The organism is Pseudomonas sp. NFACC43 (assembly GCF_900119645.1).
Lineage (GTDB): Bacteria > Pseudomonadota > Gammaproteobacteria > Pseudomonadales > Pseudomonadaceae > Aquipseudomonas.
Window position 1 is genome coordinate 1 of the sequence record NZ_FPKK01000004.1, and the last position, 57,671, is coordinate 57,671.

The 57,671-nt window shown below is 61.6% G+C and carries 51 protein-coding genes (1 of these 51 running past the window's edge); 16 read left to right on the forward strand and 35 right to left on the reverse strand.

What is annotated here, in order from left to right:
- Window positions 1-573 precede the first annotated feature (573 nt).
- Both mutS and fdxA read left to right on the forward strand, forming a co-directional pair.
- Entirely contained in the window at window positions 574-3,141 is a 2,568-nt protein-coding gene (mutS, locus tag BT179_RS08635; protein WP_172834647.1) for a DNA mismatch repair protein MutS, read from the forward strand.
- Window positions 3,142-3,283: 142 nt separating this feature from the next.
- Complete coding sequence (gene fdxA / locus BT179_RS08640; RefSeq protein WP_072387901.1) at window positions 3,284-3,607, forward strand: ferredoxin FdxA; 324 nt, start codon at window positions 3,284-3,286, stop codon at window positions 3,605-3,607.
- A 532-nt stretch (window positions 3,608-4,139) separates the two neighbouring features.
- Here the strand turns inward: fdxA and rpoS are convergent.
- The 8 genes from rpoS to BT179_RS08680 form a co-directional block, all read right to left on the reverse strand.
- Entirely contained in the window at window positions 4,140-5,150 is a 1,011-nt protein-coding gene (rpoS, locus tag BT179_RS08645; RefSeq protein ID WP_072387904.1) for an RNA polymerase sigma factor RpoS, read from the reverse strand.
- Window positions 5,151-5,255: 105 nt separating this feature from the next.
- Complete coding sequence (locus BT179_RS08650) at window positions 5,256-6,104, reverse strand: peptidoglycan DD-metalloendopeptidase family protein (RefSeq protein WP_072387907.1); 849 nt, start codon at window positions 6,102-6,104, stop codon at window positions 5,256-5,258.
- A 211-nt stretch (window positions 6,105-6,315) separates the two neighbouring features.
- On the reverse strand, window positions 6,316-6,951 hold the full coding sequence (locus tag BT179_RS08655; RefSeq protein WP_172679635.1) for a protein-L-isoaspartate(D-aspartate) O-methyltransferase: 636 nt from the start codon (window positions 6,949-6,951) through the stop codon (window positions 6,316-6,318).
- Window positions 6,952-6,992: 41 nt separating this feature from the next.
- Window positions 6,993-7,742, reverse strand: coding sequence for a 5'/3'-nucleotidase SurE (gene surE, locus BT179_RS08660; protein WP_072387909.1), 750 nt, complete (start codon window positions 7,740-7,742; stop codon window positions 6,993-6,995).
- Window positions 7,730-8,788 (reverse strand): tRNA pseudouridine(13) synthase TruD, encoded by a 1,059-nt coding sequence (gene truD / locus BT179_RS08665; protein ID WP_072387911.1) that lies wholly within the window; start codon window positions 8,786-8,788, stop codon window positions 7,730-7,732. The genes surE and truD overlap by 13 nt, the downstream gene beginning before the upstream one ends.
- Complete coding sequence (gene ispF / locus BT179_RS08670; protein WP_072387913.1) at window positions 8,785-9,258, reverse strand: 2-C-methyl-D-erythritol 2,4-cyclodiphosphate synthase; 474 nt, start codon at window positions 9,256-9,258, stop codon at window positions 8,785-8,787. Before ispF ends, truD begins: the two co-directional genes overlap by 4 nt.
- Before the next feature lie 92 nt (window positions 9,259-9,350).
- Window positions 9,351-10,211 carry an S-formylglutathione hydrolase gene (gene fghA, locus BT179_RS08675; protein ID WP_165887773.1) on the reverse strand — a complete coding sequence of 287 codons (861 nt, stop codon included), beginning with the start codon at window positions 10,209-10,211 and terminating at the stop codon, window positions 9,351-9,353.
- An 83-nt stretch (window positions 10,212-10,294) separates the two neighbouring features.
- Window positions 10,295-11,407, reverse strand: a complete 1,113-nt coding sequence (locus BT179_RS08680; protein ID WP_072430849.1) for an S-(hydroxymethyl)glutathione dehydrogenase/class III alcohol dehydrogenase — start codon at window positions 11,405-11,407, stop codon at window positions 10,295-10,297.
- 107 nt (window positions 11,408-11,514) lie between these two features.
- Here BT179_RS08680 and BT179_RS08685 point away from each other — a divergent pair, with 107 nt between their 5' ends.
- Window positions 11,515-12,411, forward strand: coding sequence for a LysR substrate-binding domain-containing protein (locus BT179_RS08685; protein ID WP_072387919.1), 897 nt, complete (start codon window positions 11,515-11,517; stop codon window positions 12,409-12,411).
- Window positions 12,412-12,576: 165 nt separating this feature from the next.
- Here BT179_RS08685 and ispD read toward each other — a convergent pair whose 3' ends face one another.
- The 23 genes from ispD to rpsB form a co-directional block, all read right to left on the reverse strand.
- On the reverse strand, window positions 12,577-13,284 hold the full coding sequence (ispD, locus tag BT179_RS08690; RefSeq protein ID WP_072387921.1) for a 2-C-methyl-D-erythritol 4-phosphate cytidylyltransferase: 708 nt from the start codon (window positions 13,282-13,284) through the stop codon (window positions 12,577-12,579).
- Window positions 13,281-13,559, reverse strand: a complete 279-nt coding sequence (ftsB, locus tag BT179_RS08695) for a cell division protein FtsB (protein ID WP_072387923.1) — start codon at window positions 13,557-13,559, stop codon at window positions 13,281-13,283. Before ftsB ends, ispD begins: the two co-directional genes overlap by 4 nt.
- A gap of 171 nt (window positions 13,560-13,730) precedes the next feature.
- Window positions 13,731-15,020: a phosphopyruvate hydratase gene (eno, locus tag BT179_RS08700; protein WP_072387925.1), complete on the reverse strand. Its 1,290-nt coding sequence runs from the start codon at window positions 15,018-15,020 to the stop codon at window positions 13,731-13,733.
- Between the two features lie 154 nt (window positions 15,021-15,174).
- Complete coding sequence (gene kdsA / locus BT179_RS08705; RefSeq protein WP_072387927.1) at window positions 15,175-16,020, reverse strand: 3-deoxy-8-phosphooctulonate synthase; 846 nt, start codon at window positions 16,018-16,020, stop codon at window positions 15,175-15,177.
- A 4-nt stretch (window positions 16,021-16,024) separates the two neighbouring features.
- Complete coding sequence (locus BT179_RS08710) at window positions 16,025-17,656, reverse strand: CTP synthase (RefSeq protein WP_072387929.1); 1,632 nt, start codon at window positions 17,654-17,656, stop codon at window positions 16,025-16,027.
- 274 nt (window positions 17,657-17,930) lie between these two features.
- Window positions 17,931-19,259 carry a tRNA lysidine(34) synthetase TilS gene (gene tilS / locus BT179_RS08715; RefSeq protein WP_072430848.1) on the reverse strand — a complete coding sequence of 443 codons (1,329 nt, stop codon included), beginning with the start codon at window positions 19,257-19,259 and terminating at the stop codon, window positions 17,931-17,933.
- A gap of 134 nt (window positions 19,260-19,393) precedes the next feature.
- On the reverse strand, window positions 19,394-20,341 hold the full coding sequence (locus BT179_RS08720) for an acetyl-CoA carboxylase carboxyltransferase subunit alpha (protein WP_072387933.1): 948 nt from the start codon (window positions 20,339-20,341) through the stop codon (window positions 19,394-19,396).
- Window positions 20,342-20,491: 150 nt separating this feature from the next.
- Window positions 20,492-24,013, reverse strand: coding sequence for a DNA polymerase III subunit alpha (dnaE, locus tag BT179_RS08725; protein ID WP_072387936.1), 3,522 nt, complete (start codon window positions 24,011-24,013; stop codon window positions 20,492-20,494).
- Window positions 24,014-24,244: 231 nt separating this feature from the next.
- Window positions 24,245-24,889 (reverse strand): ribonuclease HII, encoded by a 645-nt coding sequence (gene rnhB / locus BT179_RS08730; protein WP_165887910.1) that lies wholly within the window; start codon window positions 24,887-24,889, stop codon window positions 24,245-24,247.
- Between the two features lie 11 nt (window positions 24,890-24,900).
- Complete coding sequence (gene lpxB, locus BT179_RS08735) at window positions 24,901-26,031, reverse strand: lipid-A-disaccharide synthase (protein WP_072430847.1); 1,131 nt, start codon at window positions 26,029-26,031, stop codon at window positions 24,901-24,903.
- 2 nt (window positions 26,032-26,033) lie between these two features.
- The gene (lpxA, locus tag BT179_RS08740) at window positions 26,034-26,810 is read right to left on the reverse strand and encodes an acyl-ACP--UDP-N-acetylglucosamine O-acyltransferase (RefSeq protein ID WP_072387942.1); all 777 of its coding nucleotides are present in this window, start codon (window positions 26,808-26,810) and stop codon (window positions 26,034-26,036) included.
- On the reverse strand, window positions 26,807-27,247 hold the full coding sequence (fabZ, locus tag BT179_RS08745; protein WP_072387944.1) for a 3-hydroxyacyl-ACP dehydratase FabZ: 441 nt from the start codon (window positions 27,245-27,247) through the stop codon (window positions 26,807-26,809). The genes lpxA and fabZ overlap by 4 nt, the downstream gene beginning before the upstream one ends.
- A 107-nt stretch (window positions 27,248-27,354) precedes the next feature.
- Window positions 27,355-28,410 (reverse strand): UDP-3-O-(3-hydroxymyristoyl)glucosamine N-acyltransferase, encoded by a 1,056-nt coding sequence (lpxD, locus tag BT179_RS08750; RefSeq protein ID WP_072387946.1) that lies wholly within the window; start codon window positions 28,408-28,410, stop codon window positions 27,355-27,357.
- A gap of 3 nt (window positions 28,411-28,413) precedes the next feature.
- A complete protein-coding gene (locus BT179_RS08755) occupies window positions 28,414-28,917 on the reverse strand; it encodes an OmpH/Skp family outer membrane protein (protein ID WP_024779019.1) in 504 nt (167 codons plus the stop codon).
- 45 nt (window positions 28,918-28,962) lie between these two features.
- A complete protein-coding gene (gene bamA / locus BT179_RS08760) occupies window positions 28,963-31,338 on the reverse strand; it encodes an outer membrane protein assembly factor BamA (RefSeq protein ID WP_072387948.1) in 2,376 nt (791 codons plus the stop codon).
- Between the two features lie 74 nt (window positions 31,339-31,412).
- Window positions 31,413-32,765 carry a sigma E protease regulator RseP gene (gene rseP, locus BT179_RS08765; RefSeq protein WP_072430846.1) on the reverse strand — a complete coding sequence of 451 codons (1,353 nt, stop codon included), beginning with the start codon at window positions 32,763-32,765 and terminating at the stop codon, window positions 31,413-31,415.
- Between the two features lie 52 nt (window positions 32,766-32,817).
- Window positions 32,818-34,008: a 1-deoxy-D-xylulose-5-phosphate reductoisomerase gene (gene ispC / locus BT179_RS08770; protein WP_072430845.1), complete on the reverse strand. Its 1,191-nt coding sequence runs from the start codon at window positions 34,006-34,008 to the stop codon at window positions 32,818-32,820.
- Window positions 34,005-34,811, reverse strand: coding sequence for a phosphatidate cytidylyltransferase (locus tag BT179_RS08775; RefSeq protein WP_072387955.1), 807 nt, complete (start codon window positions 34,809-34,811; stop codon window positions 34,005-34,007). The genes ispC and BT179_RS08775 overlap by 4 nt, the downstream gene beginning before the upstream one ends.
- Complete coding sequence (gene uppS / locus BT179_RS08780) at window positions 34,811-35,566, reverse strand: polyprenyl diphosphate synthase (protein WP_072387957.1); 756 nt, start codon at window positions 35,564-35,566, stop codon at window positions 34,811-34,813. Before uppS ends, BT179_RS08775 begins: the two co-directional genes overlap by 1 nt.
- A gap of 13 nt (window positions 35,567-35,579) precedes the next feature.
- Complete coding sequence (gene frr / locus BT179_RS08785) at window positions 35,580-36,137, reverse strand: ribosome recycling factor (RefSeq protein WP_072387959.1); 558 nt, start codon at window positions 36,135-36,137, stop codon at window positions 35,580-35,582.
- On the reverse strand, window positions 36,134-36,877 hold the full coding sequence (pyrH, locus tag BT179_RS08790) for a UMP kinase (RefSeq protein ID WP_003198235.1): 744 nt from the start codon (window positions 36,875-36,877) through the stop codon (window positions 36,134-36,136). Before pyrH ends, frr begins: the two co-directional genes overlap by 4 nt.
- A gap of 208 nt (window positions 36,878-37,085) precedes the next feature.
- Complete coding sequence (tsf, locus tag BT179_RS08795) at window positions 37,086-37,952, reverse strand: translation elongation factor Ts (protein WP_072387961.1); 867 nt, start codon at window positions 37,950-37,952, stop codon at window positions 37,086-37,088.
- 194 nt (window positions 37,953-38,146) lie between these two features.
- Window positions 38,147-38,884, reverse strand: a complete 738-nt coding sequence (rpsB, locus tag BT179_RS08800) for a 30S ribosomal protein S2 (RefSeq protein WP_003198231.1) — start codon at window positions 38,882-38,884, stop codon at window positions 38,147-38,149.
- A gap of 346 nt (window positions 38,885-39,230) precedes the next feature.
- Here rpsB and map point away from each other — a divergent pair, with 346 nt between their 5' ends.
- The 3 genes from map to dapC all read left to right on the forward strand — a co-directional run bounded on the left by map (window position 39,231) and on the right by dapC (window position 44,023).
- The gene (map, locus tag BT179_RS08805) at window positions 39,231-40,013 is read left to right on the forward strand and encodes a type I methionyl aminopeptidase (protein ID WP_053152730.1); all 783 of its coding nucleotides are present in this window, start codon (window positions 39,231-39,233) and stop codon (window positions 40,011-40,013) included.
- Between the two features lie 37 nt (window positions 40,014-40,050).
- Window positions 40,051-42,753, forward strand: a complete 2,703-nt coding sequence (locus BT179_RS08810) for a [protein-PII] uridylyltransferase (protein WP_072387963.1) — start codon at window positions 40,051-40,053, stop codon at window positions 42,751-42,753.
- 70 nt (window positions 42,754-42,823) lie between these two features.
- Window positions 42,824-44,023, forward strand: coding sequence for a succinyldiaminopimelate transaminase (gene dapC, locus BT179_RS08815; RefSeq protein WP_072430844.1), 1,200 nt, complete (start codon window positions 42,824-42,826; stop codon window positions 44,021-44,023).
- A gap of 63 nt (window positions 44,024-44,086) precedes the next feature.
- Here the strand turns inward: dapC and BT179_RS08820 are convergent, their stop codons facing one another.
- Entirely contained in the window at window positions 44,087-45,733 is a 1,647-nt protein-coding gene (locus tag BT179_RS08820; RefSeq protein ID WP_072387968.1) for a Na+/H+ antiporter, read from the reverse strand.
- Between the two features lie 296 nt (window positions 45,734-46,029).
- On the opposite strand from BT179_RS08820, the gene BT179_RS08825 reads away from it, so the two are divergent.
- The 4 genes from BT179_RS08825 (at window position 46,030) to BT179_RS08840 (ending at window position 49,141) form a co-directional block, all read left to right on the forward strand.
- Window positions 46,030-46,392: an ArsC family reductase gene (locus BT179_RS08825; protein ID WP_072430843.1), complete on the forward strand. Its 363-nt coding sequence runs from the start codon at window positions 46,030-46,032 to the stop codon at window positions 46,390-46,392.
- Window positions 46,393-46,425: 33 nt separating this feature from the next.
- Window positions 46,426-47,460 (forward strand): 2,3,4,5-tetrahydropyridine-2,6-dicarboxylate N-succinyltransferase, encoded by a 1,035-nt coding sequence (dapD, locus tag BT179_RS08830; protein ID WP_072387973.1) that lies wholly within the window; start codon window positions 46,426-46,428, stop codon window positions 47,458-47,460.
- A gap of 74 nt (window positions 47,461-47,534) precedes the next feature.
- Window positions 47,535-48,740 (forward strand): cysteine desulfurase, encoded by a 1,206-nt coding sequence (locus BT179_RS08835; RefSeq protein WP_072430842.1) that lies wholly within the window; start codon window positions 47,535-47,537, stop codon window positions 48,738-48,740.
- Complete coding sequence (locus BT179_RS08840) at window positions 48,737-49,141, forward strand: SufE family protein (protein WP_072430841.1); 405 nt, start codon at window positions 48,737-48,739, stop codon at window positions 49,139-49,141. Before BT179_RS08835 ends, BT179_RS08840 begins: the two co-directional genes overlap by 4 nt.
- A 111-nt stretch (window positions 49,142-49,252) precedes the next feature.
- Here BT179_RS08840 and tcdA read toward each other — a convergent pair whose 3' ends face one another.
- Window positions 49,253-50,071, reverse strand: a complete 819-nt coding sequence (gene tcdA / locus BT179_RS08845) for a tRNA cyclic N6-threonylcarbamoyladenosine(37) synthase TcdA (protein ID WP_072430840.1) — start codon at window positions 50,069-50,071, stop codon at window positions 49,253-49,255.
- A gap of 311 nt (window positions 50,072-50,382) precedes the next feature.
- On the opposite strand from tcdA, the gene dapE reads away from it, so the two are divergent.
- From dapE to BT179_RS08860, 3 genes are all read left to right on the forward strand, one after another.
- The gene (dapE, locus tag BT179_RS08850; RefSeq protein WP_072387982.1) at window positions 50,383-51,534 is read left to right on the forward strand and encodes a succinyl-diaminopimelate desuccinylase; all 1,152 of its coding nucleotides are present in this window, start codon (window positions 50,383-50,385) and stop codon (window positions 51,532-51,534) included.
- Complete coding sequence (locus BT179_RS08855; RefSeq protein WP_072430839.1) at window positions 51,534-52,343, forward strand: putative RNA methyltransferase; 810 nt, start codon at window positions 51,534-51,536, stop codon at window positions 52,341-52,343. The genes dapE and BT179_RS08855 overlap by 1 nt, the downstream gene beginning before the upstream one ends.
- 80 nt (window positions 52,344-52,423) lie before the next feature.
- Complete coding sequence (locus tag BT179_RS08860; protein ID WP_072430838.1) at window positions 52,424-52,801, forward strand: hypothetical protein; 378 nt, start codon at window positions 52,424-52,426, stop codon at window positions 52,799-52,801.
- A 147-nt stretch (window positions 52,802-52,948) separates the two neighbouring features.
- Here the strand turns inward: BT179_RS08860 and BT179_RS08865 are convergent, their stop codons facing one another.
- Window positions 52,949-53,158, reverse strand: a complete 210-nt coding sequence (locus tag BT179_RS08865) for a cold shock domain-containing protein (RefSeq protein ID WP_072387990.1) — start codon at window positions 53,156-53,158, stop codon at window positions 52,949-52,951.
- A gap of 239 nt (window positions 53,159-53,397) precedes the next feature.
- On the opposite strand from BT179_RS08865, the gene plsB reads away from it, so the two are divergent.
- From plsB to BT179_RS08880, 3 genes are read left to right on the forward strand one after another with little or no spacing between them, the layout of a single operon-like run.
- Window positions 53,398-55,899 (forward strand): glycerol-3-phosphate 1-O-acyltransferase PlsB, encoded by a 2,502-nt coding sequence (gene plsB, locus BT179_RS08870; RefSeq protein ID WP_072430837.1) that lies wholly within the window; start codon window positions 53,398-53,400, stop codon window positions 55,897-55,899.
- 53 nt (window positions 55,900-55,952) lie between these two features.
- Window positions 55,953-56,351 carry a YbaY family lipoprotein gene (locus BT179_RS08875; protein WP_072387994.1) on the forward strand — a complete coding sequence of 133 codons (399 nt, stop codon included), beginning with the start codon at window positions 55,953-55,955 and terminating at the stop codon, window positions 56,349-56,351.
- A gap of 31 nt (window positions 56,352-56,382) precedes the next feature.
- Complete coding sequence (locus BT179_RS08880) at window positions 56,383-57,072, forward strand: DUF4197 domain-containing protein (protein WP_072387996.1); 690 nt, start codon at window positions 56,383-56,385, stop codon at window positions 57,070-57,072.
- A 133-nt stretch (window positions 57,073-57,205) separates the two neighbouring features.
- Here the strand turns inward: BT179_RS08880 and BT179_RS08885 are convergent, their stop codons facing one another.
- On the reverse strand, window positions 57,206-57,671 hold the final stretch of the coding sequence (locus tag BT179_RS08885) for an efflux RND transporter permease subunit (protein WP_072387998.1). The gene runs 2,600 nt beyond the window's last position; 466 of the gene's 3,066 nt are visible here — the last part of the coding sequence; the start codon falls outside the window, past its right edge; its stop codon occupies window positions 57,206-57,208.

The following is a 57,671-nucleotide window of genomic DNA, read 5'->3' on the forward strand; positions in this document are numbered from 1 at the left end:
AATGTCGTCGCGTGTGCGCTAGCAAACAAACTGGCGCGAATCGTGTGGGCGGTACTGGCCAAAGGCGGCCAGTACGACCCACATCCGAACGCTTGAATGCACAGCGTTACCACCGGCTTTTGCGACGTCACTGACTGATGACAGTAAACGGCAAACGGCCCGACTGAGAACCTGGCAATAAAATCAGCTTTAGAAGCTGAGGGTTTTTTCAGGACAGTCGGGAGCGGCTACTCATCGAGGGCCGAGCGTTGTTGCAGCAACGCTCACAACGAGCCCGGATACATTAGCGCAAGCCAGCTTTACCGAAAACAGCCCATGAGGTTGCAGGAGAAGGGCTGACCATACATTTTATTATCTCCAGCCCATGCTCCGTAAGGCGACTGCAGGCACTCCGGCGGCAAGAAATACCCAAGGGTCAGAAATCCTGCTTTACCAAAGCGATGGAAGACGCTCATCCCTGGGTCCCACCAGACCACCCATGTTAACCTTGCGCCCATCGCGGAAAAGCCGGGCCAATGCCCCTCCTTTTGCCCCACACCTTTCAACGAGCTTGCCTGACACATGAACACCGCCGTGAACGACCTGTCCTCCCACACGCCGATGATGCAGCAATACTGGCGCCTGAAGAACCAGCATCCCGATCAGTTGATGTTCTACCGCATGGGCGACTTCTACGAAATCTTCTACGAGGATGCGAAGAAGGCCGCCAAGTTGTTGGACATCACCCTGACGGCGCGTGGGCAATCGGCGGGCATGGCGATTCCGATGTGTGGGATTCCTTACCATGCGGCGGAAGGTTACCTGGCGAAGCTGGTCAAGCTCGGCGAATCCGTGGTGATCTGCGAGCAAGTCGGCGACCCGGCCACCAGCAAGGGCCCCGTGGAACGCCAAGTCGTGCGGATCATCACCCCGGGTACGGTCAGTGACGAGGCCTTGCTGGATGAACGCCGGGACAACCTGATCGCCGCAGTGCTGGGGGACGAGCGTCTGTTCGGCCTGGCGGTGCTGGACATCACCAGCGGCAATTTCTCGGTGCTGGAAATCAAGGGTTGGGAAAACCTGCTGGCGGAGCTGGAGCGGGTCAATCCTGTGGAACTGCTGATTCCCGACGACTGGCCCAAGGATCTGCCGGCAGAAAAACGCCGTGGCGTACGTCGCCGCGCGCCGTGGGATTTCGAGCGTGATTCGGCGCTGAAAAGCCTCTGCCAACAGTTCGCCACCCAGGACCTCAAGGGCTTCGGCTGTGAAAACCTGACCCTGGCCATCGGCGCGGCCGGCTGCCTGCTGGCCTACGCCAAGGAAACCCAACGCACCGCCCTGCCCCATTTGCGCAGCCTGCGCCATGAGCGTCTGGACGACACGGTGGTGCTGGACGGTGCCAGCCGCCGCAACCTGGAATTGGACACCAACCTGGCCGGCGGGCGCGACAACACTTTGCAATCGGTGGTCGACCGCTGCCAGACCGCCATGGGCAGCCGCTTGCTCACCCGCTGGCTGAACCGCCCCCTGCGAGACCTGACGGTGTTGCTGGCCCGACAGACGTCGATTACCTGCTTGCTGGACCGGTACCGCTTCGAACAATTGCAGCCACAGCTCAAGGAAATCGGCGACATCGAGCGGATCCTGGCGCGTATCGGCCTGCGCAACGCCCGTCCCCGTGACCTGGCGCGCCTGCGCGACGCCCTGGGCGTCTTGCCCGAACTCCAGGCAGCGATGACCGATCTCGAGGCCCCGCACCTGCAGCATCTGGCGCGCAACACCAGCACCTACCCGGAGCTGGCCGCGCTGCTTGAAAAAGCGATCATCGACAACCCGCCGGCAGTGATCCGTGACGGCGGCGTCCTGAAGACCGGCTACGATGCCGAGCTCGACGAACTGCAAGCCCTGAGCGAAAACGCCGGCCAGTTCCTCATCGACCTGGAAGCCCGGGAAAAAGCTCGCACCGGCCTGACCAACCTCAAGGTCGGCTATAACCGCATCCATGGTTATTTCATCGAGTTGCCGAGCAAGCAGGCCGAACAGGCCCCGGCCGACTACATTCGTCGCCAGACCCTCAAGGGTGCCGAGCGCTTCATCACCCCGGAACTCAAGGCGTTCGAAGACAAGGCCCTGTCGGCCAAGAGCCGCGCCCTGGCACGGGAGAAGATGCTCTATGACGCCCTTCTCGAGGATCTGATCAGCCAACTGCCGCCGCTACAGGACACCGCTGCCGCGCTGGCGGAGCTGGACGTATTGAGCAACCTGGCCGAACGAGCGTTGAACCTGGACCTGAACTGCCCGCGCTTCGTCAGCGAACCGTGCATGCGCATCAGCCAAGGTCGTCACCCAGTGGTCGAGCAGGTACTGACCACCCCCTTCGTGGCCAACGACCTGAGCCTGGACGACAATACCCGCATGCTGGTAATCACCGGTCCGAACATGGGCGGTAAATCCACCTACATGCGCCAGACCGCCCTGATCGTGCTGCTGGCTCACATCGGCAGTTTCGTACCGGCGGCCAGCTGCGAGTTATCCCTGGTGGACCGCATCTTCACCCGGATCGGCTCCAGCGATGACCTGGCCGGCGGGCGCTCGACCTTCATGGTGGAAATGAGCGAGACCGCCAATATCCTGCACAACGCCACCGAGCGTAGCCTGGTGCTGATGGACGAAGTGGGACGCGGCACCAGCACCTTCGACGGCCTGTCGCTGGCCTGGGCGGCGGCGGAACGACTGGCACAGCTACGCGCCTATACGTTGTTTGCAACTCACTATTTCGAGTTGACGGTGCTGCCGGAAAGCCAGCCGCTGGTGGCCAACGTCCACCTCAATGCCACCGAGCACAATGATCGAATCGTGTTCCTGCACCATGTACTGCCCGGCCCGGCCAGCCAGAGCTACGGCCTGGCGGTGGCACAGCTGGCCGGCGTGCCTGGCGACGTGATCAGCCGCGCCCGGGAGCACTTGAGCCGCCTGGAAACCACCAGCCTGCCCCACGAAGCACCGCGCCCGGCCAAGGGCAAACCCGCCGCCCCGCAGCAAAGCGACCTGTTCGCCAGCCTGCCGCATCCGGTACTCGATGAACTGGCCAAGCTCGACCTGGACGACTTCACCCCACGCCGGGCATTGGATTTACTCTATACATTGAAGACACGGATCTAACGCACAGGCTTTCAAGCTGTTAGAATCTCGCGCGGTTTGGGATGCTGCAGGCAACTAGCCTGGTCTGCAGACTATCGCTCCCAAACCTGGCGAGCCCACCGTGAAGGGTCTTCGCTGCCGCCGCCTGAGGAGAAAACTAGAAATGACCTTCGTCGTCACCGACAACTGCATCAAGTGCAAGTACACCGACTGCGTAGAAGTCTGTCCGGTGGACTGCTTCTACGAAGGGCCTAACTTCCTGGTCATTCACCCGGACGAGTGCATTGACTGCGCCCTGTGTGAACCGGAATGCCCGGCACAAGCCATCTTCTCGGAGGACGAAGTGCCGGCCGGCATGGAGAACTTCATCGAGCTGAACGCCGAGCTGGCGGATATCTGGCCGAACATCACCGAGAAGAAAGACGCCCTGCCAGACGCTGAAGAGTGGGATGGCAAGCCAGGCAAGATCGCGGACCTCGAACGCTGATCCTTCCTGCGCTCATCGAAAAGGCCCCTTGCGGGCCTTTTTGCTTTTGCGAATTCAAGGAATTACAGGCAAAAAAAGGGGCGGTTTGACCCGCCCACATTTTTTCCCTAATCCCTTTGATCCTTTTCATCATCCTGATGAATCGCATCCTGCGATGTCCTTCCTTCCCCATCGTCCGTGACGGGTGTGTCTGTCCGTCGACACAGGACTGATATTAGTGTTTTCCCAGGTGAGTGCAACGTGGCTGATACAGGTGGCTTGCTCTGTCACGCCACATTCACAAAATAAAAAACCTTACAAATCATATAAATACAAAAAAAATCACAGTGCTTATAGCTGTCTGTCCCGCCAATGAGAAACCGATCACTTACGCAACACTAGGCAAAGGCTTACACGCTGAATCTATAAATACAGAAGGCGTAGAAATCCCTCGCCACAAGCGTGCATCGCAGAGCGTAGTGCTCGATACATCTGCTCAAAAACGGAAAAACCCCGAACCAGTCGGGGTTTTTCTCGCTGCTCTGCACTCGGGTTACTGAAACAGCGACTCACTCGACAGGCCATTCTTCTCCAGGATCTCCCGCAAGCGCTTGAGGCCTTCCACCTGGATCTGCCTGACCCTTTCCCGGGTCAAGCCAATTTCCAGGCCGACGTCTTCGAGGGTGCTGCTTTCATGGCCGCGCAGGCCAAAACGCCGGATCACCACCTCCCGTTGCTTGTCCGTCAGTTCCGAGAGCCACTGATCGATGCTCTGGGACAAGTCGTCATCCTGGAGCAGTTCGCAAGGGTCGGTGGGGCGTTCGTCAGTGAGGGTGTCCAGCAGGGTCTTGTCCGAATCCGGCCCCAGCGAGACGTCCACGGAGGAAACCCGCTCGTTGAGTCCGAGCATGCGCTTGACCTCGCCCACCGGTTTTTCCAGCAGGTTGGCGATTTCTTCCGGTGAAGGCTCATGGTCGAGCTTCTGGGTCAGCTCGCGGGCGGCCCGCAGGTAGACATTCAGCTCCTTGACCACGTGGATCGGTAGCCGGATCGTACGGGTCTGATTCATGATCGCCCGTTCGATGGTCTGGCGAATCCACCAGGTGGCATAGGTCGAGAAACGGAACCCCCGTTCAGGGTCGAATTTCTCGACGGCGCGGATCAATCCCAGGTTGCCCTCTTCGATCAGGTCCAGCAACGAGAGCCCACGATTGACGTAACGTCGGGCGATTTTCACCACCAGGCGCAGGTTGCTTTCAATCATGCGTTTCCGACCGGCCGGGTCGCCACTTTGCGACAGCCGCGCAAAATGAACTTCTTCCTCTGGGGAGAGCAGTGGCGAGAAACCGATTTCGTTGAGGTACAGCTGAGTGGCGTCCAGCGCCCGGGTGTAATCGATGTACTTATGTTGTTTAAGTGAAGCGGAGTGTCTGGATTTGGCACGAACGGAAGGTGGAGATGACGCCCCTTCATCATTCGACATCGAATCCATAGCGATGCCGGTCTCCATAAGGAGAACCTCATCGTCGATGTCAAACTCCGGCACTTCTTTACTGAGAGCCATTGTTATAGTCCTTTGGTGAGTTCGACCTCAAGCTCGAGCGACGCCTTTATCCTTGGCAACGCTGGAGCCTGTTCCCTCTACGTGACGGAACAGGCTGACAACCTATCAACGACGTGGCAGGAATTGCAGCGGATCTACCGGTTTACCTTGTCGGCGAATCTCAAAATGCAGTTTCACCCGGTCTGTACCCGTCGACCCCATTTCGGCAATTGTCTGTCCGACCTTGACCTGCTGCCCCTCCCGAACCAACAGCCTGCGGTTGTGACCGTAGGCACTGACGTAGGTATCGCTGTGTTTGATGATCACGAGTTCGCCGTAGCCCCTCAAACCACTCCCGGCGTACACAACCGTGCCATCAGACGCGGCTAAAACAGGCTGTCCCAAATCTCCGGCGATATCAATTCCTTTATTCAAACTACCGTTTGAAGAGAATTTTCCAATAAGAACGCCATTAGAAGGCCATCCCCAGCCTGTCGGGGCGGGGCCTGCCGGAGGCAGTGGAGCGGGGGCCGGTTTGTTCGCGACGGACGGTACTGTCGCCGTCGCAGCCCCCACTGGCCGGCGTATCACCGTGGTTTTACTCGAAGACGAAGGCGTCGATCCGGACTGGGTGACCACCGCGGTTGGCGTTGAACCGCTGCGACCATCGAAGCGAATCGTCTGACCCGGATGAATGGTATAGGGCGCAGGAATGTTGTTACGCGCCGCGAGAGCCTTGTAGTCCCAGCCATAGCGAAAAGCGATGGAAAACAGCGTATCGCCGCGACGGACTACATACTGACCGGTCGTTACTGTAGGACGTTGCGGCGCAGCATTGTTGCGATCGACGACCCGGACATTACCCGATGGTGTACTGGAACAACCGACCAGCAAGAAGCTGCTCAAGACAAGGCCAGTCAACAGGCGCTGAAAGCTCGTGATACTCATACGCTGCGCAATGACTGTGAGACTCACCCGCCGCTCCCTTTGTGGTGGCTGAAAAAATGGAAACTGCCTGTCCAGGCAGAGGTGGCGCGAGTATAACGGGCCGCGCCCACCCTTCTATCAATGACGCGCGGGACGCTACCGCACACGTTTGCTCGCCGCCGTTGCAGCGTATTCGACAAATCGATGCCGCTGTAAGACACAGCCAGCGTCACGGAATTCAGCCTCTGTTTATAAATGCTCAGGCCAACGGCCCATTGAGTAACGGCACGAACCGCACCGCCCCCAGGACGTGTCGCGAAAAGCCATGTTCTTCCCGCACGATCAGCATCAATTGCTGTACTTCGCCGGCGCCCACCGGGATGACCATGCGTCCACCCGGTGCGAGTTGATCCAACAGGGCCTGGGGCACATCGGTCGCCACGGCCGTGACGATGATTCCGTTATAAGGCGCCAGGGCTGGCCAGCCTTCCCAGCCGTCACCCCAGCGAAATACCACGTTGCGCAGGTTCAGCTCCACCAGGCGCTCCTTGGCGCGATCCTGCAGCACCTTGATCCGTTCCACGGAGAACACCCGCTCCACCAGTTGCGACAAGACCGCCGTCTGGTAACCCGAACCGGTGCCGATCTCCAGCACCTTGTCCAGCGGGCCCGCCTCCAGCAGCAACTCGCTCATGCGAGCCACCATATAAGGCTGGGAAATGGTCTGGTTATGGCCGATCGGCAACGCCGTGTCTTCATAGGCCCGATGGGCCAGGGCTTCATCGACGAACAGATGCCGCGGCGTACGGCGAATCACTTCCAGCACCTGGGCGTTGGACAGACCTTCTTCGTAGAGCCGCTGGATCAGTCGTTCACGGGTCCGCTGGGAAGTCATGCCGATCCCGCGGCGTAGCATATCGTCTTGCTCACGAGCCATCAGTGCAGCCCCTCCAGCCAGCCATCGAGATGTCGGAAGGCATCATTGAAGGTGCGGTCGAGCTGCAACGGCGTGATCGAGACATAACCTTGCATCACCGCATGGAAATCCGTGCCCGGCCCGCCATCCTCGGCATCACCGGCGGCGGCGATCCAGTAGCCGGCCTTGCCCCGCGGGTCGACCACATGCATGGGCCGGGCGGCGCGGGCGCGGTGGCCCAGGCGGGTCAGCTGGATGCCGCGGATATGGTCCAGAGGCAGGTTCGGGATATTCACGTTCAGCACCGTGCGTGGCGGCAGGTCCAGTTCACCGTGGGCCTGCACCAACTTACGGGCGAAATAGGCGGCAGTGGGCAAATTGTCGACCTGCCGCGAAACGAACGAGAAAGCAAACGACGGATGATCGAGGAAGCGACCTTCCAGGGCAGCGGCGACCGTACCGGAATAAAGCACGTCATCGCCCAGGTTGGCCCCCAGGTTGATACCCGAAACCACCATGTCCGGTTCGCGTTCCAGCAAACCGTTGAGGCCCAGGTGCACGCAGTCGGTGGGGGTGCCGTTGAGACTGATGAAACCGTTATCCAGGTAGCAGGGGTGCAGCGGACGGTCGAGCGTCAGCGAGCTGCTGGCGCCGCTTTTGTCCTGGTCCGGGGCGATGACCACGCACTCGGCAAAATCCGCCAGCGCAGCATAAAGCGCGGCAAGACCGGGTGCTGTCACCCCGTCGTCGTTAGAAATCAGAATACGCATGGGCTGTCCGTCTGCCCTACCGGCACCAGATCGACGAGTTCGCGCACCAAGGCAGTGGCGAAACATCCGGCCGGCAGGACGAATTCCAGTTGCAGAATGTCAGGCTGGGGATAATGCCACGACAGCCCGCCAATGGGCAGTCGCAGGATGCGACGTTCGTGATTCATTCCCGCGTTTATCAACCAGTCCCGCAGATCGGCCTCCCCCTCGGCAACAGCCTGTTCCAGCTCGAAGGTGGCGCCAGCGGCGGGCGAAGGCCCCTCGCCCCACTGCGGTCCGGTCGGGTGCAGGTCGAGGATTGCCAGGCGCGGATCGCTGCATTCGGCTTCGCCGGCAGGGAAAAAACTGCGGCTGTCGGTGAAGGCCAGCAAGTCGCCAACCTGTGCCTTTTGCCAGGTTCCATCGGCTACCCGTGCCGCCAGTACCCGATTGAACAGATAACTGCGCGCGGCGGATAACAGCCTCGAGCGTACATTGCGCTGCTCCGGCAGGGCGCTGCGGGCAGCCCAGGCGCGCGCATCCACGACATTGCCGCCATCGTGCCCGAACCGCTGGGCGCCGAAATAGTTGGGGATGCCCTGGCGAGCGATCGTCTGCAGGCGAGCATCGACCGCCGCGCTGTCGCCCTTGAACCCAGTGAGCCGCAAGGTAAAGCCATTGGCCGAATGCGCGCCACGTTGCAGCTTGCGCCTGTGGCGGGCGGTCTTGAGAATCTTCAGTGTGTCGTTCTGCGCCGCCGAAAGGTCCGGGTCGGCCTTGCCGGGCAACTGGATGCTGAACCATTGCCGGGTCAGGGCCTGGCGGTCCTTGAGTCCCGCGTAGCTGACGGTGCGCAACGGCACGCCGGCAGCCTTGGCAATGCGCCGGGCGGCCTCCTCGGTGTTCAGGTCACGCTTTTCAACCCAGAGCCACAGGTGCTCGCCATCGCCGGTCAGTGGAATATCCAGCACTTCATCGACCTGGAAATCCTCGGCGGTGGCTTTCAGTACCGCACTGCCCAGCGACTCACCATAGGCACGCGGCCCCAACAGTTCCAGTTCGGTCATGGGCGCAGCAACAAGGCAACGGAATGGACGGCGATGCCTTCTTCGCGGCCGACGAAGCCCAGCTTCTCGGTGGTGGTGGCCTTCACGTTCACCTGGTCGATGCCGACCTGGAGATCCTCGGCGATCAACTGGCGCATCGTTTCGATGTGCGGTGCCATCTTCGGAGCCTGGGCCACGATGGTGTTGTCGACATTGCCGACCGTCCAGCCCTTGGCGTGGATCAGCGACACCACGTGGCGCAGCAGCGCACGGCTGTCGGCGCCCTTGAATTGCGGATCGGTATCAGGGAAATGCTTGCCGATATCGCCCAACGCGGCGGCGCCGAGCAAGGCATCGCTCAAGGCGTGCAGCAAGACGTCACCATCAGAATGCGCGAGCAGCCCGAAACCATGTGCGATCCGCACACCGCCCAGAGTAATGAAATCGCCTTCAGTGAACCGGTGAACATCATAGCCGTGGCCAATACGCATAAAAAAACGCCCTGATTTCTGTCAGGGCGTGATTCTACCTGCATTAGAGGTAGGGGTGTTCTCAATTAGTCTTCCCGGCGTGGTGGAAAAAACTAACCGATTGCCCTCCCGAGCGCGCGGGCATGATGTTGCAGGTGATCGTCGATGAAACTGGCGATGAAGTAGTAGCTGTGGTCATAGCCCGGTTGCAGGCGCAACTCCAGGGGATGGCCGGCCGCCTTTGCCGCCTGCTGCAAGGCTTCGGGCTTGAGCTGGTTGGCCAGGAAGTCGTCACGGTCGCCCTGGTCCACCAGCAAGGGCAGCTTCTCCTCCGCTTCGGCGATCAGCGCACAGGCATCCCATTCCCGCCATTTGGAACGGTCCTCTCCCAGGTAACGGGAAAAAGCCTTTTGCCCCCAGGGGCAATCCATCGGATTGGTGATCGGCGAAAATGCCGACACCGACTGGTAACGACCCGGATTGCGCAAGGCGCAGACCAGCGCCCCATGCCCACCCATGGAGTGCCCGCTGATACTGCGCTTGTCCGAGGCGGGGAAATGGGTCTCGACGAGCGCAGGCAACTCCTGCACCACGTAGTCATACATCCGATAGTGCCGCGCCCAGGGTTCCTGCGTGGCATTCAGATAAAATCCCGCGCCCAGGCCGAAGTCCCAGGCACCGTCCGGATCCCCCGGTACATCGGCCCCACGGGGGCTGGTGTCCGGCGCGACAATGATCAACCCCAGCTCGGCGGCCATGCGCTGGGCGCCGGCCTTCTGCATGAAGTTCTCGTCGGTGCAGGTCAGCCCCGACAGCCAGTACAGCACAGGCAGCTTGCCGCCCTGCTCGGCCTGGGGTGGCAGGTAGACGGCGAATACCATGTCACAGCCAAGCACTTCGGAACGATGCCGGTAACGCTTGTGCCAGCCGCCGAAGCTTTTCTGGCAAGAGATGTTTTCGAGGTTCATGGACATTCCAGTGGCAAGCGCCAAGCTTCAAGCTGCAAGAGAGTGCCAAGCCTACTTGCAGCTTGTAGCTCGCCGCTTGCCGCTGCTCCTTAGAAATGAATGACGGTGCGGATGCTCTTGCCTTCATGCATCAGGTCGAAAGCCTTGTTGATGTCTTCCAGGCCCATGGTATGAGTGATGAAAGTATCCAGTGGAATCTCGCCCTTCTCGGCCATTTCCACGTAGCTCGGCAGTTCGCTGCGACCACGCACGCCACCAAACGCCGAACCGCGCCAGACGCGCCCCGTCACCAACTGGAATGGACGGGTGGAGATTTCCTGGCCGGCACCGGCCACGCCGATGATTACCGACTCGCCCCAGCCCTTGTGGCAGCACTCCAATGCGGCACGCATCAGCTGGACGTTGCCGATGCATTCGAAGGAAAAGTCCACGCCGCCATCGGTCATGTCCACGATGACCTCCTGGATCGGACGGTCGAAGTCCTTCGGATTGACGAAATCGGTGGCGCCCAGTTGCCGGGCGATTTCGAACTTGGACGGGTTGATGTCGATGGCGATGATGCGCGAGGCCTTGGCTTTCACGGCGCCGATCACAGCCGACAGGCCGATGCCGCCCAGGCCGAAGATCGCCACGGTATCACCCGGCTTGACCTTGGCCGTATTGAGCACCGCGCCGATACCGGTGGTGACGCCACATCCCAACAGGCAGACTTTTTCCAGCGGTGCATCCTTGGCGATCTTGGCGACGGAGATTTCCGGCAACACGGTGTACTCGGAGAAAGTCGAGGTTCCCATGTAGTGGAAGATCGTCTCGCCCTTGTAGGAAAAACGCGAAGTGCCATCCGGCATCAGGCCCTTGCCCTGGGTAGCACGGATGGCCTGGCAGAGGTTGGTCTTGCCCGACTTACAGAATTTGCACTGGCCGCACTCGGGTGTGTACAGCGGAATCACATGGTCGCCCACCGCCACGGAGGTCACGCCTTCGCCAATGGCCTCGACGATGGCGCCGCCTTCATGACCGAGGATCGACGGAAAAATCCCTTCCGGGTCGGCACCCGACAGCGTGTAGGCGTCAGTGTGGCAGACACCGGAAGCCACCACGCGCAGCAACACTTCGCCAGCCTTGGGCATGGCGACGTCGACTTCAACGATTTCCAGGGGTTTCTTGGCCTCGAAGGCAACGGCGGCGCGCGACTTGATCATCCTGTAGCTCCAGCAAATAAAAACGAGACAGGGAGTGTAATCCGCCTGCAGCCAGGGAATAATCCAGCCAAAAGCAAAACATTATTGCCATACAGGGATAATCCTCCATGTCCGATAATCGCTGGGAAGGGATCGACGAGTTCGTCGCCGTGGCCGAATGCAGTCAGTTCACCGCCGCAGCGGAGCGTCTTGGTGTGTCGTCTTCCCACATCAGCCGCCAAATCGTACGGCTTGAGGAGCGTCTTCAGACCCGACTGCTTTATCGCAGCACCCGCCGCGTCACGCTCACCGAGGCCGGGCAGACGTTCCTGCAGCACTGCCAACGCCTGCAGGATGGCCGCGAGGAAGCCCTTCGCGCGGTGGGCGACCTCGCCAGCGAGCCCAAGGGCATGCTGCGAATGACTTGTGCCGTGGCCTATGGCGAACGTTTCATCGTGCCGCTGGTGACACGTTTCATGGGACTTTATCCACAACTGCGGGTGGACATCGAGCTGAGCAACCGCCCCCTCGATCTCGTCCATGAAGGACTGGACCTGGCGATCCGCCTGGGCCGCTTGCAGGACTCACGTCTGATTGCCACCCGCCTGGCGCCACGGCGCATGTACTTGTGTGCCTCGCCGTCCTATCTGGAACGGTATGGCCGGCCCCATAGCCTGTCGGAGTTGAGCCGCCACAATTGCCTGATCGGTAGCTCCGATCTTTGGCAACTGGAACAGAACGGGCGGGAATTTTCCCAACGAGTGCAGGGAAACTGGCGCTGCAACAGCGGGCAAGCGGTGCTGGATGCGGCGTTGCAAGGGGTGGGGTTGTGTCAGTTGCCGGATTACTACGTGCTGGAGCATCTGCACAATGGTGCGTTGATCTCGCTGTTGGAAGCCCATCAGCCGCCGAATACGGCAGTATGGGCGTTATATCCACAGCAGCGACATCTGTCGCCCAAGGTGCGCAAGCTGGTGGATTACTTGAAGGAAGGGTTGGCGCAGCGGCCCGAATATCGGGGGTGACCGGGTCTTTGTTGCCTGGGCTGAGGTTATCGCGAGTAAGCTCGCTCCCACAGGGGTTTATCGTCGAATGATGGACAACTGCTCACACCGGTTCATTGTCGGAGCGAGCTTGCTCGCGATGACGTCGGCCCAGATGATGTCAATCCAACGAGGGGCAGATCCCGCTTAATGCCGATTCGCCCAACGCTGGCGCAACCACTCCAGGTCTTCGGGTCGAGTGACCTTGATATTGTCGGCCCGCCCTTCGATCAACCGTGGTGCCTGTCCCGCCCATTCCATGGCGGAGGCTTCATCGGTAATCACCGCGTCCGCGACCAGGCTGTCGGCAAGGGCCCGATGCAAGGCACCGAGGCGAAACATCTGCGGTGTATAGGCTTGCCAGATCACGCTGCGGTCGATGGTTTCCAGCACTCGGCCATGCCGGTCGACCCGCTTGAGGGTGTCGCGCGCCGGAACAGCCAGCAGGCCGCCGACCGGATCGCTCGCCAGCTCGCCGAGCAATGTATCGAGATCGTCCCGGGCCAGGTTGGGCCGGGCCGCGTCATGCACCAGCACCCAATCGTGATCGTCGGCACCCTGGGCATGCAGGTGCAACAAGGCATTGAGCACCGAGTCCGAACGCTGCGCGCCGCCGTCCACGCGCTGGATGCGCGGGTCGTTGGCGCAGGCCAGGGTTGGCCAGTAGGGATCGTCGCATGCAACGCTGACCACCACGCCCTTGACGGTCGGATGATCGAGGAAACAGCCAAGGCTGTGTTCAAGAATTGTGCGTCCGCCCAGTTGCAGGTACTGCTTGGGACGGTCCGCGGCCATACGGGCTCCGACGCCCGCGGCAGGAATCACGGCCCAGAAGGCCGGCAAACGAATACTCATTGGGCCAACTGGTAGAGGGTCTCGCCCTCCTTGACCATGCCCAACTCATGGCGAGCCCGCTCTTCGACGGTCTCCATGCCTTTTTTCAGCTCCATCACTTCGGCGTCCATCACCCGGTTGCGCTCCAGCAGTGCCTCGTTCTCGGCACGCTGCTCGGCAATCTGCTGAGTCAGGTCGGCCACTTGCGCCAGGCTGCCATTACCTACCCACAGGCGGTACTGCAGGCCGGCCAGCAACAGGAGCAAGACAAGAAACAACCAATTGGGACTGCGCATCGAATATCGGGTATCCAGTGAAAAAAGACCGCCATGCCAAACTTTGAAGCACCTGATAGCACGAAGCCTGGAAAACCCAGGCTTGTGCTTGATAAGGCATCAGATTAGAGGGAAAGCCACCGTTATGGCGACTTTTCCGACACAATCCGCTGTCTTTTTACCATTTACCGCTTAACCGCGAAACTCGGCACGACCGTTGTACTTGGCCTTGCCATTCAACTGCTCTTCGATACGCAGCAGTTGGTTGTACTTGGAAACGCGGTCGGAACGGCACAGCGAACCGGTCTTGATCTGGCCCGCCGCGGTGCCCACCGCCAGGTCGGCGATGGTCGAATCCTCGGTTTCACCGGAGCGGTGGGAGATCACGGCGGTGTAGCCGGCAGCCTTGGCCATCTGGATGGCTTCCAGGGTCTCGGTCAGGGTGCCGATCTGGTTGAACTTGATCAGGATCGAGTTGGCGATCTGCTTGTCGATGCCCTCTTTCAGGATCTTGGTGTTGGTCACGAACAGATCGTCACCCACCAGCTGGGTCTTGGCACCGATCTTGTCAGTGAGGATCTTCCAGCCAGCCCAGTCGGACTCGTCCAGGCCATCTTCGATGGAGATGATCGGATAACGCTCGGTCAGGCCCTTGAGGTAGTCGGCGAAACCTTCGGCGGTGAACACCTGGCCTTCGCCGGACAGGTTGTACTTGCCGTCTTCGAAGAATTCACTGGCGGCGCAATCCAGGGCCAGGGTCACGTCGGTGCCCAGCTTGTAGCCGGCGTTGGCCACGGCTTCGGAGATGACTTTCAGGGCGTCTTCGTTAGAGGCCAGGTTCGGTGCGAAACCGCCTTCGTCGCCCACCGCGGTGCTCAGGCCGCGTGCCTTCAGCACTGCCTTGAGGTGATGGAAAATCTCGGTGCCCATGCGCAGGCCTTCGGAGAAGGACTTGGCGCCAACCGGCTGCACCATGAACTCCTGGATGTCGACGTTGTTGTCGGCATGCTCGCCGCCGTTGATGATGTTCATCATCGGCACCGGCATCGAGTAGACGCCAGGGGTACCGTTGAGGTTGGCGATGTGCGCGTACAGCGGCAGGTCCTGGTCCTGGGCGGCGGCCTTGGCGGCGGCCAGGGATACGGCGAGGATCGCGTTGGCGCCCAGGGAGGCTTTGTTCTCGGTACCGTCGAGCTTGATCATGGCCTGATCGAGGGCTTTCTGGTCGGCAGGGTCCTTGCCCAGCAACAGGTCGCGGATCGGACCGTTGATGTTGGCGACGGCTTTCAGCACGCCCTTGCCCAGGTAACGGCTCTTGTCGCCATCACGCAGCTCCAGCGCTTCGCGCGAGCCAGTGGAAGCACCGGACGGCGCGCAGGCGCTGCCGATGATACCGTTATCGAGAAGCACGTCCGCTTCGACAGTGGGGTTGCCACGGGAGTCGAGAACTTCACGACCTTTGATGTCGACGATTTTTGCCATTGTTGTAAACACTCCAAAGTTGACGAAAACGACGCAGCGAGAGGAAATCTTTTACCGTCGGCGGGAAGACAGCAGCGGGCAGGCTTGCCGACGATAACGCCCGGCCCGCAGGCCAGAGCGTTTGTCGAGCGGTACTTTACCGGAGAAAACCGGGTTACGCGGTTTCTATCGTCGGAAAACCCTTGACCAGCTCATCCAATGCCTTGAGCTGAGACAGGAATGGTTCCAGCTTGTTCAAGCGCAAGGCACAAGGACCGTCGCACTTGGCATTGTCAGGGTCCGGGTGGGCCTCCAGGAACAGGCCCGCCAGGGACTGGCTCATGCCGGCCTTGGCCAGGTCGGTCACCTGGGCGCGGCGCCCGCCAGCGGAGTCGGAACGACCGCCAGGCATCTGCAGCGCATGGGTGACGTCGAAGAACACCGGATACTCGAACTGCTTCATGATGCCGAAGCCGAGCATGTCCACCACCAGGTTGTTGTAGCCGAAGCTGGAGCCGCGCTCGCACAGGATCAACTGGTCATTCCCGGCCTCTTCGCACTTGCTCAGGATGTGTTTCATTTCCTGGGGCGCGAGGAACTGGGCTTTCTTGATGTTGATCACCGCGCCGGTCTTGGCCATCGCGACCACCAGGTCGGTCTGGCGCGACAAGAAGGCCGGCAGCTGGATGATGTCGCAGACCTCGGCGACGACCGCAGCCTGATAAGGCTCGTGGACGTCGGTGATGATCGGCACGCCGAAGGCTTGCTTGATGTCCTGGAAGATCCGCATGCCCTCTTCCAGGCCCGGGCCACGGTAGGAAGTCACCGACGAGCGGTTGGCCTTGTCGAAGCTGGCCTTGAAGACGTAGGGGATGCCCAGCTTCTGGGTCACCTTCACGTATTCCTCGCACACCTGCATCGCCATGTCGCGGCTTTCCAGCACGTTCATGCCGCCGAACAGCACCATGGGCTTGTCGTTGGCAATCTCGATGTCGCCGACGCGGATGATCTTCTGGGCCATCGTCTTATGCCTTTTTCCGGTGTTGAGCCAAAGCGGCCTTCACGAAACCGCTGAACAGCGGGTGGCCGTCCCGTGGCGTCGAGGTGAACTCGGGATGGAACTGGCAGGCCACGAACCATGGATGATCCGGGGATTCCACCACTTCCACCAGCGCGCCGTCACCGGAGCGACCGGAAATCTTCAGGCCCGCCTCGATCAGCTGCGGCAGCAGGTTGTTGTTCACTTCGTAGCGATGACGGTGACGCTCGACGATCACGTCCTTGGCATAGCACTGGTGCACCAGGGAGCCTGGCTCGAGCAGGCATTCCTGGGCGCCGAGGCGCATGGTGCCACCCAGGTCGGAGGCTTCGGTACGGACTTCGACGGCGCCGGTGGCATCTTCCCACTCGGTGATCAGGCCCACGACCGGGTGGCCGCTGGCACGATCGAATTCGGTGGAGTTGGCGTCCTTCCAGCCCATCACGTTACGGGCGAACTCGATGACGGCCACTTGCATGCCCAGGCAGATGCCCAGGTATGGCACCTTGTTTTCACGTGCGTATTGGACGGCGGTGATCTTGCCTTCCACGCCCCGCAGGCCGAAACCGCCCGGTACCAGGATCGCATCGGCGCCTTCCAGCAGGCCGGTGCCCTGGTTCTCGATGTCTTCGGAATCGATGTAGCGCAGGTTGACCTTGGTGCGGTTGCTGATGCCGGCGTGACTCATCGCCTCGATCAGCGATTTGTAGGCATCCAGCAATTCCATGTACTTGCCGACCATGGCGATGGTGACTTCGTGCTCCGGGTTGAGCTTGGCATCGACCACGGCGTCCCATTCGGACAGGTCGGCGCCAGCGCATTGCAGGCCGAAACGCTCGACGACGAAATCGTCCAGGCCCTGGGAGTGCAGGATGCCGGGGATCTTGTAGATGGTGTCGGCGTCTTCCAGGCCGATGACCGCGCGCTCTTCAACGTTGGTGAACTGGGCGATCTTGCGGCGCGAAGAGATGTCGATCGGGTGGTCGGAGCGGCAGATCAGCACGTCCGGCTGCAGGCCGATGGACCGCAGTTCCTTGACCGAATGCTGGGTCGGCTTGGTCTTGGTTTCGCCGGCGGTGGCGATGTACGGCACCAGGGTCAGGTGCATGAGCATCGCACGCTTGGCGCCGATTTCGAAACGCAACTGGCGGATAGCCTCGAGGAACGGCTGGGACTCGATGTCGCCCACGGTACCGCCGATCTCCACCATCGCCACGTCGGCATCGCCGGCACCCTTGATGATGCGGCGCTTGATTTCGTCGGTGATGTGCGGAATGACCTGGATGGTCGCACCCAGGTAGTCACCACGACGTTCCTTGCGCAGCACGTGCTCGTAGACGCGGCCGGTGGTGAAGTTGTTGTTCTGGGTCATGGTCGTGCGGATGAACCGCTCGTAGTGGCCCAGGTCCAGGTCGGTCTCGGCGCCGTCGTGGGTGACGAACACTTCGCCGTGCTGGAACGGGCTCATGGTGCCCGGGTCGACGTTGATGTACGGGTCCAGCTTGAGCATGGTGACCTTAAGTCCCCGCGCCTCCAGGATGGCCGCCAATGAAGCCGAGGCAATGCCTTTCCCCAATGAAGAAACAACACCGCCCGTGACGAATATGTAGCGCGTCATGAAAAACCCTAGAAGTCTGCGTTAAAGCGGTCCGAGCCGCCGGGGAAAGCGAAGGAAGGCCGAAGCCCCCGATCACCTGCATTAATCACAGTGCACCTTTCAAAAAAACCGCCGCGTTGGGACAGACCGGAGGTGAAATCACCGGTACGTTGCTCGCTACACATTTTTTGGAATCGCCCAGCAAAGACTGCTTGGTAATCGGCAACTCCTGCAATTCAGGCGAATCCACAGAAGTTGTATCAAGAAGGGAGCGTAGTCTACCGGAAAGCCCCTTTCAGCTCAAACCCAGATCTTGTCCCGATGGTTGCCAGCCCAATCGCCAGGTGCCATCGCGGTCGCCATCCAGCCCTGGCAGGTTGGCCACCGCCAGCAGTTGCCCGCCCCGGTACAGCAGCGGCAATCGGCCGCGAACGAAGGCCGGCACGCCCCTCTCGTTGAGCAAGCGCTTGAGATCCCGATGGCCACGCCCGGGCAGCTCCATGACCTCGCCACCTTGACGATAGCGCAGGCAAAGCGGGCCGGCAGGAGGGCTGCCGACAAGGAACACCCGGCCATTTCCTGGCAACCGCACGAAATCAGCCGCCTCTGGCCACTCGACGGTGCCCGAGACGGGACGCAACCAGTGGTCGGATAACCACCAGGCTCGTCCGCCGGCCCGATGCAGCTCACCTGCGGCCAGTCGCCAGACAGGCCGCGCGTCGTCCGCTGCGTCGCGCAGTGACTCCCAGCCGGCCCAGTGGTCACTGTCGGGCAACGTCGTCTGCGTCGCCAGCCAATGGCTCAAGGCGTTGCGTTGCCGGGCCGGCGACAATGCCTGAAGAGGCGCGAGTTCCAGCGAAGGCAGCCCAAGCCAGTCGAACGCTCCAGGCGTCATGGCCCGGGCCAGGTCGATCCGTGCCAGGTCATCGAGCAACCCCTGGGCCTCACCCAGATGCGCGGCGCTGCGAGCCAGGGTCATCGAAGCCTGGGGCCATTGCTCGACCAGCCGCGGAAAGACCCGTTGGCGCAGGTAATTGCGTGCGTACCGCTGATCGTCGTTGGAGGGGTCTTCGATCCAGCTCAGGCCCTGTTGCGTCGCATAGGCCTGCAGCTCGGCCCGAGACACCTCCAGCAGCGGCCGCAGCAGATGCCCCTGGCCCAGCGGACGCTGCCTCGGCATGGCCGACAGGCCCCTGGCTCCTGCCCCTCGCAGCAAACGAAACAACAGGGTTTCGGCCTGATCGTCGCGGTGCTGGGCAACGAGCAGCGCTTCATTGCCGTGGGTCGCCGCGGCGAAGGCTTCATAACGCGCGTCCCGGGCGGCACGCTCGATGCTGGCGCCGGGCTTGACCTGGACATGAACCACCTGCAACGGGACCTCAAGGGCCTCGCAGACCGAACGACAGTGGTCCGGCCAGGTGTCAGCCACAGCCTGCAGGCCATGATGGACATGGATCGCGCAGAGCGTTGGCAGGGAATGGCTTTTTGAGAGAGACGCGAGCAGGTGCAACAGGACGGTGGAGTCGAGACCGCCGGAGAAGGCGATGCGCCAAGTGGTGGCGTTGCGCCAGGGGGATAACTGTGTGAGGAGCCGGGTTGGCAGATCAATCCTGGACGGGTTCATAGAAACTGACCTTCACACAAATCGAATGTGGGAGCGGGCTTGCTCGCGATAACGGTGTTTCAGTCAACGTATCTGTTGAATGTTAAACCGTTATCGCGAGCAAGCCCGCTCCCACACAGGGTACAGCGCTCGGATCAGAGGCCGTAGCTCATCAACCGCTCATAGCGACGGGCCAGCAACGCGTCGTTGTCGAACTTCTTCAGCATCGCCAACTGCGAGCTCAGCTCGGCACGAATCAATGCCGCGGCTGCGGCCGGATCGCGGTGGGCGCCGCCCACGGGTTCGTTGATGACCTTGTCCACGATTCCAAGGCCTTTGAGGCGCTCGGCGGTGATGCCCATGGCTTCGGCGGCATCCGGCGCTTTCTCGGCGGTTTTCCAGAGGATCGAGGCGCAACCTTCCGGCGAGATCACCGCGTAAGTGGAATATTGCAGCATGTTCAACTGGTCGCAGACACCGATAGCCAATGCACCACCGGAACCACCCTCACCGATCACGGTGGCGATGATCGGGGTTTTCAGCCGTGCCATTACCCGCAGGTTCCAGGCAATCGCTTCGCTCTGGTTGCGCTCTTCGGCATCGATCCCCGGATAGGCGCCCGGCGTGTCGATGAAGGTCAGGATCGGCATCTTGAAGCGTTCGGCCATTTCCATCAGGCGGCAAGCCTTGCGATAACCTTCAGGACGCGGCATGCCGAAGTTGCGGCGTACTTTCTCGCGAACTTCGCGGCCCTTCTGATGACCGATCACCATGACTGGCTTGTCTTCCAGACGGGCCACACCACCGACAATCGCGGCGTCGTCGGCAAAGTGACGGTCGCCGTGCAGCTCATCGAATTCGGTGAAGATGTGTTCAATGTAGTCCAGGGTGTATGGACGACGGGGATGACGTGCCAGGCGCGCGATCTGCCAACTGGTCAACTTGCCGAAGATGTCTTCGGTGAGCGTGCGGCTTTTGTCCTGCAGACGAGAGATTTCATCGCCGATATTCAGCGAATTATCGTTACCGACCAAGCGCAACTCTTCGATCTTGGCTTGCAGGTCGGCGATCGGCTGTTCGAAATCTAGAAAATTCGGGTTCATAGGCGTCCGTCTTGGGTCGACGTCCAAGAGAGCTTGGGCCGGCCGGTTGTCTATTCGCGCCCTACCTTAAGGGAGAGGCGCGTTCAGGTCGAGATTAAAAATTCGGGTTGAGGTCAGGGGTGCTCTGGGTCCAAGAGTGGCCCCTGGCCGTCAACGGTATTGGAGGAAGACGTTGTCTTTGCCGAACTGGTCACGCAAGGCTTGAATCAACGCATCCGCCGGATCGATCCGCCAGCCTTCGCCGAACTGCAGCACGGCCTTGGCGTCGGGGCGCACGTACTCCATGGTGATCGGGCAGGCACCGCGATGGCGAGTGAACAACTCTCCCAGCCAGCGTAGCTGATCGCCCTTGAGGTCCTGGGTCTGCAACTTCAGGCGCAAGCTCTCGGCCAGGTTGGTACGGGCATCCTCCATGCTCATCACCCGCTTGACCCTCAACCGCAGGCCACCGGAGAAGTCGTCATTGCTCACCTCGCCTTCCACCACCACCATGGCGTCGGTCTGCAACAGCGACTGCGCGGAGTGGAACGCATCGGCAAACAGCGAAGCCTCGATGCGCCCGGAGCGGTCGTCCAGGGTGATGAACCCCATCTTGTCGCCCTTCTTGTTCTTCATGACCCGCAGGGCAATGATCATACCGGCGACCGTCTGCGTATCGCGGGCCGGCTTCAGGTCGATGATGCGCTGGCGGGCGAAGCGGCGGATCTCGCCTTCGTATTCATCGATCGGGTGGCCGGTGAGGTACAGCCCCAAGGTGTCCTTCTCGCCCTTGAGGCGCTCCTTGAGGGTCAGCTCCTTGGCCTTGCGATGATTGCTGTAGACGTCGGCATCTTCCTCGACGAACAGACCGCCGAACAGGTCGGCATGGCCACTGTCGTGGGTACGGGCCGTCTGCTCGGCCGCCTTGATCGCTTCCTCCATGGCCGCCAGCAATACCGCGCGGTTGCGGTCGATGTTGGCTTGATAGGCCTTGGGCTCATCATGGAAATAAGGCCCCAGGCGATCCAGCGCGCCGCTGCGGATCAAGCCGTCGAGGGTGCGCTTGTTGATGCGCTTGAGATCGACCCGGGCGCAGAAATCGAACAGGTCCTTGAACGGCCCGTCCTGGCGCGCTTCGGTGATGGCTTCCACCGGCCCCTCGCCCACGCCCTTGATCGCACCCAGGCCGTAGATGATGCGGCCTTCGTCGTTCACCGTGAACTTGAACTCCGAAGCGTTCACGTCCGGCGCGTCGAGGCGCAACTTCATGGTCCGCACTTCTTCGATCAAGGTCACGACCTTGTCGGTGTTGTGCATATCCGCCGACAGGACGGCTGCCATGAACGGTGCCGGATAATGCGCTTTGAGCCAGGCAGTCTGGTAGGAAACCAGGCCATAGGCGGCAGAGTGGGATTTATTGAAGCCGTAGCCGGCGAACTTTTCCACCAGGTCGAAGATGTTGCCGGCCAGGTCCGCATCGATGCCGTTGTTGGCGCAGCCCTCGATGAAGCCACCGCGCTGCTTGGCCATTTCCTCGGGCTTCTTCTTACCCATCGCCCGGCGCAGCATGTCCGCGCCGCCGAGGGTATAGCCCGCCATCACCTGGGCAATCTGCATCACCTGTTCCTGATACAGGATGATGCCGTAGGTCGGAGCCAATACCGGCCTGAGACCGTCGTACTGGTAATCGGGGTGCGGATACGCCAGCTCGGCACGACCGTGCTTACGGTTGATGAAGTCATCCACCATGCCCGATTGCAGCGGGCCCGGACGGAACAGGGCCACCAGAGCGATGAGGTCTTCCAGGCAGTCGGGCTTGAGCTTCTTGATCAGTTCCTTCATGCCACGGGATTCGAGCTGGAACACCGCCGTGGTTTCGGCTTTCTGCAGCAGGTTGTAGGTCGGCTTGTCATCCAGCGGAATGAAGGCGATATCCAGGGGCTCTTCGCCTGCCCTGGCCCGGTCGCGGTTGATGGTTTTCAATGCCCAGTCGATGATCGTCAGGGTCCGCAGCCCCAGGAAGTCGAACTTCACCAGGCCCGCTGCCTCGACGTCGTCCTTGTCGAACTGGGTCACCAGGCCATCGCCCTCTTCGTCGCAGTAGATCGGCGAAAAGTCGGTCAGCTTGGTCGGCGCGATCACCACGCCACCGGCGTGCTTACCGACGTTGCGCACCACGCCTTCGAGCTTGCGGGCCATTTCCCAGATTTCCGCGGCCTCTTCATCGACCTTGATGAAGTCCCGCAGGATTTCTTCCTGCTCATAGGCCTTTTCCAGGGTCATGCCGACTTCGAACGGAATCATCTTCGACAGGCGATCGGCCAGGCCATAGGACTTGCCCTGCACCCGCGCCACGTCCCGCACCACCGCCTTGGCCGCCATGGAACCGAAGGTGATGATCTGGCTTACGGCGTTGCGGCCGTATTTCTCCGCCACGTAGTCGATCACCCGGTCGCGGCCATCCATGCAGAAGTCGACGTCGAAGTCGGGCATGGATACCCGTTCCGGGTTGAGGAAACGTTCGAACAGCAGGTCGTATTCCAGGGGGTCGAGGTCGGTGATCTTCTGCACGTAGGCCACCAGCGACCCCGCACCCGATCCACGGCCCGGGCCTACCGGCACGCCGTTATTCTTGGCCCACTGGATAAAGTCCATCACGATCAGGAAGTAACCGGGGAAGCCCATCTGGATGATGATGTCCAGTTCGAAATTCAACCGGTCGACATAGACCTGGCGCTTGGCTTCGTAATCTTCGGTCGTGTCCTTGGGCAGCAGGACGCTGAGGCGTTCCTCCAGGCCGTCGAAGGAAACCTTGCGGAAATACTCGTCGATGGTCATGCCATCGGGAATCGGGAAGTTGGGCAGGAAGTGCTTGCCCAGCTTCACTTCGATGTTGCAGCGCTTGGCGATCTCGACGGTGTTTTCCAGCGCCTCGGGCAGGTCGCTGAACAACTCGGCCATTTCCTCGGCGCTCTTGAGATACTGCTGGTCGCTGTAGTTCTTGGGCCGGCGCGGGTCGTCGAGGGCGCGGCCTTCGCCGATGCAGACGCGGGTTTCGTGGGCCTCGAAATCCTCCTGCTTGATGAAACGCACGTCGTTGGTGGCCACCAGCGGCGCGCCGATCCGGTCGGCCAAGGCAACGGCGGCATGCAGGTGCTCTTCATCGTTGGGCCGGTTGGTACGCTGAACTTCGATGTAGAAGCGATCCGGGAATACGTCCATCCACTCCCGGGCCAGGGTTTCGGCTTCCTCGTTGTTCCCGCTGAGCAGCGCCAGGCCGATTTCGCCCTCCTTCGCCGCCGACAGCATGATCAGGCCTTCGCTCGCCTCGGCCACCCATTCGCGCTCGATGATGATCGAGCCGTTGCGCTGGCCATCGATGAAGCCCCGGGAAATCAACTCGGTGAGGTTGCGATAGCCCACGGCATTCATCACCAGCAGGCTGATACGGCTCAACGGCGCGTCCGGATCCTTGCTCGCCAGCCACAGGTCGGCACCACAGATCGGCTTGATTCCGCCGCCCATGGCCGCCTTGTAGAACTTGACCAGCGAACACATGTTGTTCTGGTCGGTGACCGCCACGGCAGGCATGTTCATGCCCGCGAGGGTCTTGATCAGCGGCTTGATCCGCACCAGACCATCGACCAGGGAGTATTCAGTGTGCAGGCGTAGATGAACGAATGAAGCCGGCATAGTGATCCTGCGTTAAGTCATGAGAACAACAAGGCCCGGATTGTACCGGGCCTTGGGTAAAACATCAGCCATGAGTGTCCAGCCGCGAACACGGCATTTGTGGCGAGGGTTTTGTCCCGGTTGGGCGCGAAGCGGTCCTTGAACCTGAAATCCCGTTACGTTTGACAGACTTTGGGACTGCTTCGCGGTCCAGCGGAAACCAATCCCCTCGCCACAGAAGCAGCGTTTGCATCAGGAAACAGGGCACTGACTGTTCGCGATCACCCCTTCACGGGCCTCATAGGCCAACCGCACCGGGGCGAAGGAACGCCGATGGATAGGCGTCGGCCCCAGGCGTGCCAGGGCCTCCAGATGAACGGGGGTCGGATAGCCCTTGTGGCTGCCGATGCCGTACCCCGGGTAGATCAGTTCGAAGGCGGCCATTTCCCGATCACGGCTGACTTTCGCCAGGATCGACGCCGCCGCGATAGCTGGAACCTTGCCGTCGCCCTGGATGACGGCTTCGGCGCGCATCGACAGTTTCGGGCAGCGGTTGCCATCGATCATCGCCAGTTTCGGCGTGATGTGCAGCCCTTCCACCGCACGCTGCATGGCGAGCATGGTGGCGTGCAGGATGTTCAACTCGTCGATCTCCTCCACCTCGGCCCGAGCGATGCACCAGCTCAGGGCCTTCTCGCAGATTTCATCGTAGAGTTTTTCGCGACGGGCCTCGGTGAGCTTCTTGGAGTCGTCAAGGCCCAGGATTGGCCGGTTCGGGTCGAGAATCACCGCTGCCGTCACCACCGCGCCGCACAGCGGGCCGCGCCCAACCTCGTCGACACCGGCCACCAGTTCTTCCACCTCGGCCACCAGGTTGAAGTCCAGGCCCAGTTGTATCTTCGAATGGCTCATGGTTTTGCGCCGACCAGGGTCAGTACTGCATCCGCCGCCTGGTTGGAGGCGTCGCGACGCAGGGTACGGTGAATTTCATCGAAGCCACGAGTCTGCTCCTCGCCGCCGTCGATCAAGGGTAGCAGTGTACTGGCCAGCGCCTCGGGCGTCGCCTCGTCCTGCAGCAACTCCGGCACCAGCAGACGCTGGGCCAACAGGTTGGGCAGGGAGATGTAAGGGCTCTTGACCATACGCTTGAGAATCCAGAACGTCAGCGGCGCCAGGCGATAGGCGACCACCATGGGGCGTTTGTACAACAACGCTTCAAGGGTAGCAGTCCCGGAGGCAATCAACACGGCATCGCAGGCTGCCAGCGCCTGGTGGGAGCAGCCATCGAGCAACGTGACCGGCAGATCGCGTCCGGCCAGCAAGGCCTCGAGCTGGACCCGCCGTTGCGGGCTGGCACAGGGCAGGACGAAACGCACGTCGGGGCGTATCGCCTGCATGCGTTGGGCAGCGTCGAAGAACACGCTTGCCAGACGACTGACTTCGCCGCCCCGGCTGCCGGGCATCAAGGCCACCAGCGGACCGTCGGGAAGGCCCAGCGCCCGGCGGGCCTGGTCGCGATCAGCCTCCAGGGGAATGGTATCGGCCAGGGTGTGACCGACAAACCGTACCGGCACGCCTTTCTCTTCGTAGAATCGGGCTTCGAAGGGCAGCAACGTCAGCATCAGGTCGCAGCCTTCGCGAATCTTCAGCACCCGCTTCTGCCGCCAGGCCCAGACCGACGGGCTGACGTAATGCACCGTCTTGATCCCGGCCTGACGCAACTTGAGTTCGATGTTGAGGGTGAAATCCGGCGCATCGATGCCGATGAATACATCCGGCTTTTCATCGATCAGGATCTGGATGAGCCGCTTGCGCCGGGCCAGCAATTCCCGCAGGCGGCCGAGCACTTCTACCAGCCCCATCACCGACAGACGCTCCATCGGAAAATAGGAGGCCAGCCCCTCGGCCTGCATCAACGGTCCGCCAACACCGATGAACTCGACCGCCGGATGCTGCGCCTTGAGCGCACGCATCAGGCCCGCGCCCAGGATATCGCCGGAAGCCTCCCCCGCCACCAGCGCAACACGCAAGGTAGCCATGGTCAGCGGGTGATGCCGCGGGTCGAGGACTGGATGGAGTCGCGGAATATCGCGACTTCCGGGAACTGGGTCGCCGCTTCGGCCAACTCGGCCAACGCCTGCTCGACGGTCAGCCCCTGGCGATAGACGACCTTGTAGGCACGACGCAACGCCGCGATCGCCTCTTCGCTGAAGCCACGACGGCGCATGCCTTCGAAGTTCATGCTGCGGGCTTCGGCCGGATTGCCGAACACCGTGACATAGGCCGGGACGTCCTTGCCAATGGCGGTGCCCATGCCGGAAAAGCTGTGGGCACCGATGTGGCAGTACTGGTGTACCAGGGTGAAGCCGGACAGGATCGCCCAGTCGTCCACGTGTACATGGCCGGCCAGCGCGGTGTTGTTGACCAGGATGCAGTGGTTGCCAATAACGCTGTCGTGGCCGATGTGGGCATAGGCCATGATCAGGTTGTGGTCACCCAGGGTAGTTTCGGAACGATCCTGTACAGTGCCGCGGTGGATCGTCACGCCTTCGCGGATCACGTTGTGATCGCCGATGACCAGGCGGGTCTCCTCGCCTTTGTACTTGAGATCGGGGGTGTCTTCGCCTACCGAGGAAAACTGGTAGATGCGATTGTGCCGGCCGATCCGGGTCGGCCCCTTGAGAACTACGTGGGGCCCGATCACCGTGCCCTCGCCGATTTCCACACCTGCGCCGACAATCGACCACGGGCCGACCTCGACATCGGCGGCCAGAACGGCCGTCGGATCGATGATTGCGCGAGGGTCGATCAAACTCATAGTTTGCGTTCCGCACAAATGATTTCAGCGGAGCAGACCGGCTTGCCATCGACCGAAGCCTGGCATTCGAACTTCCAGATCTGGCGCTTGCAACTGATGAACTTGGCTTCGAGGATCAACTGGTCGCCCGGGGTCACCGGCTGGCGGAAACGCAGTTTGTCGGAGCCTACGAAATAGTAGAGCGTGCCGTCGGCGGGTTTCACGTCCATGATCTTGAAACCGAGGATCCCGGCAGCCTGGGCCATTGCCTCGATGATCAGCACACCCGGCATGATTGGATGCGCGGGGAAATGGCCATTGAAGAACGGCTCGTTGATGCTGACATTCTTGTAGGCGCGAATGCGCTTGCCTTCGACATCCAGCTCCACTACCCGATCCACCAGCAGGAACGGGTAACGGTGAGGCAGGTATTCGCGAATCTCGTTGATGTCCATCATTTCGGGAGGAAGCCTATGTAAAGATTGGGAGCGCGGATTGACGCGCACTCCGCTGGCAAATCAAGGAGGCAGTCTAGCGGCTGTGCACACTTGATATGGAAATGGTATCAGCCATCTGATGAAGCATTACCGTCAGGGGTCACGTCCCCTACACGCTTTTCCAGCTGTCGCAGACGTCGCGCCATGTCGTCGAGCTGACGAATCCGGGCCGCGCTCTTGCGCCATTCGGCCGCCGGCTGCATCGCCGTTCCGGAGGAATAGGCGCCCGGCTCGGTAATCGAGTGGGTCACCATGGTCATGCCGGTCAGGAAAACGTTGTCACAAATGTCGATGTGCCCCACCAGCCCTACGCCACCGGCGAGCATGCAATGCTTGCCGATCTTGGTGCTGCCGGAAATGCCCACGCAGGCGGCCATGGCCGTGTGATCGCCGACCTGGACGTTGTGGGCAATCTGGATCTGGTTGTCGAGCTTGACGCCGTTGCCGATGATCGTGTCTGCCAACGCACCGCGGTCGATGGCCGTATTGACGCCGATCTCCACATCGTCGCCGACGGTCACGCCACCGATCTGGGCGATCTTCTGCCAGACACCCTTCTCGTTGGCAAAACCGAACCCTTCGCCACCCAGCACCGCGCCGGATTGAATCACTACCCGCTTGCCGATGCGCACATCGTGATACAGGGTGACCCGGGGGGCCAGCCAACCGCCCTCGCCGATCTCGCTACGCGCGCCGACGAAGCAGTGAGCCCCCAGGGTGACCCCCGCACCGATGCGCGCCGCACTCTCGATGACCACGAAAGGCCCGATGCTGGCGGTAGGATCCACCACGGCATCGGCGGCGATCACCGCGCTGGGATGAATGCCGGCAGGTGCCTTGGGCTTGGGGTCGAACAGATGGGAAATCCGTGCATACGCCAGGTACGGGTCGGGCACGATCAGGGCGTCACCATGGAACCCCTCGGCATCGGCAGCCTTGAGCAACAGCGCGGCAGCGCGGCTGTCTGCAAGGTACTTTCGGTACTGGGGATTTGCCAGGAAGCTCAACTGAGCTGGGCCAGCCTCTTGTAAAGTGGCCAGCCCAGTAATTGCCTTCTCCGGGTCGCCACGCAGGGTGGCGCCGAGGAACTCGGCCAGCTGGCCAAGCTTGATAGTCGCTGTCATGGATTACTTCAGCTGATTCATGCGCTCGATGACCTGGCGCGTGATGTCGTACTGAGGCTTGACATCGATCACTGCGCCACGCTCGAACACCAGGTCAAAACCACCCTTCTTGATGACTTCTTCCACGGCGCTGTCGAGCTTGGGCTTGAGCTGCTTGAGCATTTCACGGTCGGCCACGGCTTTCGCTTCGTTCAGCTCCTTGGACTGGAACTGGAAGTCACGGGCCTTTTGCTTGAACTCGAGCTCCAGGCGCTCACGCTCGCCCTGGGCCATCTTGTCGCCACCGGCCACCAGACGATCCTGGATGCCCTTGGCGCTGCTTTCCAGGCTCTTGAGCTTGGTCAGCTGCGGGCCGAACTTCTTCTCGGCATCCACGGCGTATTTCTTAGCCGCGTCGGATTCCAGCAGGGCCATCTGATAGTTCAGCACGGCGATCTTCATGTCGGCAAAAGCCGGACCTGCGACCAGTACGGTCGCCAGGAGAACCAATTGAGTCAACTTACGCACGATGTACTCCTACAAAATCCATTGTCGTTATCTTGGGGCAGACGCTTAGAACGTCTGGCCGAGGGAGAATTGGAACACTTGGGTTTCAGCGTCATCCGGTTTCTTGATCGGCATCGCCAGGGCGAAGCTCAAAGGACCGAGCGCGGTGACCCAGGTCACGCCCACACCAACGGAGCTGGCCATGTTGCTCAGGCTGATGTCGTTGCACTGAGTGTTGGACCTGGTGCCGTTGGCGTTGGTAGTGTCGCTGCACTTGGAGTCGAATACGTTACCCACGTCCCAGAATACCGAGGTACGCAGGGAGCGCTGATCCTTGACGAACGGCATCGGGAAGAGGACTTCCAGACCACCCTGGATAAGGACGTTGCCACCGAACGGCAGCGGATCCTGATCCGGGTCTCTGATGGTGCCCGGGTTGTTACCCCGGCTCGGCGTACTGCGTGGACCCAGGGTGCTGTCCTTGAAGCCACGCACCGAGTTGAAACCACCGGCGTAGTAGTTCTCGTAGAACGGCAGGCCGTCAGTGGAACCGTAGCCGTCACCATAGCCCAGCTCGGTGTGCAGGCGCATGGTGTAGTTATCGGACAATGGCTGGAACAACTGGCCCCGGTAGTCGAGTTTGAAGAACGACAGGTCGCTGCCAGGGGTGGTGGTTTCGAACACCAGGCTCTGGGAATGACCGCGGGTCGCCAGCACACCTTTGTTCAGGGTCGACTCGGACCAGCCGGCGGACGCCTTGAAGTTCAGGTAGCTGTCGCCTTCCTTGTTAACGAAGTCGAAGATCTCGTCGACGGTGTAGCGACCGGTGTTGATCTTGTCCTGCTGGGCGGTGAGGCCGAAGGTCAGGCGCGAGGTCTCGCTGATCGGGTAGCCGATGTTGGCGCCCACACCGTAGCTGTCCACCGCATAGCTGGAGATGTCCGAGTCCAGCTCGTCGTAGTCGGTGGTGCGATAGAAGGCGTTGTAGCCCAGGCTCACCCCGTCGGCGGTCCAGTAGGGGTCCACGAAGCCGAAGTTGTAGCGGGTCTGGTATTCGCTGCGGGTCAGGCCGACGCTGACCCTGTTACCGGTACCCAGGAAGTTGTTCTGGGTGATCGAACCACCCAGGATCAGGCCCGCGCTCTGGGCGAAACCGACGCTGGCGGTGATGGAGCCGGACGCCTGCTCCTCGACGCTGTAGTTCACATCGACCTGGTCATCGACGCCCGGTACCGCCGGGGTCTCGACGTTGACTTCCTTGAAGAAGCCCAGGCGTTCCAGGCGGGTCTTGGACTGGTCGATCAGGTAGGTCGAAGCCCAGCCACCTTCCATCTGGCGCATTTCACGACGCAGTACCTCGTCCTCGGACTTGGTGTTGCCGCGGAAGTTGATGCGGTTGACATAGGCACGCTTGCCCGGGTCAACGGCGAAGGTGATATCGACGGTATGGTCTTCGTCGTGAGGCTGCGGCACGCCGTTGACGTTGGCGAAGGTATAACCTTCGTTACCCAGGCGGCGGGTGATCAGCTCGGACGTAGTGGTCATCAGCTTGCGCGAGAACACCTGGCCCTTCTGCACCAGCAACAGCGACTTGACCTGGTCTTCCGGCACCTTCAGGTCACCACTGAGCTTGACGTCGCGAACGGTGTATTTATCGCCCTCGTTGACGTTGACAGTGATGTAGACGTGTTTCTTGTCCGGCGTGATAGACACCTGGGTCGAGGCGATGTCCATGTTGATGTAGCCCCGGTCCAGGTAATAGGAACGCAGGCGCTCCAGGTCACCGGACAGTTTTTCACGGGCGTACTTGTCGTCGTTCTTGAAGAACGACAGCCAGTTGGTGGTCTTGAGTTCGAACAGGTCGATCAGGTCTTCATCGGGGAAAACCGTATTGCCCACCACGTTGATGTGCTGGATGGCCGCCACGGTGCCTTCGTTGATGTTGACCTTCAGGCCGACACGGTTACGTGGCTGAGGAACCACTTCGGTGTCGACGGTGGCCGAGTAGCGGCCCTGGGCCACGTACTGGCGCTGCAGTTCGTTACGCACGCCTTCGAGGGTCGCGCGCTGGAAGATCTCGCCTTCGGCCAGACCGGATTGCTTGAGACCTTTCATCAGGTCTTCGGTGGAGATCGCCTTGTTGCCTTCGATCTCGATGCTGGCGACCGACGGCCGCTCGACAACCGTAATGACCAGGACATTGCCATCACGGCCCAGCTGGATATCTTGAAAGAAGCCGGTCTTGAACAGCGCACGAGTGGACTCCACCAGGCGCCGATCATCCGCCTGCTCGCCGACGTTCAACGGCAAGGCACCAAAGACGCTACCCGCGGAGACCCGCTGGAGGCCGTTGACGCGAATATCAGAGATAGTGAAGGACTCGGCGTGAACTTCGGCGATCATCAACACGGTAATAACCGCGGTTAGCAGCAGACGTTTCATGAAGTCCTTTCTTATTCCAACTGGCAATAAACAAACTGCCGCAAAATGCGGCAGATTCGCAATTCAGCGAAGCGTTACAGACGACCCAGATCGTTGACCAGGGCAAGCAACATCACCCCGACCACCAAGCTGATCCCGATCTGTATCCCCCAACCTTGAACCCGATCCGACAAGGGACGACCACGCGCCCACTCGATCAGATAGAACAGCAGATGCCCCCCATCCAGCACCGGGATAGGCAGCAAATTCAGAACCCCCAGGCTAATGCTCAGATAAGCAAGGAAATTCAGGAAATCAGCAACGCCCGACTGGGCAGAAGCGCCCGCCACTTTAGCAATGGTTATCGGTCCACTCAAGTTTTTTACCGAGAGCTCGCCGAACAACATTTTCTTGAGCGAATCGAGGGTCAGGACGCTCATGGTCCACGTACGACGCGCACCCTCGCCAATCGCAGCGACAGGACCGAAGCTGACCTCGCGAATCATCTCTGGCGGCCAGTCGACAGCCTTGACGCCAGCGCCCAGGTAGCCGTTCGGCGCCTTGCTCTCGCCCCGCGCGCCCAAGGTGACAGGGACGTCAATTGGAGCACCATCACGCTCGATGCGCAGCACAATCTTGGTATCAGGACGTACACGAACCGCATCCACCACCTGCTGCCAGTCACCGACCGGCTGCCCATCGAGGGCCAGCAGGCGATCACCGGTCTTCAGGCCCGCGGCCTGGGCCGGGCCCTTCGGATCGAGCTCGGCCAATATCGGCGGCAGCGCCGGACGCCAGGGGCGAATACCCAGGGAGCGGATCGGATCCGGCTCATCGGCGCCCTTGAGCCAGTTGTCCAGCACCAGTTCCCGAGGCGAATCCGTGGTCGAGCCCTCGTCGCGCACCATCAACTGCAACGAGCCACTTTCGCCCAGGCGACGCACCAACTGCAGGTTGACGGCGGCCCAGCCGGAAGTGGGCTCTCCATCGATCGCCACGATCTCCTGGCCAGGGCTCAGCCCGGCCCGTGCGGCCACGCTACCGGCCTCTACGCCACCGATGACCGGCCGCACCTGCTCGCTGCCCAGCATGGCCAGCGCCCAGAAAAACACCAGGGCCAACAGGAAGTTGGCGACGGGCCCCGCCGCCACGATGGCGATGCGCTGACGAACGGTCTTGCGATTGAAGGACTGATGCAGCTGATCGGCGGGCACTTCACCTTCGCGCTCGTCCAGCATCTTCACGTAGCCGCCCAGGGGGATAGCCGCCACGACGAACTCGGTGCCGCTCTTGTCATGCCAGCGCAGCAAGGGCATGCCGAAGCCGACGGAAAAACGCAGCACCTTGACGCCACAGCGACGCGCGACCCAGAAATGACCGAATTCGTGAAAAGTGACCAGCACACCCAATGCAACCAGGGTGCCGACAATCATATAGAGCGCGCTCATCTGCTTTCTCCGCAATCCAGTCCAGGGCAACCCTGGCTAACGTATCGCAACCTCAACGCCCGTGACGCCTCAGCCATTGGCTCGCCAGCTCACGAGCCCTGGCATCGGCAGTGAATACCGCGTCCAGATCATCGAGGCAAACCACAGCCTCCAGGTTCAAGACTTCCTCGATGATACTCGCGATCTCGGGGTAACGGACACGTCCATCGAGAAACGCCGCCACTGCCACTTCATTGGCCGCATTGAGCATGGCCGGCGCGCTGTTGCCTGCCTCGCCAGCCTGGCGAGCCAGGCGCAGGCACGGGAAACGCTGCTCATCGGGCGCCTGGAAGTCCAGGCGAGCGATGGCGAACAGGTCCAGGGGAGCCACGCCGGAGTCGATCCGCTCCGGCCAGGCTAGGGCATTGGCGATAGGGGTGCGCATGTCCGGGTTGCCCAGCTGGGCCAGCACCGAACCGTCCACGTAGTCCACCAGGGAATGGATCACGCTCTGGGGATGGATCACCACCTCGACCTGGGAAGGCTTGGCATCGAACAGCCAGCAGGCCTCGATCAGCTCCAGGCCCTTGTTCATCATGCTGGCCGAATCCACGGAAATCTTGCGCCCCATGGACCAGTTCGGATGAGCGCACGCCTGTTCAGGCGAAACATGTTCCAGCTCGGCCAGGGGAGTCTGGCGGAACGGACCGCCGGAAGCCGTCAGCAGAATCCTCCGAACCCCCACCGCACCCAGGCCTCGGGAAAAGTCCCGGGGCATGCACTGAAAAATCGCGTTGTGTTCGCTGTCGATCGGCAGCAGCACCGAGCCGCTCTGGCCCACCGCCTGCATGAACAGCGCCCCGGACATGACCAGGGCCTCCTTGTTGGCCAGCAGGATCTTCTTGCCCGCCTTCACCGCCGCCAGCGTCGGACGCAAGCCCGCCGCACCGACGATCGCCGCCATCACCGCATCGACTTCGGGATCGGAGGCCACCTCGCACAGGCCCTCCTCCCCTACCAGCACGCGGGTCTGCAAGCCTGCCGCGCGCAGGTCGTCCTGCAGCGCCCGCGCCACACTGGCTTGCGGCACCACGGCGAACCGCGGGACGTGACGCAAGCACAACGCCAGCAGCTCGTTCAGACGCGTGAAGCCACTGAGGGCGAAGACCTGGTAACGCTCTGGATGCCGGGCAATGACGTCCAGGGTGCTGAGGCCAATGGAACCGGTGGCGCCCAGTACAGTGATCTGCTGAGGACGACTCACGGTGCAGCCATCCACAACAGCACGGCGAAGATCGGGATCGCGGCAGTCAGGCTGTCAATGCGATCCAGTACGCCGCCATGGCCCGGCAACAGGTTGCTGCTGTCCTTGATCCCGGATTGACGCTTGAACATGCTTTCGGTCAGGTCGCCGACCACCGAGACAAATACGATGAGCGCGGCACCGAACAGGCCGATCAGCAGTTGCCCGGCAGTCCACTCGCGTGTGACACCGACCACTGTCGTGATCACCAGGCTCAAGGCCAGCCCACCATAGACCCCTTCCCAACTCTTGCCCGGACTGACCTTTGGCGCCAGCTTGCGTTTGCCAAAGGCCCGACCGGAGAAGTAGGCACCGACGTCGGCCCCCCATACCAGCACCATCACCGCCATGATCTGCCAATTGCCCAACGGCCCCTGCTTGATCCAGATCAGGCCTTGCCAGGCCGGCAACAGGATCAACAGGCCGATGGTCAGCTTGGTCGCTGCGTTGGCCCAGTGATGGGTAGTCCGGGGATAGGTCAATACCAGGAACGCTGCCGTTGCCCACCACAGCACCGAAGCACCCAGCACCCAGGGTGCGATGCCCGGCACCACGTACATGACGAACAGCATGGCCGCCACGGCCGCCGCATAGGTCATGCGCGCCGACTGCGCGGCGAAACCCGCCAGCCGGGCCCACTCCCAGGCCCCCAGCGTCACGACCAGCCCGATGAACAGGGCAAAGCCGGCCCCCTCGAGCAGGAAGAAACCACCCAGGGCGATGGGCAACAGGATCAGGGCTGTGATGATTCGTTGTTTAAGCATTAAACCCGGGCTCCAGCTTCGATCTGCTCGCTCGTTTTACCGAAGCGACGCTGACGGGAAGCGAAATCGGCCAGTGCGACGCGCATGGCTTCGTGTTTGAAGTCCGGCCAGAAAAGGTCGGAGAAGTACAGCTCGGCATAAGCCAGCTGCCAGAGAAGGAAATTGCTGATGCGGTGCTCGCCGCCAGTGCGAATGCACAGGTCCGGCAATGGCAGGTCGCCCGTGGCCAGGCAGGCCTGCAACAGGTCGGGAGTGATGTCCTCCGGCCGCAAATGCCCGGCCTGGACCTCCCGCGCAAGGCGCTGGGCAGCCTGGGCGATGTCCCACTGGCCACCATAGTTGGCGGCGATCTGCAGGACAAACCGGTCGGCACCGGCCGTCGCGGCCTCGGCTTCGCGCATCGCCGCCTGCAGCTCCGGATGGAAGCGCGAACGATCACCGATGATGCGCAGGCTGATGCTGTTCTCGTTGAGGCGCTTGGCCTCGCGACGCAGGGCCTTGAGGAACAACTCCATCAAGGCGCTGACCTCGTCGGCCGGACGCTGCCAGTTTTCGCTGGAGAAAGCGAACAGGGTCAGCACCTCGACTCCCGCCTCGGCACACACCTCGATGACCGCACGAACCGCGTCGACACCCGCCTTATGCCCGGCGACGCCGGGCATGAAGCGTTTCTTGGCCCAGCGATTGTTGCCGTCCATGATGATCGCCACATGGCGAGGCACCGCGAACGACACGGCCTGCTTGGTCTTTTCCATGAAAACGAGACCCTTATACGGCCATCAGGTCTTTTTCTTTCTGCGCCAAATCCGCGTCGATCTTAGCCACATACTTCTTGGTCAGGTCGTCGATCTCGCCGGCGGCGCGACGCTCTTCGTCTTCGCTGATTTCCTTTTCCTTGACCAGGTCCTTGAGCTGGCTGTTGGCATCACGACGGATGTTGCGCACGGCAACACGAGCGTCTTCAGCCACGTCACGAGCCTGCTTGGTGAAGCCCTTGCGGGTCTCTTCGGTCAGGGCCGGCATGGAGATCAGCAGCAACTCACCCAGGTTGGTCGGGTTCAGGTTCAGGCCGGCACTGCCAATGGCCTTGTCGACCGCCGCGAGCATGTTGCGCTCGAAAGCCACGACCTGCAGGGTACGGGCGTCCTTGACGGTGATGTTGGCCACTTGCTTGATCGGAGTGTCTGCACCGTAGTAAGGCACCATCACGCCCTCGAGAATGCTCGGGTGGGCCTGGCCGGTACGGATGCGGCCGAAGTTGTGCGCCAGAGACTCCACGGACTTCTGCATGCGCTGTTCGGCGTCTTTCTTGATTTCATTGATCATTGTTGAACTTCCTCGATCAGGGTTCCTTCGGCGCCGCCATGCACGATGTTCAGCAGGGCGCCGGGCTTGTTCATGTTAAAGACACGCAGCGGCATCTTGTGATCGCGACACAGGCAGATTGCCGTCAGGTCCATTACACCCAGCTTGCGATCCAGTACTTCATCGTAGGTCAGATGATCGAACTTCTCGGCATGCGGGTCCTTGAACGGGTCGGCGGTGTAGACGCCATCGACCTTGGTTGCCTTGAGCACGACATCGGCATCGATCTCGATCGCTCGCAGGCAGGCAGCCGAATCCGTGGTGAAGAACGGATTACCGGTGCCGGCGGCAAAGATCACCACTTCCTTGGAATTGAGGTGGCGCATGGCTTTGCGGCGGTCGTAGTGATCGGTCACGCCAACCATGGAAATGGCCGACATCACGATGGCCGAGATATTGGCACGCTCGAGCGCGTCGCGCATAGCCAGGGCGTTCATCACAGTGGCCAGCATGCCCATGTGGTCGCCCGTGACCCGATCCATGCCGGCCGCGCTCAGCGCCGCGCCGCGGAACAGGTTGCCGCCGCCGATGACCAGGCCGACCTGGACACCGATGCCGACCAACTGGCCAACTTCCAGGGCCATGCGATCCAGGACCTTCGGATCGATCCCGAACTCTTCCGAGCCCATCAGGGCCTCGCCGCTAAGCTTGAGTAGAATGCGTTTATAGCGAGCCTGATAACCACTGCCCTGCTGAGCCATTGCGAATCTCTCCTGCGGCGTATTTTCAAAAATTCTTCAAGCTGTTTACAGCCTGCGTTCACTCTAGCTTGACGCTGACACAGCGCCATCGGAACACGGCTTTGTAAGCCAGTTCCGACAGGAAACCAATAATAATCGGCCTCCGATCCAAAAAGAGGCTGCGCGCGTGAGCGGGCAGCCTCTTCTGGGCGACAGTTGTAAAACCGTCTTATTGCTTGCTGGCAGCAGCTACCTGAGCGGCAACTTCTTCTGCGAAGTTGTCGACCGGCTTCTCGATGCCTTCACCTACTTTGAAGTAGGTGAACGAAACGATTTCAGCACCGGCTTTCTTCGCCAGGTCGCCGACCTTGATTTCCGGGTTCTTGACGAAGGCCTGCTCAACCAGGCTGGCTTCGGCCAGGAACTTGGAGATACGGCCGCTGACCATTTTCTCTGCGATTTCAGCAGGCTTGCCTTTCAGCTTCTCTTCGTTCAGCTGCAGGAAAACACCCTTCTCGCGCTCGATCGCTTCAGCGGAAACGTCCGAAGGCAGCAGGAACTCAGGGTTGGTAGCAGCCACGTGCATGGCGATGTCTTTGGCCAGCTCGGTGTCGCCGCCCTTCAGGACAACCGCAACACCGATCTTGTTGCCGTGCAAGTAGGTACCGACCACATCACCTTCAACGCGAACCAGGCGACGGATGTTGACGTTTTCGCCGGTCTTGCCAACCAGGACCAGGCGCGCTTCTTCCTGGGCTTCGATCAGCGGAGCTGCGTCGGTCAGTTTGTCAGCGAAGGCTTTTTCGACGCTGGCAGCGACGAAGGCCTTGAAGTCATCCTGCAGAGCCAGGAAGTCGGTCTGGGAGTTGACTTCCAGCAGGACGGCAGCCTTGCCGTCGTCCTTGATGGCGATGGCGCCTTCAGCGGCGACGTTGCCGGCTTTCTTGGCAGCCTTGATGGCGCCCGAAGCACGCATGTCATCAATGGCTTTCTCGATGTCGCCGCCAGCCTTGGTCAAGGCTTTCTTGCAGTCCATCATGCCTTCGCCGGTACGCTCGCGCAGTTCTTTGACCAACGCTGCAGTAATCTCTGCCATTTCAAAATCCTCTTGGATAGGTTTTCAACCATTCCACCCGACCGAACGGGCGATCAATTCTTCCTGGAAAACCACTGCTTATAGGCCGCGGCAGGTTACAAACAAGTCACTGCGCCGGCGACAAATGGTTTTCGAGGTGGCAAAAAGGGGGCCAAGCCCCCTTTTTGCTTACTGAGTCAACGCCAGGGCGTCGATTACTCAGCGGCTGCTGCCGGAGCTTCTTCAGCGAAGACTTCGGTGCCGCCGTTAACATTGTTGCGACCACGGATAACAGCGTCAGCCATCGAACCCATGTACAGCTGGATGGCGCGAATGGCGTCATCGTTGCCTGGGATGATGTAGTCAACGCCTTCCGGGCTGCTGTTGGTATCGACAACGCCGATGACCGGGATACCCAGCTTGTTGGCTTCGGTGATCGCGATGCGCTCGTGGTCAACGTCGATCACGAACAGTGCGTCAGGCAGACCGCCCATGTCCTTGATACCGCCCAGGGAGCGGTCCAGCTTCTCAAGATCGCGAGTGCGCATCAGCGCTTCTTTCTTGGTCAGCTTGGCGAAAGTGCCGTCTTCGGACTGGACTTCGAGATCACGCAGACGCTTGATGGAAGCGCGAATGGTCTTGAAGTTGGTCAGCATGCCGCCCAACCAGCGGTGATCGACGTACGGCGAACCGCAACGTGCTGCTTCTTCAGCAACGATCTTGCCAGCGGAGCGCTTGGTGCCGACGAACAGAATCTTGTTTTTGCCCTGGGCCAGGCGCTCTACGAAGGTCAGTGCCTCGTTGAACATCGGCAGGGTTTTTTCAAGGTTGATGATGTGGATCTTGTTGCGCGCGCCGAAAATGTACTTGCCCATTTTCGGGTTCCAGTAACGGGTCTGGTGGCCGAAGTGCACACCGGCCTTCAGCATATCGCGCATGTTGACTTGGGACATGATAGTTCCTTGATAAGTCGGGTTTGGCCTCCACGTATCCCAATGACCAACCAGCGGCCTATATAAGCCGAAGGCACCCAGGTCATCGTGTCGACACGTGTGTGGATTTAAGCTCTCGGGGTCATCCCCGGAAAGCGGCGCATTTTATACCACAGCGAGGGCGAAAACGAAACCCGGATTCTTAAAACCCATTGTGGCAAGGAGATAACCCCCTCACCACAGAGTTCCGGCCTGGAGAGCTCATTGTACTGATCGTCTGTTAGAATCGCGTTTTCGGGGCCGCAGGGAACCTCTTGCGCCGCCCATTTCGTTTCGAACAGCGCCACCAGGCGCAGAGAGAGCCTGTATGACCGTCACCCTCAAGACTCCCGAGGACATCGCAAAGATGCGTGTCGCCGGCAAGCTCGCCGCCGACGTGCTGGAAATGATCGCCGACTACGTCAAGCCGGGCGTGACCACCGAAGAGCTGGACCGGATCTGCCACGATTATATCGTCAACGAGCAGAAGGCCATTCCCGCACCGCTCAACTACAAAGGCTTTCCGAAGTCGATCTGCACTTCGATCAATCACGTGGTCTGCCACGGCATCCCCAACGAGAAGCCGCTGAAGGATGGCGACACCCTGAACATCGACGTCACCGTCATCAAGGATGGCTATCACGGCGATACCAGCCGCATGTTCCACGTCGGCAACGTGCCGGAGTGGGCCCAGCGCCTGTCGAAAGTGACCCAGGAATGCATGTACATGGCCATCGAGCTGGTGAAGCCGGGCTGCCGACTGGGTGACATCGGCGAGGTGATCCAGAAGCACGCGCAGAAGAACGGCTTCTCGGTGGTACGTGAATTCTGTGGCCACGGCATCGGCAAGGTCTTCCACGAAGAGCCACAGATCCTGCACTACGGCCGCGCCGGCACCGGCATGGAGCTCCAGGCGGGCATGACCTTCACCATCGAGCCGATGATCAACCAGGGTCGCGCCGAAACCAAGGTACTGGGCGACGGCTGGACCGCCATCACCAAGGACCGCAAGCTGTCGGCCCAGTGGGAACACACCCTGCTGGTGACCGAGACCGGGTACGAAATCTTTACCCTGCGCAGCGACGACACCATCCCTCGCGTTTCCGCCTGAACCGACCCCAGCTATAGATAGAAAGGAAAGCCATTCGATGCCGCAGGTGGATCCCGAACTCTTCGACCGCGGCCAGTTCCAGGCTGAACTGGCCCTGAAGGCAAGCCCCATCCCGGCCTTCAAGAAGGCGATCCGCCAGGCCCACGAAGTGCTCGACCAGCGCTTTCGCAATGGCCGGGATATCCGTCGGCTGATCGAGGATCGCGCCTGGTTCGTCGATAACATCCTGCAAAGGGCCTGGGAGCAGTTCAGCTGGAACCCCGACACCCACATCGCCCTGGTGGCGGTGGGCGGTTACGGCCGGGGGGAGCTGCACCCCTACTCCGACATCGACTTGCTGATCCTGCTGGACGGCGACGATCACGAAGTCTTTCGCGACTCCATCGAACGCTTCCTGACGCTGCTGTGGGACATCGGCCTGGAAGTCGGCCAGAGCGTGCGGTCGGTACAGGAATGCGCCGATGAAGCCCGCGCCGACCTGACGGTGATCACCAACCTGATGGAAAGCCGCACCATCGCCGGCCCTGAGCGCTTGCGCCAGCGCATGCTTGACGTTACCAGCACGGCGCACATGTGGCCCAGCAAGGATTTTTTCCTGGCCAAGCATGCCGAGCAAAAGGCCCGTCACCACAAGTACAACGACACCGAGTACAACCTGGAACCCAACGTGAAGGGCTCCCCCGGCGGTTTGCGGGACATTCAGACGATCCTGTGGGTTGCCCGCCGCCAGTACGGCACTCTGAACCTGCGAGCCCTGGCCGGCGAAGGGTTCCTGGTCGAGAGCGAGAACGCCCTGCTGGCATCCTCCCAGGAGTTCCTGTGGAAGGTACGCTACGCCCTGCACATGCTCGCCGGGCGCGCCGAAGATCGCCTGCTGTTCGACCATCAGCGCTCCATCGCCGGCCTGCTGGGCTTCGAAGGGAGCGATGCCAAGCAGGCCATCGAAAACTTCATGCAGCAGTACTACCGGGTGGTGATGAGCATCGCGCAGCTCAGCGAGCTGATCATCCAGCATTTCGAGGAAGTCATCCTCGCGCCGGAAGACGCCGAGCCGCCCCAGCCCATCAACGCCCGCTTCCAGTTGCACGACGGTTACATCGAGGCACGCAACGACAACGTATTCCGGCGTACGCCCTTCGCCATGATCGAGATTTTCGTGCTCATGGCCCAGCAGCCGGAAATCAAGGGCGTGCGCGCCGACACCATTCGCCTGCTGCGGGAAAACCGCCACCTGATCGATGACGATTTCCGTCACGACATCCGCAACACCAGCCTGTTCATCGAGTTGTTCAAGTGCAAGATCGGCGTGCACCGCAACCTGCGACGCATGAACCGCTACGGGATCCTGGGGCGCTACCTGCCGGAGTTCGGCTTCATCGTCGGGCAGATGCAGCATGACCTGTTCCACATCTACACGGTCGATGCCCACACGCTGAACCTGATCAAGCACCTGCGCAAGCTGCAATACACCCAGGTATCGGAGAAATTCCCACTGGCCAGCAAGCTCATGGGCAAGCTGCCCAAGCCTGAGCTGATCTACATGGCCGGGCTGTACCACGACATCGGCAAGGGCCGCCAGGGCGACCATTCGGAAATCGGCGCAGTGGATGCCGAAGCGTTCTGCCAGCGCCATCAGTTGCCAGCATGGGACAGCCGGCTGATCGTCTGGCTGGTGCAGAACCACCTGGTGATGTCCACCACCGCCCAGCGCAAGGACCTATCCGACCCGCAGGTGATCCATGACTTCGCCCAGGTCGTCGGCGACGAAACGCGGCTGGACTACCTCTACGTGCTCACCGTGGCCGACATCAACGCCACCAACCCGACCCTGTGGAACTCCTGGCGGGCCAGCCTGTTGCGCCAGCTCTACACCGAGACCAAGCGTGCCTTGCGTCGCGGCCTGGAAAACCCGGTGGATCGCGAAGAGCAGATCCGCCGCACCCAGAGTGCCGCCCTGGATATCCTGGTACGCGGCGGTACCGACCCGGACGATGTCGAACAGCTCTGGTCGCAGCTGGGCGATGACTACTTCCTGCGCCACACCGCCGGCGACGTGGCCTGGCACAGCGATGCAATCCTTCAGCAACCGGCCGATGGCGGGCCCCTGGTGCTGATCAAGGAAACCACGCAACGCGAGTTCGAAGGCGGTACGCAAATCTTCATCTACGCCCCGGACCAGCATGATTTCTTCGCCGTGACCGTGGCCGCGATGGACCAGCTCAACCTCAACATCCATGACGCACGGATCATCACCTCCAGCAGCCAGTTCACCCTCGACACCTACATCGTGCTCGACACCGACGGCGATTCGATTGGCGACAACCCGGCACGGGTCAAGCAGATTCGCGACGGGCTCACCGAGGCCCTGCGCAATCCGGCGGACTACCCCACCATCATCCAGCGCCGGGTGCCACGCCAGCTCAAGCATTTTGCCTTTGCGCCCCAGGTGACGATCCACAACGATGCCCAGCGCCAGATCACGGTGCTGGAACTCAGCGCCCCGGACCGTCCCGGCCTGCTGGCGCGTATCGGCCATATTTTCCTGGAATTCGACCTGTCGCTACAGAACGCCAAGATCGCCACCCTCGGCGAGCGGGTGGAAGACGTGTTCTTCATCACCGATGCCCACAACCAGCCGTTGTCCGATCCGCAACTGTGCAGCCGTCTGCAGGACGCGATCGTCCGGCACCTGAGCGTCAACCAGGAACCCGATGCTCACCCGACACGCATCAGCATCTGAACGAACAATCCCCCTCTGTGGGAGCGAGCCAGCTTCCACAAGGACCGCGCCCACATTGACGAGGCCCTCGATGAATAACGCTTTGAACCAGTTGCAGCCCTACCCGTTCGAAAAGCTCCGCGCCCTGCTGGGCAGCGTCACGCCCAACCCCGACAAACGCCCCATCGCGTTGTCCATCGGCGAACCCAAGCATCGCTCGCCCAGCTTCGTGGCTGAAGCCCTGGCCAGTAATCTGAAAAAGATGGCTGTGTACCCGACCACCCTCGGCATCCCGGAACTGCGTGAAGCGATCACCGGCTGGTGCGAGCGTCGCTTCAATGTACCCAACGGCTGGCTTGACCCGGCGCGTCATGTCTTGCCGGTCAACGGCACCCGCGAAGCGCTGTTCGCCTTCACCCAGACCGTGGTCAACCGTGGCGACGACGCCCTGGTCGTCAGCCCGAATCCCTTCTACCAGATCTACGAAGGCGCCGCGTTCCTGGCCGGGGCCAAGCCGCACTACCTGCCATGCCTGGACGCAAATGGCTTCAACCCGGATTTCGACGCCGTGTCGCCAGACATCTGGAAACGCTGCCAGATCCTGTTCCTGTGCTCCCCTGGCAACCCGACCGGTGCCCTGATTCCGGTGGATGTGCTGAAGAAGCTCATCGCCTTGGCCGACGAGCACGATTTCGTGATCGCTGCGGACGAGTGCTACAGCGAACTGTATTTCGACGAACAGAGCCCGCCGCCGGGCCTGCTCAACGCCTGCGTCGAACTGGGTCGCAAGGACTTCAAGCGCTGCGTGGTGTTCCACAGCCTGTCCAAGCGCTCCAACCTGCCAGGCCTGCGCTCCGGCTTCGTCGCCGGCGATGCGGACGTTCTCAAAGGCTTTTTGCTGTACCGCACCTATCATGGCTGCGCGATGCCGGTCCAGACCCAACTGGCGAGCATCGCCGCATGGAACGACGAAGAGCACGTGCGGGCCAACCGCGCGCTGTACCGGGAGAAATTCGACGCCGTGCTGGAAATCCTCAGCCCGGTGCTGGACGTGCAACGCCCCGACGGTAGCTTCTACCTGTGGCCGAATGTGGCCGGCGATGATGCAGCGTTCTGCCGCGACCTGTTCGAACAGGAACATGTGACCGTGGTACCGGGCTCCTACCTGTCCCGCGATGTGGACGGCGTCAACCCAGGGGCCGGGCGCGTGCGCATGGCCCTGGTGGCGCCACTGGCAGAATGCGTGGAAGCGGCGGAACGGATCCGCGCGTTTATCCAGCGTCGGGGTTGAAGCGTACCGCCGTTGTGGTGAGGGGTCTTATCCCCTCACCACAATGAGTGCTGCGCAAAATTACTATTTACCCAACCCCAGATTCGCCTCTGCCAGATCCAACTCCCCCAGCACCTCACGCAGTACATCATCCCCGATCTGGTGATGACGACTGAGGCGATACAACTCCAGCCGTTGCGCCCGATAAGCCTTCAAGCGCAGCCGGCGCTCCAGCAGGTCCATTTCGAATGCCAACGCCTGGGCCTCGGCGGAATCGTTGAACACGTCGAGCTGATGACGATACTCGGACATCAACCGCGCCTTGACCTCAGTGGCCAGCGCCGCCTGGGCCGCATCCGGCGTACTTGTCGCCTCACTCGGTTCCTCCACTTCCAGCGCCCGGATCGCCGCTTCAGCAGTCTTGCGCCAGGCATCGCGGACTTCGTTGCGGCGCTTGTCATCGGGGCTTTTCTCGATGCCCTTCAGTAACAGCGGCAAGGCAATGCAGGCCGCGATCAATGACAACAGGATCACCCCGGCGGCAATGAAGATCAGCAGGTCTCGCTCGGGAAAGGGCTCGCCCGCGCCCAATAGCAACGGCACAGAGAGCACGCCCGCCAGGGTCACCGCGCCTCTCACCCCACCGAACGTCAGCAGCCAGCAGGAGCGCGCGGTGGGCACCAGTGTCAGCTCCCCCTTGCCGCGCCAGCGCCGCAACAACCCGGACAGGCGCCAGATGCTCTGCACCCAGACGAACCGCAGCACCAGCAGCACCAGGAAAATCACCACGACATCCAGGCAGCGGTAGAACAGGGTTGGCCACAGCGTGGTTTCGTGGCTGGTCACGGCCTTGATGATGTCCGGTAACTGCAAGCCCAACAGCAGGAAGATCAAACCGTTGAAGGCGAACTCCAGCAGCGCCCAGACACTGCGATTGAGCAGCCGCGTACCGGTCTGGCGTGGCAGCAGGTCGAGCCAGCTCTGCATCATCCCCGCCGCCACCGCCGAGAGAATGCCCGAGGCGCCCAGTCGCTCAGCCACCACGTAGGCGGCGAAGGGTAGCAACAACATGAACACCACGTGGGTGGCCGGGTCGTCCCAGCCCCGGGCGACCATCCAGGCTCGCAGGCGTCCCATCAACCAGCTCAAGGCGACCCCGACGAGCAGCCCACCTACCGCCACCAGCACGAACGTCACGCTGGCGTTGGCCAGGGAAAACACGCCAGTGACAGCCGCCGCCAAGGCAAACTTGAACGTCACCAGGCCCGAGGCGTCGTTCATCAGCGCCTCGCCCTGGAGCATGTGCATCAGGGGCCCAGGCAAGCGGTCGCGGGCAATCGCCGAGACCGCCACCGCGTCGGTGGGCGACAGCACCGCCGCCAGGGCGAAAGCCATCGGCAGTGGAATATCCGGCAACAACCAATGAATGAAATACCCGGCACCCACCACGGTGAACAACACCAGCCCCACCGCCAGGGTCAGGATCGGCCCGCGCAGGCGCCACAGTTCGCGCTTGGGCATGCGCCAGCCATCGGAGAACAGCAGTGGCGGCAGGAAGAGAAACAGGAACAGTTCCGGGTCGAGGGTGACATGCAGGCCCAGGGACGGCCAGGCCAGCACGGCACCGGCGCCGATCTGGACCAGGGGCAACGGCAGGGGGATCAACCGTCCGATCAGGCGTGAGACGCCCACCAGCGTCAGCAGGATCAGGACGGTGTAGGCGCTTTGCATAGCGGTTTCCAATGACAGCGATACACATCCGGCAACAGCTTGCCGTTGAAGTGCCATATTAACCGCTTAGCATGAACCTGGCCGTTACACCTATGTCGCAGCCCCACTATTGTGGGAGCGAGCTTGTTCGCGATAGCGATGTATCAATCGATTCATTGCTGGCTGATCGGACGCCATCGCGAGCAAGCTCGCTCCCACAGGTTTTGGTGTCCATCAACCTGGGCCGTCGCGAAACCGTCCGGTCATGGCATAATCCTTCACCTTTTATTTCCAGCACCTGCAAAGGGGGCAGTTCCTTGACCGATTCAAGCAAAACGTTGCACCTTTTCGGCATCAAAGCCTGTGACACGATGAAAAAAGCGCGCAGCTGGCTCGATGAACACGCAGTACGCTACGAATTTCACGACTACAAGAGCGCCGGCATCGACCGTGAGCACCTGACCCAATGGTGCAACGAGCATGGCTGGCAAGTGGTGTTGAACCGTGCCGGTACGACCTTTCGCAAGCTCGATGACGAACGCAAAGCCGATCTCGACCAGACGAAAGCCATCGAACTGATGCTCGCCCAACCCTCGATGATCAAGCGCCCGGTGCTCGATCTCGGTGACCGAACCCTGATTGGCTTCAAGCCAGATATTTATGCGGCAGAGATCAAGTAAGCCTGCCCAGTCCATTTTGTTGAGGTAACGTTCATGTCCACTACCCTGTTCAGCCTGGCCTTCGGTGTCGGCACCCAAAACCGCCAAGGCGCCTGGCTGGAAGTGTTCTACGCACAGCCACTGCTCAATCCTTCGGCCGACATCGTCAAGGCCATCGCGCCGATCCTGGGCTACAGCGAAGGCAACCAGGCCATCAGCTTCACCACCGCCCAGGCCTCGCAACTGGCCGATGCCCTCAAGGGTGTCGATGCCGCCCAAGCCGCGCTGCTGACCCGTCTGGCCGAGAGCCACAAGCCGTTGGTCGCCACCCTGCTGGCCGAAGATGCACAACTGAGTTCCACCCCCGAGGCGTACCTCAAGCTGCACCTGTTGTCCCATCGCCTGGTCAAGCCCCACGGCCTGAACCTGGCCGGTATCTTCCCGCTGCTGCCGAACGTGGCCTGGACCAGCCAGGGCGCGATCGACCTGAGCGAACTGGCCGAGCACCAGCTTGAAGCCCGCCTGCGCGGCGAATTGCTGGAAGTGTTCTCGGTGGACAAGTTCCCGAAAATGACCGACTACGTGGTCCCGGCCGGCGTGCGCATCGCCGACGCCGCGCGTATCCGCCTGGGCGCCTATGTGGGTGAAGGCACCACGGTCATGCACGAAGGTTTCGTCAACTTCAACGCCGGCACCGAAGGCCCCGGCATGATCGAAGGTCGTGTTTCGGCAGGCGTATTCGTCGGCAAGGGTTCGGACCTGGGCGGCGGTTGCTCCACCATGGGCACCCTGTCGGGCGGCGGCAACATCGTGATCAAGGTCGGCGAAGGCTGCCTGATCGGTGCCAACGCCGGTATCGGCATTCCGTTGGGCGACCGCAATACCGTGGAATCGGGCCTGTATGTCACCGCCGGCACCAAGGTGGCGCTGCTGGACGAGAACAACCAACTGGTCAAAGTGGTCAAGGCCCGCGACCTGGCCGGCCAGCCCGACCTGCTGTTTCGCCGCAATTCCGAGACCGGCGCGGTGGAATGCAAGACCCACAAGTCGGCCATCGAGCTGAACGAAGCACTGCACGCGCACAACTAAGCCGCGTCCCCCTCACCTGTGGGAGCAACCTTGCTCCCACAGGGTCCGGCGTAACTCCAGCAGGGCCCGAAAGCATGTTGATCCAATCCCCCTGGCGGGCCGATTTCCCGGCCATCGCCGCCCTGCAACGGCAAGGCCAGACCTACCTGGACAGTGCCGCCACCACGCAGAAACCCCAAGCCCTGTTGGATGCCCTGACGCATTACTACGCCAATGGCGCGGCCAACGTGCACCGGGCGCAGCATCTGCCGGGGGCTCACGCCACCCAGGCGTTCGAAGACAGTCGTCTCAAGGTGTCGCAATGGCTCAATGCACAGGGTTGCGGGCAGATCGTCTTTACCCATGGCGCGACCTCCGCGCTGAATCTGCTGGCCTACGGGCTGGAACATCTATTCCACCCGGGCGATGAGATCGCCATCAGCGCCCTGGAACACCACGCCAACCTGCTGCCGTGGCAGCAGGTGGCCGAGCGCCGATCGTTGACCCTGGTGGTGTTGCCCCTGGATGCCGACGGAGTGATCGACCTGGAAGCCGCCACCGGCCTTATCGGCCCCCGGACACGCTTGCTGGCGGTCAGTCAGCTGTCCAATGTGCTGGGGGCCTGGCAGCCATTGCCGGCGCTGCTGGCCCTGGCCAAGGCCCAGGGCGCGCTGACAGTGATCGACGGCGCCCAGGGCGTGGTCCATGGCCGCCACGATGTGGAGGCGCTGGGCTGCGACTTTTACGTGTTTTCCAGCCACAAACTCTACGGCCCGGACGGGCTGGGCGTGCTGTTCGGCCGTACCGACGCCCTTGGCAAGCTGCGTCATTGGCAGTTCGGCGGCGAAATGGTGCAACAGGCCGACTACCACAGCGCCACTTTCCGTGCGGCGCCGCTGGGCTTCGAAGCCGGTACGCCGCCGATTGCCAGCGTGATCGGGTTGGGCGCGACCCTGGACTACCTGTCCGCGCTCGATTCGCAAGCGGTCATCGATCATGAAGCGGCGCTGCATGACTACCTGCTCCATGGCCTGCTGGCTCGCAACGGCATTCGCCTGCTGGGCAACCCGCGCCTGGCCCTGGTCAGTTTCGTGGTCGAAGGCATCCACAACGCCGACCTGGCGCATCTGCTGACCGAGCAAGGCATTGCCGTACGCGCCGGGCATCACTGCGCGATGCCGCTGTTCAAGCATTTGAAGCTGTCCGGGGCGATCCGCGTGTCGTTGGCGCTGTACAACGACTCCGCCGACATCGAGCGTTTCTTCGACGCCTTGGATCAGGCCTTGGAGATGTTGCGATGAACCTGCCGACCGATGCCGCCACGGCGCTACGGGTTTTCCAGGACGCTTCAGGCTGGGAACAACGGGCCCGGCTGCTGATGCAATGGGGTGAACGCCTGCCGCCGCTGAATGACGAGGACAAGTGCGAGGCCAACCTCGTCCACGGCTGTGAAAGCCAGGTATGGTTGGTGGGTCGCTTGCATGACGGGCACTGGCAGTTTTGCGCCAGCAGCGATGCGCGGTTGATCCGTGGCCTGGTGGCGTTGCTGCTGGCGCGGGTCAATGGGTTGCTCGCTGAGGAGTTGCGGCAGGTGGATTTGCCGGATTGGTTCAACCAGCTGGGATTGTCGCGGCAGCTGTCGCCGTCCCGTAGCAACGGTTTGAATGCGGTGTTGAAGCGGATGCTGGAGTTGACTCAGTAACGGCAATCGCGAGCAAGCTCGCTCCCCCAGGGGATTTGGTGCACGCAAATACTGCATTCAGCCCGACCCTATGTGGGCGCGAGCTTGCTCGCGATGAGGCCATCAGCCCCCTCAAACCTGACGCTTGACCCTGTCCGCCGGTCGTCGCACACCCGCCACGATCTTATCCACAGCCTTGGTCGCCGCGACCATGCCGAATGTCGCCGTGACCATCATGACCGCGCCGAACCCTCCGGCGCAGTCGAGCTTCACGCCATCGCCGACAAAACTCTTCTGCAGACAAATGCTGCCGTCCGGTTTCGGGTAGCGCAGCTGTTCGGTGGAAAACACACAGGGCACGCTGTAGTGACGGGTCACGGTGCGGGAAAAACCGTAGTCGCGGCGCAAGGTGGAACGCACTTTCGACGCCAGCGGATCATTGAACGTACGGTTCAGGTCGCAGACCTGGATCAGCGTCGGGTCGATCTGCCCGCCTGCGCCGCCCGTGGTGATGATCTGGATCTTGCGGCGCTTGCACCAGGCGATCAGCGCGGCCTTGGCATTGACACTGTCGATGCAGTCGATCACGCAGTCGATGTTCGGCGTGATGTATTCGGCCATGGTGTCGCGGGTGACGAAATCCGCCACCGCGTGCACCGTGCAGTCGGGGTTGATCCCGCGCAAACGCTCGGCCATCACCTGCACCTTGGGTTTGCCGACGGTGCTGTCGAGGGCATGCAGCTGACGATTGGCGTTGCTGACACAGACGTCGTCCAGGTCGAACAGCGAAATCTCGCCCACGCCGCAACGGGCAATGGCTTCCGCCGCCCAGGAACCGACCCCGCCGACCCCGACGATCGCCACATGGGCCGCCCGCAGGCGTTCCAGGCCCTCGATGCCATACAAACGGGCGATGCCGGCAAAGCGTGGATCTTCTGTACTCATGACCATTACCCCAGAAACCGGCGCGCATTATAGGGCTTTGTCGGAGCAATTCGAGCCCCAGGCGCCCGGTCGCGGCATCAATTCCAGACAAACCCTCTGTGGGAGCGAGCCTGCTCGCGATAGCGGTATGACAGTCGATGAAGTATTGCCTGATACACCGCCTGCGCGCGCAAGCTCGCGCCCACAGGTTTTGTGTCAATCACCGTAGGCATACTTGGGCCCATGGTGGTGGTTTTGCTATAAGATAACCGCCATTTTGCGGGAGCCTGCCCGCTGATCTACAAGCCTTGCGTTCATTCTATATTCCCGGAGCTTCCATGACGGCCCACGCCGACCTCTCGCCGACCCTGCAACTTGCCTGCGACCTGATCCGCCGTCCGTCCGTGACGCCCGTGGATGCCGACTGTCAGAAACTGATGATGCAGCGCCTGGGCAACGCAGGCTTCAAGCTCGAACCCATGCGCTTCGAGGATGTGGATAACTTCTGGGCCAGCCATGGCAAGCACGAGGGGCCGGTGCTGTGCTTCGCCGGGCATACCGACGTGGTGCCCACCGGCCCGGTACAGGCCTGGCAGCTCGATCCGTTCGATGCGGTCATCGACGAGCATGGGATGCTCTGCGGCCGCGGCGCGGCGGACATGAAAGGCAGCCTGGCGGCGATGGTGGTGGCGGCCGAGCGTTTTGTCGCCGACTACCCGGACCACAAGGGTTCGGTCGCCTTCCTGATCACCAGCGATGAAGAAGGCCCGGCCCACCACGGCACCAAGGCTGTGGTGGAACGCCTCAAGGCCCGCCAGGAACGACTGGACTGGTGCATCGTCGGCGAACCGTCGAGCACCACGCTGGTGGGCGATGTGGTCAAGAACGGTCGCCGCGGCTCCCTCGGCGCGCAATTGACCGTGCGCGGCAAGCAGGGCCACGTGGCTTACCCACACCTGGCGAAGAACCCGATCCACCTGGCGGCGCCGGCGCTGGCGGAACTGGCCGCCGAACATTGGGACCACGGCAACGACTTCTTCCCGCCCACCAGCTTCCAGATCTCCAACCTCAACGCCGGCACTGGCGCGACCAACGTGATTCCGGGCGACCTGGTGGCGGTGTTCAACTTCCGCTTTTCCACCGAATCCACCGTCGAAGGCCTGCAACAGCGAGTCGCCGACATCCTCGACAAGCATCAACTGGACTGGCACATCGACTGGGCACTGTCCGGCCTGCCGTTCCTCACCGAACCGGGTGCGCTGCTGGACGCCGTGTCTTCCAGCATCCGGGACGTCACCGGGCGTGAAACCCAGGCGTCCACCAGCGGCGGTACGTCCGACGGGCGCTTCATCGCCACCATGGGAACGCAAGTGGTGGAACTGGGGCCGGTCAACGCCACCATCCACCAGGTCAACGAACGCGTGCTGGCGGCCGATCTCGACGTACTGACCGAGATCTACTACAAGACGCTGATCAAGTTACTCGCCTGATGCTCGCCTGTCCGATCTGCAGCGAACCGCTCAAGGCGCTGGACAACGGCGTGGTGTGCCCGGCCGGCCATCGCTTCGACCGGGCGCGCCAGGGTTACCTCAACCTGCTGCCGGTGCAGCACAAGAACAGCCGCGACCCTGGGGACAACCAGGCCATGGTCGAAGCCCGTCGCGCCTTCCTCAATGCCGGGCACTACGCTCCGGTGGCCCGGCGCCTGGCCGAACTGGCTGCGCAACGAGCCCCCGGTCGCTGGCTGGACATCGGCTGTGGCGAGGGCTACTACACCGCGCAGATCGCCGATGCCCTGCCCGACGCTGATGGCTACGCCCTGGACATCTCGCGGGAGGCGGTCAAGCGTGCCTGCAAACGCAACCCACGGTTGACCTGGTTGATCGCCAGCATGGCCCGGGTACCGTTGGCGGATGGTTGCTGCCAGTTCCTGGCAAGCGTGTTCAGCCCCTTGGACTGGCAGGAGGCCAGGCGCCTGCTCAGCCCTGGTGGTGGCCTGATAAAAGTCGGCCCCACCCGCGGTCACCTGATGGAACTGCGCGAGCGGCTGTACGACGAAGTGCGCGAATACACCGATGACAAGCATCTGGCCCTGGTGCCGCCGGGCATGACGCTGGAGCACAGCGAAACCCTGGAGTTTCGCTTGACGCTGGACAGCGGCCCGGATCGGGCCAACCTGCTGGCCATGACGCCCCACGGCTGGCGCGCCAATGCCGAGCGCCGCGCCAGCGTGATCGAGCAGGCCGACCCCTTCGAGGTCACGGTGTCGATGCGCTACGATTATTTCGTTCTTCAATAACCCTATCGGGCCCCGGGCGAGCGTTCGGGGCCGACACTAAATCCGCGAATGGATTTTTCGAGACCACAGTGAGGACATCCATGCGCCAACCCGATATCGAGATTTACCTCAAGGACGCCGATGTTGACCACAAGGCCATCGCCGCCTGGCTGGGCCAGGCCCTGGGACCTTGCAGCGAATGGACCCAGAAAGGCCAGACCTACAAATGCAAGGCTGGCGATATCCCGGTGACCTGGCTGCCCAAGGCCGTGGGCAAATGGAACAGCCTTTACCTGGAAAGCGACCGGACCCCATGGGAAGACGACATCGCCTGCGCCCGCGCCGCCTTCGCCGCGCTGAACGTCGAAGTACGCTGTGCGCCGGGCTCCTGGGTTGAAGAGGAAGGCGAGGAATCGGCGGATCGCTGGATTCGCATCAGCGCCGATGGGGAAGAAGAGATCACCTGGAAGACGGCGTGACGCTGACTTCCAGCCCACCGCAGAGCCAATGTGGGAGCGAGCTTGCTCGCGATAGCGGTAGATCAGCCAGATTAGAAGTGACTGACACACCGCTATCGCGAGCAAGCTCGCTCCCACAATGGGTTTCGCGTAGCCAGTGAATGCGGTTTACAACCCCACCACATCCTCAGCCTGCAGGCCCTTCTGCCCTTCCACCACCGCGTACTCGACCTTCTGGCCCTCGATCAGCGAACGGTGGCCTTCGCCGCGGATCGCGCGATAGTGCACGAATACATCCGCCCCGCCTTCACGCTGGATAAAACCGTAGCCCTTGGCGTCGTTGAACCACTTCACGTTGCCGGTTTCGCGTGCTGCCATGATTGCTCACTCCCAATTCTTATTTTTCAAGCCAGCTCTCCCGCCCGACGGCAAAGATAAAGCTGTACGAACTTTCGCCGCCCCGCAGCCGTCCATGGGAAGGCCGAGGCGATCAGCGACCGAGTATAAGACACACACGAAAACTCTCAACTGACTTTACTTCGCCGCTTTTTTGCCGATTTTCGACGAATCCGGCACACTAGCGACCGCTCGATTCTTTCCACTCACGCAGAAGCCGTATGACCCGCTCCCCGTTCCGTCGTCTTGTATTTGGCACCCTGCGCCGCCTGTTGTACCTCTGGGTTCGTTCCGAGACGATCAACCAGTCGTCCTTCACCCTCGATCTCGACCGCAGCCGTCCGGTGTTCTACGTCCTGCAAGACCCTTCGCTCACCGACCTGGCGGTGCTCGACACCGAATGCACCAAGGCCGGCCTGCCCCGTCCCGTATTACCGGTAGCGGTGGGGAACCTGCTGGAGCCGGCAGCCTTTTTCTATCTGACCCCGGCCCCCGACTGGCTCGGGCGCCAGGACAAGCGCGGCGCGCCCCCCACGTTGACACGACTGGTCAATGCCCTGACGCAGAACGCCGCCGAAGACGCGCAGATCATCCCGGTGAGTGTGTTCTGGGGCCAGTCGCCCGACAGCGAATCCAGCCCATGGAAACTGCTGTTCGCCGACAGTTGGGCCGTCACCGGACGCCTGCGCCGCCTGCTGAGCATCATGATCCTGGGACGCAAGACCCGGGTGCAGTTTTCCGCGCCGATCCACCTGCGCGAACTGATCGAACACGACAAGGGCCACGAGCGCACCGTACGCATGGCCCAGCGGATCCTGCGGGTGCACTTGCGCAACCTGAAGTCGGCGGTGATCGGCCCCGACATCTCCCATCGCCGCAACCTGGTCAAAGGGCTGGTGAACCAACCGTTGGTCAGGCAGGCGATTGCCGAGGAGGCCGAGCGGGAAAAGATATCCACAGAGAAAGCCAAGGCCCAGGCCCTGCGCTATGGCAACGAGATCGCCTCGGACTACACCTATACCGCTATCCGCTTCCTGGAGGTGGTGCTGAGCTGGTTCTGGAACAAGATCTACGACGGCATCAAGGTCAACCACATCGAGAGCGTGCAGAAGATCGCTCCCGGCCACGAAGTCATCTATGTACCCTGCCATCGCAGCCATATCGACTACCTGCTGCTGTCTTACCTGCTGTTTCGCAACGGCCTGACCCCACCGCACATCGCCGCCGGCATCAACCTCAACATGCCGGTGATCGGCGGCCTGCTGCGCCGCGGCGGGGCGTTTTTCATGCGCCGCACATTCAAGGGCAACCCGCTCTATACGGCGGTGTTCAACGAATACCTGCACACGCTGTTCACTAAAGGCTTCCCCGTGGAGTACTTCGTCGAGGGCGGGCGATCGCGTACCGGGCGCATGCTGCAGCCCAAGACCGGCATGCTTGCCATCACCTTGCGCAGCTTCCTGCGCTCCTCGCGCACGCCCATCGTGTTCGTGCCGGTCTACATCGGTTATGAGCGGGTACTGGAAGGCCGTACCTACCTGGGCGAACTGCGCGGCGCCAGCAAGAAGAAAGAGTCGATCTTCGACATTTTCAAGGTCGTCGGCGCCCTCAAGCAGCGCTTCGGCCAGGTGGCAGTCAACTTCGGCGAACCGATCAGGCTGGCCCAGTTCCTCGACAGCGAACAGCCGGACTGGCGCCAACAGGCGCTTGGCCCGCAATTCAAGCCAGCCTGGCTCAACGCAACCACCCATCGTCTCGGCGAACGTGTGGCCCGGCACCTGAACGAAGCCGCCGCGATCAACCCGGTCAACCTCGTCGCCCTGGCGCTGTTGTCCACCAGCCGCCTGGCCCTGGACGACCGCGCCATGGCCCGGGTACTGGACCTGTACCTGGCCTTGCTGCGCAAAGTACCGTATTCACCCTACACCACCCTTCCCGAAGGCGATGGCCTGGCCTTGATCGAGCATGTCAAAGGCATGGACCTGCTGTCGGAACAGAGCGATGCCCTGGGCAAGATCCTCTACCTGGACGAGCAGAACGCGGTACTGATGACCTATTACCGCAACAACGTGCTGCATATCTTCGCCTTGCCCGCGTTGCTGGCCAGTTTCTTCCAGAGTACGTCGCGCATGAGTCGCGAGCAGATCCTGCGCTACACTCGCGCCTTGTACCCGTACCTGCAATCGGAGCTGTTCATCCGCTGGTCCCTGGACCAGTTGGATGAAGTGGTGGACCAATGGCTCGAAGCATTCGTCGAACAGGGCCTGCTGCGCTTCGAAAAGGACCTGTACCTGCGCCCGGCCCCGAGTTCGCGGCACTTCGTGCTGTTGACCCTGTTGTCCAAGAGCATTGCCCAGACCCTGCAGCGCTTCTACATGACGGTCTCGCTGCTGCTCAACAGTGGCCAGAACAGCATCAGTGCCGAAGAGCTGGAAGACCTCTGTACCGTGATGGCCCAGCGCCTGTCGATTCTCCATGGCCTGAATGCACCGGAATTCTTCGACAAGAGCCTGTTCCGCCACTTCATCCAGACCATGCTGGATCTCGACGTGCTGCGCCGGGACGAAGCGGGCAAGCTAAGCTATCACGAGTTGTTGGGCGAACTGGCCGAAGGCGCGGCCAAACGGGTGCTGCCGGCGGAAATCCGCCTGTCGATCCGTCAGGTGGCGTTGCATCGCAGTGAAGACGCGGCGGAACAGGTTGCCCCGGTGTCCCAGGACTGACCACCCAGGCGCCCGCTTGACCGCTGGCGCCTCCCCAACCAAGGAATTGCCCGATGAACAAGCTTCCCCTCATCGCCCTCGCGGCACTGCTCGGTGCCTGTTCCAGCGCACCGCTGGCGAGCCGGCACAGCCTCGACGGCGAAGTGTTCTACCTGCAGCGCATCGCCCTGCCACCCAGCGCGATCCTGAGCGTCAGCCTGCAGGACGTTTCCCTGGCCGATGCCCCGGCCACGGTGCTCGATGAGCAGAGCGGCCCGGTCAAAGGCCAGGTCCCGCTGCCGTTCCACCTCAGTTATGATCCGGCCCAGGTCAAGCCCGGGCACCGGTATGCCGTGAGTGCCCGTATCGAGGTGGACGGACGCGTGATGTTCATCACCACCGAACAACATACCGTGCAACTCGATGGCAATGATCCGCAGCCGTTGAAGATCCGTGTCGACGCTGCCCGCTGATTCCTTTCCCATTCACTTCAAGGACGCTGTCATGCTCCGCTCTACCCTGCGTTTCACCGGCCTGTGCGCCGGCCTGTTGATCAGTGCCCAAGCCATGGCCCTGTCCCTTGGCGACCTGTCGCAAAAAGATGCCACGGGCGGCCTCAAGGACGCCTTGACCCAAGGCGCTCAAGTCGCGGTCAAGCAACTCGGCACCCCTGGCGGCTTCAGCAACAACCCCGAGGTCAAGATCGAGCTGCCGGGCAAGCTCGGCAAGGTCGCCAGCAAGATGAAGGCCTTCGGCATGGGCGACCAGGTCGAGCAACTGGAGAGCAGCATGAACCAGGCCGCCGAGGCCGCCGTGGTCCAGGCCCAGCCGATCCTGGTCAACGCAGTGAAGAACATGAGCGTGGACGATGCCAAGGGCATCCTCAGCGGCGGCAACGACTCGGCCACGCAGTACCTGAACAAGAGCAGCCGCGAGCAGATCCGTGCCAAGTTCCTGCCTATCGTCAAGCAAGCCACCGACAAGGTCGGCCTGGCCCAGCAATACAACGCCTTCGCAGGCCAGGCCGCGACCTTCGGTGTACTGGACGCGAAAAGCGCCAACGTCGAGAACTACGTGACTGAACAGGCGCTCGATGGCTTGTTCGAAATGATCGGCAAGCAGGAAGCCGCCATTCGCCAGAACCCGGCGGCCGCGGCCACCAGTCTGGCGAAGAAGGTGTTCGGCGCGCTCTGACACCCAGCATAAACACCTGTGGGAGCGAGCCTGCTCGCGAAGCGATATCAGCCATGACACCTTCGTTGGCTGTTACACCGCTATCGCGAGCAGGCTCGCTCCCACATTGTCTTTTGGCGTCAGAGAACTGCAGTCAGGTTTTCTTGACCCTGAACCAGGCCGCATACAGCGCCGGCAGGAACAGCAGCGTCAACGCCGTCGCCACGATCAGTCCCCCCATGATCGCCACGGCCATCGGCCCGAAGAAAAGGCTGCGGGACAAGGGGATCATTGCCAGCACCGCCGCCAGGGCGGTGAGCACGATGGGTCGGAAACGGCGCACGGTGGCTTCGATGATCGCCTGCCAGGGCGTCAGTCCTGCCTCGATATCCTGCTCGATCTGGTCCACCAGGATCACCGAGTTACGCATGATCATTCCCGACAGGGCGATAGTCCCCAGCATGGCGACGAAACCGAACGGCTGGCGGAACACCAGCAAAAACAGCGTCACACCGATCAGCCCCAGGGGAGCGGTCAGGAACACCATGGCCGTGCGCGAGAAGCTGCGCAGCTGCAGCATCAGCAACGTCAGCACCACCACGATGAACAGCGGCACACCG

What these genes read in the sequence shown, in the direction of transcription:
- ispF (WP_072387913.1), bottom strand. Translation starts at nt 9,258, where the DNA reads ATGCGTATTGGCCACGGCTATGATGTTCACCGGTTCACTGAAGGCGAT.
- tsf (WP_072387961.1), bottom strand. Translation starts at nt 37,952, where the DNA reads ATGGCAGAGATTACTGCAGCGTTGGTCAAAGAACTGCGCGAGCGTACC.
- kdsA (WP_072387927.1), bottom strand. Translation starts at nt 16,020, where the DNA reads ATGGCCCAGAAGATCATCCGCGTCGGCGACATCGAGATTGCCAACGAC.
- lpxB (WP_072430847.1), bottom strand. Translation starts at nt 26,031, where the DNA reads ATGGCTACCTTGCGTGTTGCGCTGGTGGCGGGGGAGGCTTCCGGCGAT.
- rpoS (WP_072387904.1), bottom strand. Translation starts at nt 5,150, where the DNA reads ATGGCTCTCAGTAAAGAAGTGCCGGAGTTTGACATCGACGATGAGGTT.
- rpsB (WP_003198231.1), bottom strand. Translation starts at nt 38,884, where the DNA reads ATGTCCCAAGTCAACATGCGCGATATGCTGAAGGCCGGTGTGCACTTC.
- plsB (WP_072430837.1), top strand. Translation starts at nt 53,398, where the DNA reads ATGACCCGCTCCCCGTTCCGTCGTCTTGTATTTGGCACCCTGCGCCGC.
- BT179_RS08875 (WP_072387994.1), top strand. Translation starts at nt 55,953, where the DNA reads ATGAACAAGCTTCCCCTCATCGCCCTCGCGGCACTGCTCGGTGCCTGT.
- bamA (WP_072387948.1), bottom strand. Translation starts at nt 31,338, where the DNA reads ATGAAACGTCTGCTGCTAACCGCGGTTATTACCGTGTTGATGATCGCC.
- BT179_RS08855 (WP_072430839.1), top strand. Translation starts at nt 51,534, where the DNA reads ATGCTCGCCTGTCCGATCTGCAGCGAACCGCTCAAGGCGCTGGACAAC.
- BT179_RS08655 (WP_172679635.1), bottom strand. Translation starts at nt 6,951, where the DNA reads ATGACTTCCCAGCGGACCCGTGAACGACTGATCCAGCGGCTCTACGAA.
- dnaE (WP_072387936.1), bottom strand. Translation starts at nt 24,013, where the DNA reads ATGCCGGCTTCATTCGTTCATCTACGCCTGCACACTGAATACTCCCTG.
- BT179_RS08720 (WP_072387933.1), bottom strand. Translation starts at nt 20,341, where the DNA reads ATGAACCCGAATTTTCTAGATTTCGAACAGCCGATCGCCGACCTGCAA.
- ispD (WP_072387921.1), bottom strand. Translation starts at nt 13,284, where the DNA reads ATGAGTATTCGTTTGCCGGCCTTCTGGGCCGTGATTCCTGCCGCGGGC.
- fghA (WP_165887773.1), bottom strand. Translation starts at nt 10,211, where the DNA reads ATGTCCATGAACCTCGAAAACATCTCTTGCCAGAAAAGCTTCGGCGGC.
- surE (WP_072387909.1), bottom strand. Translation starts at nt 7,742, where the DNA reads ATGCGTATTCTGATTTCTAACGACGACGGGGTGACAGCACCCGGTCTT.
- truD (WP_072387911.1), bottom strand. Translation starts at nt 8,788, where the DNA reads ATGACCGAACTGGAACTGTTGGGGCCGCGTGCCTATGGTGAGTCGCTG.
- BT179_RS08820 (WP_072387968.1), bottom strand. Translation starts at nt 45,733, where the DNA reads ATGCAAAGCGCCTACACCGTCCTGATCCTGCTGACGCTGGTGGGCGTC.
- BT179_RS08865 (WP_072387990.1), bottom strand. Translation starts at nt 53,158, where the DNA reads ATGGCAGCACGCGAAACCGGCAACGTGAAGTGGTTCAACGACGCCAAG.
- BT179_RS08840 (WP_072430841.1), top strand. Translation starts at nt 48,737, where the DNA reads ATGAACCTGCCGACCGATGCCGCCACGGCGCTACGGGTTTTCCAGGAC.
- rseP (WP_072430846.1), bottom strand. Translation starts at nt 32,765, where the DNA reads ATGAGCGCGCTCTATATGATTGTCGGCACCCTGGTTGCATTGGGTGTG.
- BT179_RS08680 (WP_072430849.1), bottom strand. Translation starts at nt 11,407, where the DNA reads ATGATCAAGTCGCGCGCCGCCGTTGCCTTCGAGGCCAAGAAACCCCTG.
- map (WP_053152730.1), top strand. Translation starts at nt 39,231, where the DNA reads ATGACCGTCACCCTCAAGACTCCCGAGGACATCGCAAAGATGCGTGTC.
- uppS (WP_072387957.1), bottom strand. Translation starts at nt 35,566, where the DNA reads ATGGAAAAGACCAAGCAGGCCGTGTCGTTCGCGGTGCCTCGCCATGTG.
- lpxD (WP_072387946.1), bottom strand. Translation starts at nt 28,410, where the DNA reads ATGACAGCGACTATCAAGCTTGGCCAGCTGGCCGAGTTCCTCGGCGCC.
- fabZ (WP_072387944.1), bottom strand. Translation starts at nt 27,247, where the DNA reads ATGATGGACATCAACGAGATTCGCGAATACCTGCCTCACCGTTACCCG.
- dapD (WP_072387973.1), top strand. Translation starts at nt 46,426, where the DNA reads ATGTCCACTACCCTGTTCAGCCTGGCCTTCGGTGTCGGCACCCAAAAC.
- BT179_RS08775 (WP_072387955.1), bottom strand. Translation starts at nt 34,811, where the DNA reads ATGCTTAAACAACGAATCATCACAGCCCTGATCCTGTTGCCCATCGCC.
- tilS (WP_072430848.1), bottom strand. Translation starts at nt 19,259, where the DNA reads ATGAACCCGTCCAGGATTGATCTGCCAACCCGGCTCCTCACACAGTTA.
- BT179_RS08710 (WP_072387929.1), bottom strand. Translation starts at nt 17,656, where the DNA reads ATGACGCGCTACATATTCGTCACGGGCGGTGTTGTTTCTTCATTGGGG.
- BT179_RS08810 (WP_072387963.1), top strand. Translation starts at nt 40,051, where the DNA reads ATGCCGCAGGTGGATCCCGAACTCTTCGACCGCGGCCAGTTCCAGGCT.
- BT179_RS08880 (WP_072387996.1), top strand. Translation starts at nt 56,383, where the DNA reads ATGCTCCGCTCTACCCTGCGTTTCACCGGCCTGTGCGCCGGCCTGTTG.
- eno (WP_072387925.1), bottom strand. Translation starts at nt 15,020, where the DNA reads ATGGCAAAAATCGTCGACATCAAAGGTCGTGAAGTTCTCGACTCCCGT.
- lpxA (WP_072387942.1), bottom strand. Translation starts at nt 26,810, where the DNA reads ATGAGTTTGATCGACCCTCGCGCAATCATCGATCCGACGGCCGTTCTG.
- fdxA (WP_072387901.1), top strand. Translation starts at nt 3,284, where the DNA reads ATGACCTTCGTCGTCACCGACAACTGCATCAAGTGCAAGTACACCGAC.
- pyrH (WP_003198235.1), bottom strand. Translation starts at nt 36,877, where the DNA reads ATGGCTCAGCAGGGCAGTGGTTATCAGGCTCGCTATAAACGCATTCTA.
- dapE (WP_072387982.1), top strand. Translation starts at nt 50,383, where the DNA reads ATGACGGCCCACGCCGACCTCTCGCCGACCCTGCAACTTGCCTGCGAC.
- tcdA (WP_072430840.1), bottom strand. Translation starts at nt 50,071, where the DNA reads ATGGTCATGAGTACAGAAGATCCACGCTTTGCCGGCATCGCCCGTTTG.
- BT179_RS08685 (WP_072387919.1), top strand. Translation starts at nt 11,515, where the DNA reads ATGTCCGATAATCGCTGGGAAGGGATCGACGAGTTCGTCGCCGTGGCC.
- BT179_RS08835 (WP_072430842.1), top strand. Translation starts at nt 47,535, where the DNA reads ATGTTGATCCAATCCCCCTGGCGGGCCGATTTCCCGGCCATCGCCGCC.
- BT179_RS08860 (WP_072430838.1), top strand. Translation starts at nt 52,424, where the DNA reads ATGCGCCAACCCGATATCGAGATTTACCTCAAGGACGCCGATGTTGAC.
- ftsB (WP_072387923.1), bottom strand. Translation starts at nt 13,559, where the DNA reads ATGCGCAGTCCCAATTGGTTGTTTCTTGTCTTGCTCCTGTTGCTGGCC.
- frr (WP_072387959.1), bottom strand. Translation starts at nt 36,137, where the DNA reads ATGATCAATGAAATCAAGAAAGACGCCGAACAGCGCATGCAGAAGTCC.
- dapC (WP_072430844.1), top strand. Translation starts at nt 42,824, where the DNA reads ATGAATAACGCTTTGAACCAGTTGCAGCCCTACCCGTTCGAAAAGCTC.